This is a genomic window from Acinetobacter sp. TY2, from assembly GCF_046269225.1.
Taxonomy (GTDB): domain Bacteria; phylum Pseudomonadota; class Gammaproteobacteria; order Pseudomonadales; family Moraxellaceae; genus Acinetobacter.
The window spans coordinates 57,672-115,342 of the sequence record NZ_JBJZOR010000006.1; the positions used below are offsets into that span (position 1 = coordinate 57,672).

55 protein-coding genes and 1 tRNA gene (2 of these 56 cut by a window edge) are annotated in these 57,671 nt (G+C 38.4%); 32 read left to right on the plus strand and 24 right to left on the minus strand.

Annotated features, from left to right (window positions below):
- Positions 1 to 495 carry the 3' portion of a 4'-phosphopantetheinyl transferase family protein gene (locus tag ACK1JC_RS05250; RefSeq protein ID WP_409510812.1) on the plus strand. Its footprint begins 162 nt before the window's first position, so the window shows 495 of its 657 coding nt (coding positions 163-657); its start codon lies beyond the left edge, outside the window; it ends in the stop codon at positions 493 to 495.
- Between the two features lie 68 nt (positions 496 to 563).
- On the opposite strand, the gene secF is transcribed toward ACK1JC_RS05250, so the two are convergent.
- From secF to queA, 9 genes are all read right to left on the minus strand, one after another.
- Positions 564 to 1,541: a protein translocase subunit SecF gene (secF, locus tag ACK1JC_RS05255; protein WP_409510928.1), complete on the minus strand. Its 978-nt coding sequence runs from the start codon at positions 1,539 to 1,541 to the stop codon at positions 564 to 566.
- Positions 1,542 to 1,549: 8 nt separating this feature from the next.
- On the minus strand, positions 1,550 to 3,451 hold the full coding sequence (gene secD, locus ACK1JC_RS05260; RefSeq protein ID WP_409510813.1) for a protein translocase subunit SecD: 1,902 nt from the start codon (positions 3,449 to 3,451) through the stop codon (positions 1,550 to 1,552).
- Between the two features lie 52 nt (positions 3,452 to 3,503).
- On the minus strand, positions 3,504 to 3,830 hold the full coding sequence (gene yajC, locus ACK1JC_RS05265; protein WP_409510814.1) for a preprotein translocase subunit YajC: 327 nt from the start codon (positions 3,828 to 3,830) through the stop codon (positions 3,504 to 3,506).
- Between the two features lie 178 nt (positions 3,831 to 4,008).
- Entirely contained in the window at positions 4,009 to 5,139 is a 1,131-nt protein-coding gene (gene tgt / locus ACK1JC_RS05270; protein ID WP_409510815.1) for a tRNA guanosine(34) transglycosylase Tgt, read from the minus strand.
- 322 nt (positions 5,140 to 5,461) lie between these two features.
- Positions 5,462 to 6,283 carry a DUF4303 domain-containing protein gene (locus ACK1JC_RS05275; protein WP_409510816.1) on the minus strand — a complete coding sequence of 274 codons (822 nt, stop codon included), beginning with the start codon at positions 6,281 to 6,283 and terminating at the stop codon, positions 5,462 to 5,464.
- 95 nt (positions 6,284 to 6,378) lie between these two features.
- Entirely contained in the window at positions 6,379 to 6,945 is a 567-nt protein-coding gene (locus ACK1JC_RS05280) for a LemA family protein (RefSeq protein ID WP_409510817.1), read from the minus strand.
- A gap of 56 nt (positions 6,946 to 7,001) precedes the next feature.
- Positions 7,002 to 8,027, minus strand: a complete 1,026-nt coding sequence (locus ACK1JC_RS05285) for a hypothetical protein (protein WP_409510818.1) — start codon at positions 8,025 to 8,027, stop codon at positions 7,002 to 7,004.
- A 190-nt stretch (positions 8,028 to 8,217) separates the two neighbouring features.
- Positions 8,218 to 9,276, minus strand: coding sequence for a hypothetical protein (locus ACK1JC_RS05290; protein ID WP_409510819.1), 1,059 nt, complete (start codon positions 9,274 to 9,276; stop codon positions 8,218 to 8,220).
- Positions 9,277 to 9,491: 215 nt separating this feature from the next.
- On the minus strand, positions 9,492 to 10,526 hold the full coding sequence (gene queA, locus ACK1JC_RS05295) for a tRNA preQ1(34) S-adenosylmethionine ribosyltransferase-isomerase QueA (RefSeq protein ID WP_409510820.1): 1,035 nt from the start codon (positions 10,524 to 10,526) through the stop codon (positions 9,492 to 9,494).
- Positions 10,527 to 10,697: 171 nt separating this feature from the next.
- Between queA and ACK1JC_RS05300 the strand changes: the two genes are divergently transcribed.
- From ACK1JC_RS05300 to ACK1JC_RS05315, 4 genes are all read left to right on the plus strand, one after another.
- Positions 10,698 to 10,784 (plus strand) — tRNA-Leu (locus tag ACK1JC_RS05300).
- A gap of 164 nt (positions 10,785 to 10,948) precedes the next feature.
- Positions 10,949 to 11,659, plus strand: coding sequence for a DUF2939 domain-containing protein (locus ACK1JC_RS05305; protein WP_409510821.1), 711 nt, complete (start codon positions 10,949 to 10,951; stop codon positions 11,657 to 11,659).
- A gap of 235 nt (positions 11,660 to 11,894) precedes the next feature.
- Positions 11,895 to 12,032, plus strand: coding sequence for a hypothetical protein (locus tag ACK1JC_RS05310; protein ID WP_409510822.1), 138 nt, complete (start codon positions 11,895 to 11,897; stop codon positions 12,030 to 12,032).
- A 139-nt stretch (positions 12,033 to 12,171) separates the two neighbouring features.
- Positions 12,172 to 12,816 (plus strand): hypothetical protein, encoded by a 645-nt coding sequence (locus tag ACK1JC_RS05315; protein WP_409510823.1) that lies wholly within the window; start codon positions 12,172 to 12,174, stop codon positions 12,814 to 12,816.
- 76 nt (positions 12,817 to 12,892) lie between these two features.
- On the opposite strand, the gene ACK1JC_RS05320 is transcribed toward ACK1JC_RS05315, so the two are convergent.
- Positions 12,893 to 14,086 carry an MFS transporter gene (locus ACK1JC_RS05320; protein ID WP_409510824.1) on the minus strand — a complete coding sequence of 398 codons (1,194 nt, stop codon included), beginning with the start codon at positions 14,084 to 14,086 and terminating at the stop codon, positions 12,893 to 12,895.
- A 20-nt stretch (positions 14,087 to 14,106) separates the two neighbouring features.
- Positions 14,107 to 14,544 carry a RidA family protein gene (locus tag ACK1JC_RS05325; RefSeq protein ID WP_409510825.1) on the minus strand — a complete coding sequence of 146 codons (438 nt, stop codon included), beginning with the start codon at positions 14,542 to 14,544 and terminating at the stop codon, positions 14,107 to 14,109.
- A gap of 71 nt (positions 14,545 to 14,615) precedes the next feature.
- On the opposite strand from ACK1JC_RS05325, the gene soxR reads away from it, so the two are divergent.
- Complete coding sequence (gene soxR / locus ACK1JC_RS05330) at positions 14,616 to 15,107, plus strand: redox-sensitive transcriptional activator SoxR (RefSeq protein ID WP_409510826.1); 492 nt, start codon at positions 14,616 to 14,618, stop codon at positions 15,105 to 15,107.
- A gap of 16 nt (positions 15,108 to 15,123) precedes the next feature.
- On the opposite strand, the gene ACK1JC_RS05335 is transcribed toward soxR, so the two are convergent.
- Entirely contained in the window at positions 15,124 to 16,050 is a 927-nt protein-coding gene (locus tag ACK1JC_RS05335) for a DMT family transporter (protein WP_409510827.1), read from the minus strand.
- A gap of 1,003 nt (positions 16,051 to 17,053) precedes the next feature.
- Here ACK1JC_RS05335 and ACK1JC_RS05340 point away from each other — a divergent pair.
- The 3 genes from ACK1JC_RS05340 to ACK1JC_RS05350 are packed head-to-tail and all read left to right on the plus strand — an operon-like array spanning position 17,054 to position 19,968.
- On the plus strand, positions 17,054 to 18,181 hold the full coding sequence (locus ACK1JC_RS05340) for a Re/Si-specific NAD(P)(+) transhydrogenase subunit alpha (protein ID WP_409510828.1): 1,128 nt from the start codon (positions 17,054 to 17,056) through the stop codon (positions 18,179 to 18,181).
- 11 nt (positions 18,182 to 18,192) lie between these two features.
- Positions 18,193 to 18,513, plus strand: coding sequence for a proton-translocating transhydrogenase family protein (locus ACK1JC_RS05345; RefSeq protein WP_409510829.1), 321 nt, complete (start codon positions 18,193 to 18,195; stop codon positions 18,511 to 18,513).
- Between the two features lie 3 nt (positions 18,514 to 18,516).
- Entirely contained in the window at positions 18,517 to 19,968 is a 1,452-nt protein-coding gene (locus ACK1JC_RS05350; RefSeq protein ID WP_409510830.1) for an NAD(P)(+) transhydrogenase (Re/Si-specific) subunit beta, read from the plus strand.
- 211 nt (positions 19,969 to 20,179) lie between these two features.
- Here ACK1JC_RS05350 and rsfS read toward each other — a convergent pair whose 3' ends face one another.
- From rsfS to ACK1JC_RS05375, 5 genes are all read right to left on the minus strand, one after another.
- Positions 20,180 to 20,581 (minus strand): ribosome silencing factor, encoded by a 402-nt coding sequence (rsfS, locus tag ACK1JC_RS05355; protein ID WP_409510831.1) that lies wholly within the window; start codon positions 20,579 to 20,581, stop codon positions 20,180 to 20,182.
- Between the two features lie 90 nt (positions 20,582 to 20,671).
- The gene (locus ACK1JC_RS05360) at positions 20,672 to 21,469 is read right to left on the minus strand and encodes a hydroxypyruvate isomerase family protein (protein WP_409510832.1); all 798 of its coding nucleotides are present in this window, start codon (positions 21,467 to 21,469) and stop codon (positions 20,672 to 20,674) included.
- A gap of 29 nt (positions 21,470 to 21,498) precedes the next feature.
- Positions 21,499 to 22,371 (minus strand): NAD(P)-dependent oxidoreductase, encoded by an 873-nt coding sequence (locus ACK1JC_RS05365; protein ID WP_409510833.1) that lies wholly within the window; start codon positions 22,369 to 22,371, stop codon positions 21,499 to 21,501.
- Positions 22,372 to 22,425: 54 nt separating this feature from the next.
- Positions 22,426 to 23,214, minus strand: a complete 789-nt coding sequence (locus tag ACK1JC_RS05370; protein WP_409510834.1) for a crotonase/enoyl-CoA hydratase family protein — start codon at positions 23,212 to 23,214, stop codon at positions 22,426 to 22,428.
- Positions 23,215 to 23,439: 225 nt separating this feature from the next.
- Positions 23,440 to 26,244: an ATP-binding protein gene (locus tag ACK1JC_RS05375; protein ID WP_409510835.1), complete on the minus strand. Its 2,805-nt coding sequence runs from the start codon at positions 26,242 to 26,244 to the stop codon at positions 23,440 to 23,442.
- Between the two features lie 151 nt (positions 26,245 to 26,395).
- Between ACK1JC_RS05375 and cysM the strand changes: the two genes are divergently transcribed.
- Genes cysM through ACK1JC_RS05395 form a run of 4 tightly spaced genes read left to right on the plus strand, consistent with a single transcriptional unit; the run spans position 26,396 to position 31,931 of the window.
- Positions 26,396 to 27,310 carry a cysteine synthase CysM gene (gene cysM / locus ACK1JC_RS05380; protein WP_409510836.1) on the plus strand — a complete coding sequence of 305 codons (915 nt, stop codon included), beginning with the start codon at positions 26,396 to 26,398 and terminating at the stop codon, positions 27,308 to 27,310.
- A gap of 53 nt (positions 27,311 to 27,363) precedes the next feature.
- Complete coding sequence (locus ACK1JC_RS05385; protein ID WP_409510837.1) at positions 27,364 to 28,194, plus strand: 3'-5' exonuclease; 831 nt, start codon at positions 27,364 to 27,366, stop codon at positions 28,192 to 28,194.
- 8 nt (positions 28,195 to 28,202) lie between these two features.
- On the plus strand, positions 28,203 to 29,594 hold the full coding sequence (rlmD, locus tag ACK1JC_RS05390; protein ID WP_409510838.1) for a 23S rRNA (uracil(1939)-C(5))-methyltransferase RlmD: 1,392 nt from the start codon (positions 28,203 to 28,205) through the stop codon (positions 29,592 to 29,594).
- Between the two features lie 30 nt (positions 29,595 to 29,624).
- The gene (locus tag ACK1JC_RS05395) at positions 29,625 to 31,931 is read left to right on the plus strand and encodes a RelA/SpoT family protein (protein ID WP_409510839.1); all 2,307 of its coding nucleotides are present in this window, start codon (positions 29,625 to 29,627) and stop codon (positions 31,929 to 31,931) included.
- 137 nt (positions 31,932 to 32,068) lie between these two features.
- On the opposite strand, the gene ACK1JC_RS05400 is transcribed toward ACK1JC_RS05395, so the two are convergent.
- A complete protein-coding gene (locus ACK1JC_RS05400) occupies positions 32,069 to 32,845 on the minus strand; it encodes an SDR family oxidoreductase (protein WP_409510840.1) in 777 nt (258 codons plus the stop codon).
- A 140-nt stretch (positions 32,846 to 32,985) separates the two neighbouring features.
- Between ACK1JC_RS05400 and mazG the strand changes: the two genes are divergently transcribed.
- The 11 genes from mazG (at position 32,986) to ACK1JC_RS05455 (ending at position 41,150) form a co-directional block, all read left to right on the plus strand.
- Positions 32,986 to 33,789 (plus strand): nucleoside triphosphate pyrophosphohydrolase, encoded by an 804-nt coding sequence (gene mazG / locus ACK1JC_RS05405; RefSeq protein ID WP_409510841.1) that lies wholly within the window; start codon positions 32,986 to 32,988, stop codon positions 33,787 to 33,789.
- Between the two features lie 13 nt (positions 33,790 to 33,802).
- On the plus strand, positions 33,803 to 34,225 hold the full coding sequence (locus tag ACK1JC_RS05410) for a ComEA family DNA-binding protein (RefSeq protein WP_409510842.1): 423 nt from the start codon (positions 33,803 to 33,805) through the stop codon (positions 34,223 to 34,225).
- 151 nt (positions 34,226 to 34,376) lie between these two features.
- Positions 34,377 to 35,888: a polynucleotide adenylyltransferase PcnB gene (gene pcnB / locus ACK1JC_RS05415; RefSeq protein ID WP_409510843.1), complete on the plus strand. Its 1,512-nt coding sequence runs from the start codon at positions 34,377 to 34,379 to the stop codon at positions 35,886 to 35,888.
- Positions 35,885 to 36,373 carry a 2-amino-4-hydroxy-6-hydroxymethyldihydropteridine diphosphokinase gene (folK, locus tag ACK1JC_RS05420; RefSeq protein WP_409510844.1) on the plus strand — a complete coding sequence of 163 codons (489 nt, stop codon included), beginning with the start codon at positions 35,885 to 35,887 and terminating at the stop codon, positions 36,371 to 36,373. Before pcnB ends, folK begins: the two co-directional genes overlap by 4 nt.
- Positions 36,374 to 36,421: 48 nt before the next feature.
- Positions 36,422 to 37,231, plus strand: coding sequence for a 3-methyl-2-oxobutanoate hydroxymethyltransferase (gene panB, locus ACK1JC_RS05425; RefSeq protein ID WP_409510845.1), 810 nt, complete (start codon positions 36,422 to 36,424; stop codon positions 37,229 to 37,231).
- A 2-nt stretch (positions 37,232 to 37,233) separates the two neighbouring features.
- Positions 37,234 to 38,082: a pantoate--beta-alanine ligase gene (panC, locus tag ACK1JC_RS05430; RefSeq protein WP_409510846.1), complete on the plus strand. Its 849-nt coding sequence runs from the start codon at positions 37,234 to 37,236 to the stop codon at positions 38,080 to 38,082.
- 50 nt (positions 38,083 to 38,132) lie between these two features.
- Positions 38,133 to 38,984, plus strand: a complete 852-nt coding sequence (rapZ, locus tag ACK1JC_RS05435) for an RNase adapter RapZ (protein WP_409510847.1) — start codon at positions 38,133 to 38,135, stop codon at positions 38,982 to 38,984.
- Complete coding sequence (locus ACK1JC_RS05440) at positions 38,981 to 39,250, plus strand: HPr family phosphocarrier protein (protein WP_409510848.1); 270 nt, start codon at positions 38,981 to 38,983, stop codon at positions 39,248 to 39,250. The genes rapZ and ACK1JC_RS05440 overlap by 4 nt, the downstream gene beginning before the upstream one ends.
- Positions 39,251 to 39,252: 2 nt before the next feature.
- Entirely contained in the window at positions 39,253 to 39,792 is a 540-nt protein-coding gene (gene yjgA / locus ACK1JC_RS05445; RefSeq protein WP_409510849.1) for a ribosome biogenesis factor YjgA, read from the plus strand.
- A 162-nt stretch (positions 39,793 to 39,954) separates the two neighbouring features.
- Complete coding sequence (locus tag ACK1JC_RS05450; RefSeq protein WP_409510850.1) at positions 39,955 to 40,425, plus strand: OmpA family protein; 471 nt, start codon at positions 39,955 to 39,957, stop codon at positions 40,423 to 40,425.
- Positions 40,426 to 40,649: 224 nt separating this feature from the next.
- Positions 40,650 to 41,150: a cysteine peptidase family C39 domain-containing protein gene (locus ACK1JC_RS05455; RefSeq protein WP_409510851.1), complete on the plus strand. Its 501-nt coding sequence runs from the start codon at positions 40,650 to 40,652 to the stop codon at positions 41,148 to 41,150.
- 96 nt (positions 41,151 to 41,246) lie between these two features.
- On the opposite strand, the gene ACK1JC_RS05460 is transcribed toward ACK1JC_RS05455, so the two are convergent.
- The 4 genes from ACK1JC_RS05460 to ACK1JC_RS05475 form a co-directional block, all read right to left on the minus strand.
- The gene (locus ACK1JC_RS05460) at positions 41,247 to 42,452 is read right to left on the minus strand and encodes an RtcB family protein (protein WP_409510852.1); all 1,206 of its coding nucleotides are present in this window, start codon (positions 42,450 to 42,452) and stop codon (positions 41,247 to 41,249) included.
- Between the two features lie 427 nt (positions 42,453 to 42,879).
- Positions 42,880 to 44,343, minus strand: coding sequence for an amino acid permease (locus ACK1JC_RS05465; RefSeq protein WP_409510853.1), 1,464 nt, complete (start codon positions 44,341 to 44,343; stop codon positions 42,880 to 42,882).
- A 2-nt stretch (positions 44,344 to 44,345) separates the two neighbouring features.
- Entirely contained in the window at positions 44,346 to 45,377 is a 1,032-nt protein-coding gene (locus tag ACK1JC_RS05470; protein WP_409510854.1) for a methyltransferase, read from the minus strand.
- Between the two features lie 72 nt (positions 45,378 to 45,449).
- Entirely contained in the window at positions 45,450 to 46,823 is a 1,374-nt protein-coding gene (locus ACK1JC_RS05475; protein WP_409510929.1) for a uracil-xanthine permease family protein, read from the minus strand.
- Between the two features lie 173 nt (positions 46,824 to 46,996).
- On the opposite strand from ACK1JC_RS05475, the gene typA reads away from it, so the two are divergent.
- From typA to ACK1JC_RS05495, 4 genes are all read left to right on the plus strand, one after another.
- Positions 46,997 to 48,835: a translational GTPase TypA gene (typA, locus tag ACK1JC_RS05480; RefSeq protein ID WP_409510855.1), complete on the plus strand. Its 1,839-nt coding sequence runs from the start codon at positions 46,997 to 46,999 to the stop codon at positions 48,833 to 48,835.
- A gap of 243 nt (positions 48,836 to 49,078) precedes the next feature.
- Entirely contained in the window at positions 49,079 to 49,504 is a 426-nt protein-coding gene (mscL, locus tag ACK1JC_RS05485; RefSeq protein WP_409510856.1) for a large conductance mechanosensitive channel protein MscL, read from the plus strand.
- 129 nt (positions 49,505 to 49,633) lie between these two features.
- Positions 49,634 to 50,215 (plus strand): hypothetical protein, encoded by a 582-nt coding sequence (locus tag ACK1JC_RS05490; protein WP_409510857.1) that lies wholly within the window; start codon positions 49,634 to 49,636, stop codon positions 50,213 to 50,215.
- Positions 50,216 to 50,225: 10 nt separating this feature from the next.
- Positions 50,226 to 51,146 (plus strand): hypothetical protein, encoded by a 921-nt coding sequence (locus ACK1JC_RS05495; RefSeq protein WP_409510858.1) that lies wholly within the window; start codon positions 50,226 to 50,228, stop codon positions 51,144 to 51,146.
- Here the strand turns inward: ACK1JC_RS05495 and ACK1JC_RS05500 are convergent.
- Positions 51,143 to 51,427 carry a peptidylprolyl isomerase gene (locus ACK1JC_RS05500; protein WP_409510859.1) on the minus strand — a complete coding sequence of 95 codons (285 nt, stop codon included), beginning with the start codon at positions 51,425 to 51,427 and terminating at the stop codon, positions 51,143 to 51,145. The genes ACK1JC_RS05495 and ACK1JC_RS05500 overlap by 4 nt on opposite strands.
- Positions 51,424 to 52,281 carry a bifunctional DNA-formamidopyrimidine glycosylase/DNA-(apurinic or apyrimidinic site) lyase gene (gene mutM, locus ACK1JC_RS05505; RefSeq protein WP_409510860.1) on the minus strand — a complete coding sequence of 286 codons (858 nt, stop codon included), beginning with the start codon at positions 52,279 to 52,281 and terminating at the stop codon, positions 51,424 to 51,426. Before mutM ends, ACK1JC_RS05500 begins: the two co-directional genes overlap by 4 nt.
- Positions 52,282 to 52,711: 430 nt before the next feature.
- Between mutM and ACK1JC_RS05510 the strand changes: the two genes are divergently transcribed.
- From ACK1JC_RS05510 to ACK1JC_RS05525, 4 genes are all read left to right on the plus strand, one after another.
- The gene (locus ACK1JC_RS05510; protein WP_409510861.1) at positions 52,712 to 54,007 is read left to right on the plus strand and encodes a carbohydrate porin; all 1,296 of its coding nucleotides are present in this window, start codon (positions 52,712 to 52,714) and stop codon (positions 54,005 to 54,007) included.
- Between the two features lie 35 nt (positions 54,008 to 54,042).
- Entirely contained in the window at positions 54,043 to 56,217 is a 2,175-nt protein-coding gene (locus ACK1JC_RS05515) for a TonB-dependent receptor domain-containing protein (protein ID WP_409510862.1), read from the plus strand.
- Between the two features lie 31 nt (positions 56,218 to 56,248).
- On the plus strand, positions 56,249 to 57,370 hold the full coding sequence (locus tag ACK1JC_RS05520) for an NADH:flavin oxidoreductase/NADH oxidase (protein WP_409510863.1): 1,122 nt from the start codon (positions 56,249 to 56,251) through the stop codon (positions 57,368 to 57,370).
- 91 nt (positions 57,371 to 57,461) lie between these two features.
- On the plus strand, positions 57,462 to 57,671 hold the start of the coding sequence (locus ACK1JC_RS05525) for an AEC family transporter (protein ID WP_409510864.1). 714 nt of this gene lie beyond the right edge of the window; only the first 210 of its 924 coding nucleotides appear in the window; its start codon is at positions 57,462 to 57,464; its stop codon lies off the right edge, out of view.

Consider the following 57,671-nt stretch of genomic DNA (forward strand, 5'->3'; position numbering starts at 1 on the left):
TCGGAGAGTGATATTGAGCGAACAGAATATGGTAAACCGTTTCTGAGTAAACAATCTCATTTATTTTTTAATCACTCGCATAGCCAAAAACATTATGTCTTAGCGACAACTTGCAGCGCCCGTGATATTGGTGTGGATATTGAAGATCTAGACCGTAAAGTCCGCTTTGAGGCTTTGGCTAAACATGCTTTTCATCTTGAAGAATATCGAACATGGGAAATGACCGGTTTTGATCCATTGTATTGGTTTAAAGTTTGGACAAGCAAAGAGGCGGTCTTGAAGGCATCAGGGCTGGGGATTCGCCTAAGTTTGAATGAGTTGAATACGCATGCTCATCCCGTGAATGATGGTGGGCGTTGTGAACATCCTTTAATTGGTGTCTTTGCTTATCAAAATTTTAATCTTGGACAGGCAATACTCACTGTTGCTTGGCGCTCGGAAGATTCTTGTAAGGGGTTTGCATTCCCGATTATTCAGATCAATCGGTTGGACTAGTCAGAATTATTGAACGTAATAAAAAACCATCCGAAGATGGTTTTTTATTTAAATTCTATTTGAATGTTTTAGTGTGGAATATGCTCTTCTTCTTCAAATTCAGGTTTAACCTGAACAATGAAATCATTACGATTCAGACCACGCCATAAAGAGAAGGCTGTACCAATATAGATTGAAGAATATGTACCGACAAATACACCGACAAACATCGCAACAGAGAACCATTTTAGGCCATCACCACCCAAAATCATCATAGAAAGAACTACGAGTAATAGGGTCATAGAGGTGTGAATAGTACGTTTTAATGTTTCGGTTAAAGCAATATTGACGATCTCAAGTGGTTCTGCCCCACGAATTTTACGGAAGTTTTCACGGATACGATCTGATACAACAATGTTATCGTTGAGTGAGAAACCGATCAGTGCAAGTACTGCCGCAAGTACCGTTAAGTCAAATGGCCATTGCATTAAAGCGAAAATACCCAATGTTACGATAACATCATGGAGTAATGACAAAACTGCACCAACAGCGAGCTTAAACTCGAAGCGGATAGTCACATAAACAAGCATAAGTAACATTGCAAGGGCAACAGCACCTGCTGAGCGCAAATACAGCTCGTTACCGACCTGACCACCGACAACATCGACTTTATTTACTTCAACCGTATTTCCAGGTAACTGTACAGCTTTAGCAATGGTGTTACTTAAGTCATCTACTTTGACATCATCTTGTGCTGGCATACGCACAATGAGATCACGGTTTGTACCCAAAGTTTGAACCACAGGATCTTTAAAACCTGCGCTAGAAAGTGCTTTACTGACGCTTTCAGGTTTTACAGGCTCACTATAATTCAATTCGGCAGATACACCACCAGTAAAGTCTAAACCTAAATTGAGACCTTTAGTTACAATAAAGAAAATACTCGCGATGGTGAGGATGATCGAGAAAATTGCAGCAGGCTTTGCAATTTTCATGAAATTAATTACATGTTCATCATCTGGACGGCTGTATTGTTTTTGATTTTGTTGAGTCACTTCAGTCATGATTGATCTCCTTAAATGCTCAACTTTTTCAAGTCACGTTTTTTGCCGTAGATCAATTGGACGATTGCACGAGTTACAGTAATAGCTGTAAACATTGAGCAAACGATACCAATCATGAGTGTTACAGCAAAGCCTTTGATCGGGCCTGTACCAATTGCAAACAGAATAAACGCAACCAAGAATGTGGTTAAGTTTGAGTCGAAAATGGTGTTATATGCACGATCATAACCCGCAACAATGGCTTGTTTGGGTGATGCACCCCAACGCATTTCTTCTCGTATTCGCTCACAGATTAGTACGTTGGCATCGACTGCCATACCAATTGTAATGACGATCCCTGCAATCCCTGGTAGGGTGAGTGATGCACCAAGCCAAGACATAACAGTAAGCAGCATCGCAAGGTTAATGACCAATGCAATATCGGCAATAAGACCAAATAAACGGAAGAAAACAATCATCCAAATAGCAACAAGGATGAAACCAACTTGAGTTGAAAGTACACCTTTGTCGATGTTTTCTTGACCAAGACTAGGACCAACCACACGTTCTTCAACGAAGTACATTGGTGCAGCGAGAGCACCAGCACGAAGCATAAGTGCAAGTTCAGCTGCTTCTTGTGGAGAATCTAGACCTGTGATACGGAATTGAGCACCGAGAACGGCTTGAATCGTTGCAGCATTGATGACAACAGACTCTGAGTAAGGTGTACGCACTTGGGTTTGTACGCCAGTCACAGGGTCGGTTACGGTAGTAATTTTCTGTTTATTTTCAATAAACAGTACCGCCATACGTTTGCCCACAGCATTGCGTGTCGCATCTGCCATGAGTTTACCGCCAGCATTGTCTAGCGTAATGTTAACTTCTGCGCCGCCAGAATCTTGGCTAAAACCACTTGATGCATTTTGAACGCGTTCACCCGTCAAAATACGGTTACGGTTCAAGAGCAACTCTCGACCACTATCCAAAGACTCATAAGCAAAAAGCTCAGTCCCAGGAGGCAAAGGCTGACCATTAGATTTACCTGTAGATCGGTCGATATATTGATCATTAAGATCAGAAACAAGACGGAACTCTAGATTCGCTGTACGACCCAAGACACGTTTTGCTTCCGCAGTATCTTGTACACCTGGTAATTCAACTACAATACGGTTGCTACCTTGGCTTTGAACCAATGCTTCAGCTACACCTAACTCATTAATACGGTTACGTAAAGTAGTTAAGTTTTGATCGAGCGCATAGGTTTGAATTTCTTGTTTTGCAGCAGCATTATACGTCAGTTTAAGTGTTGCACCTGATTCAGTTGCAAGTGCTTGCTGATCGTATTTATTTCCATTACGACGTAAGAAATCCATTGCAGCAGAACGATCATCGTTGTTTGCAAACTGGAGGGTAATAACATTATTGTTCAGTGACAGACTATTAAATTTAATTTTATTGTCACGGAAGTCACGACGTAAATCTGTTGCAGAAGTTTCCATGCGCTGTGAAATAGCTTTGTCCATATCTACTTCAAGTAGGAAGTGAACACCACCACGTAAGTCCAAACCGAGCTTCATTGGCTTAGCACCAATTTTTTGTAGCCATTCTGGAGTGGTTGGCGCAAGGTTTAATGCAACAGTATATTCATCGCCTAAACCTGTTGCCAATACAGACTTCGCTTTCAACTGAGCTTCAGATGAATCTAGACGCAATAGGGCAGCATTATTGGAAAAGGTATTGTCATGACTATTGATGCTTTCGCTTTTTAGTATTTGCTCTGCTTTTTGTATAATGGACTGATCAATGACGGTACCTGCCTTGGCACCAGAAATTTGAACAGCAGGTTCATCAGGATACAAACTTGGCAGTGCGTATAATGTACTGACCACTAAAACAATCAGGATCAGTATATATTTCCATGCAGGGTAACGCATTTGCTTTCTTCTTAAAATGAAAAAGTCGTGCTAGGGCACGACTGTTTTATGATTAAAGGTTATTTAAGGTGCCTTCAGGTAAAACTGAAATAACACTTGCACGTTGAATTTTTACTTCGTTGCCACGGTTTAGTTCAACCACTGCAAAATCACCTTCGATTTTAAGGACTTTACCCATTAAACCACCAGCAAAAACAACTTCACTGCCTACACCTAAACTTTCAATTAGGGTGCGGTGTTCTTTCGCACGTTTAGCTTGTGGACGCCAAATAAGGAAATAGAAGATTGCAACGAAAACAGCAATCATCAATAAGTTAGCTGTTAAGCCAGGGCCTTGAGCCGCTTCAGCAGCGTGAGCAGTGGAAATAAATAAACTCATTTCAGTTTCCTAAAAGTAAAAAAATCTGTGTCATACAAGGGGATTTTTTCATATTTGATTTAAAAATATGCATTTTCCCCTTAATGATATAAATTGACTTGTTCTGCAATTTACCTTGTCTTTGGATTCAGCGCAAATATTGATAAACGAATATTTACGTTGAATTTATATTGGGGTATTAATCTTCAGGACAAGGGGGAACATCGAGTCCACGACGTTGATAGAAATCTTTGACGTACTCATCAAAAGTTCCATTATCGAGTGCATCGCGAATGTCTTGGGTAAAACGTTGGTAATAACGTAAGTTATGAATCGTACCGAGCATTGAAGCAAGCATTTCGCCACATTTTTCAAGGTGAAATAAATATGCACGTGTAAAGTTTGTACAAGTATAACAATCACAGTGTGGATCAAGCGGACGTTGATCATGACGATATTGACTGTTACGAATACGTACCAAACCATCGGTGACAAAATAGTGACCATTACGTGCATTACGTGTTGGCATGACGCAGTCAAACATATCAACGCCACGACGAATCGCTTCAACGATGTCTTCAGGTTTACCCACGCCCATTAAGTAACGTGGCTTATCAGCAGGCATTTTAACCGGTAGATAATCTAAAACCTTGATCATTTCTTCTTTCGGCTCACCGACAGAAAGACCACCAATCGCAAAACCATCAAAATCAATTTCTTTTAAGCCTGCAAGTGATTCTTCACGGAGGTCTTCATACATACCGCCTTGAATAATACCAAATAGGGCATTTCTATTTTTTAAGATATCATGGTGTTGTGTTTTACAGCGCTTTGCCCAACGCAGTGACAGTTGTAAAGATTTTTGTGCTTCTTCATGTGTCGCAGGATAAGGTGTACATTCATCAAAAATCATGACGATGTCAGAATTCAATGTATGTTGAATATCCATTGAAATTTCAGGTGATAAGAAAACTTTAGAACCATCAATAGGCGAGCGGAATGTGACACCTTCTTCTTTGATTTTACGCATCGCACCAAGACTAAAGACTTGGAAGCCGCCTGAATCGGTCAAAATTGGTTTATTCCATTTCATGAAACCATGTAAACCGCCGTGTTCACGGATCACATCTAAACCAGGACGTAGGTAAAGGTGAAATGTATTGCCCAAAATAATTTGTGCTTTGATCTCTTCAAGATCACGAGGTAGCATGCCTTTAACCGTGCCATATGTACCCACAGGCATAAATACAGGGGTTTCAATCACACCATGTTCAAGCGTGAGGCGACCACGACGGGCGCGCCCCGACTGACCTAATTTTTCAAACTTCATAAATAATCCGGATCTAGCGAAAAAACAGTTCGCTGATTAAGCATTGCAAAAAGGGGGCTATTTTCTCTGATTCTAGCGTGAAAAGCCACTATTGCATGTATTTTCATCATAAATGAATTATATGAATCTGACATGAAGGTTGCGTATAAACGCTGTAAAATATGCTTAAATGATGATCTATATGTTTGAATTCATTTTGTAAAAACACAATAGATTGTTTAGTTGACAAAGTAGGTGATCTATAAAGCATATTTTGTTGCAAGTTGAGTTTTTCAGTGGGGTGAAAAACTCAACTTGGGAATGCTTTTAGTTGGTGTACTTTTTAAATATTATAGAACTGTTGGATGCGCGCTTGAATATCCCATTTTTGTAGAACCAACTCTCCGCTATCCATAGCAGCAATATCATTGATTAAATGTTGAATATAGGGACTAATTTCAAGGAAATAAGGTTCAAGAGACAGCATATAGGCATGTTGCGCAATTTCCATATCATCATAAGGTTCAATTTCAAGGACTTGTGCAAGATCAATGAGTAAGTCTTTTTCAATGGTTGTTAGCTTAAGTTTGGTTTTTGGTTTGACAATTTGCTGAGATTTGAGACTTGCAATGGCTTCGTATAATAGCGATGACGATGTATTTAATGCCTCAAGTGATTTAACTGAAAATTCTGGGCTCGTAGGTTTCCAAATAAAAAACAGTACTTGAGCAGATTGTTTTGGCGTGAGTTGAAATATTTCAGATCGTGCAGCACGCATCGCTTCCAAATAAAAAATCAACATATTTTCCTGATCACGCTCAACAGATGTTGTTTGGGTTAGACTTAAACGTGATTGTTGGAAAAAAGTCGCCATTTTATGGCTTAGATAATTGATTCCACCATCAATTTGATGACGATATTGCCATTTTTCTACTAACCATTTATCCCGCTCAGGTAAATATTGAAATTTATTTTCCTGTTCGGTTAGTAAACTTTTTTCAGTCGATACTGTTGTATATTGAGGGGTTAAAAACTCATCTAATACGAGGCTGAAAGCGTAGATATGATGTTCCCGATATTTTTTGTAAAAAGCATCATATTCAGCAATGAGTGCGGTTTTTAATTCGGATATATATTCAGTTTTGTTACTTTGTAAATCGAACATTTCAAATTTCTCAGCCTTATTTTTGTAATATTTAATTTTCGTTATGTATTTTGTGTTATTTGGCTGAGAATGTAAATTGATATACAAAAAATAGCTTAAAAGTTTGGGCGATAATCAAAGTTTTGCATAGCGACAGCATCTGAAAATGGACGGATTGGTTTTTTCGACAGCGTCAATGTATTCACCATATTATTTGGGAAAATTTCAATGGTGTTGTTAAATTCTTCTACATTGCGGTTAAAAATGGTAATTGCAGCACCAACATTTTCATTTTGTTCTTGAATGTCATCCATCATTTTTGCATACAGTGTGTCGGCTTTGAGTTCTGGATAGTTTTCAACGACAACATTTAAGCCTTTCATCATTTCTTGGCTAAGTTTTTCAATATGTTGCAATTGAGAAACATCAGTGTTGTTGATATTCAAATTCATGATCTGTCGACGTAATTCAGTTACTTTTTCTAAAGTCGATTTTTCAAATTGGGTATATTGCGATAAGGTTTGTTCGAGTGTTTCAAGCGTTTTTATTTTTTGGCGTTCAAAATTGGCAACCTCTGCCCAAGCACGTTTGGTTGCATTGAAATAACGTACAATATTATTGCGAATGGAAATGCCCCAAATCGCGAGAAGGACAAAAATACCAATAAAAATCAATAATCCCATTTTGTTATTCCTACAATGTTGTGGTAAATGTTGTTAGCTTTAGTGGAATAAAGCATTTATGAGATAAATTTTAGCATGCTCTGTTTAAATTTTTCATATTCAGGCATGGTTAAGGTGCGTAGATGCCCACGTAAAGTCGAAATATCACGAATTTCACGTTTTCGGTGTGAAACTCGAAGCAGATTTTGATCACCACAATAACAGAAAATATTTTCTTGAAAATGATAAATCAGATCACCGTTATAATCTTCAAAAAAATCACTCAGTTTTAAGGTCTGACTCGGGCTAATAGTTCGAGCGAGTTGATGCTGTTCATAACCGAAAATATTGATTTTTTGATTGACCAAAATATCGCTACTTTGCCATTTTTGATGGTATGGATAGACAAATTGATCGTGTTTATTACTTGCGGCAAAACCAAGTGGTGGCATTTGAAAAATAAACACGCCCCATTGATCTGTATGAATATCTTTGATTTTTTGTTTTTTTAAATCGACACCGTGAATGGAAAGTTCATCGACATAGTGATAGTGAAAGATTAAAACCTGATGTTCAGTACCATCATCATGCCAAGTCGTTGCTGCAAATTGTACTATTTCATTACTCGCATTGCCTTGCGAAAATAGTGGGAATGCTTGACGTAATTTACTCATCACCAAAATAGAATTGGATGTTGTCGTAATATGTCCTGGCATTTTGTTAAAATGTAGATCATAGCGTAACAACATGATGCGCTCTTCAAGAAAAGCAATCACTTCATTAATCGGTTCATCACTTTCATAAATAAGATAAGCCAAAAAACAACACAGTGCGCCTGTACTAAAACTTAAAATAAATGGAATATAGTGATGAATAACCCACCCGAATAAACAGGTCAAAACACCTGAAATAAACAGTAAGCGAGGTAGGTTATTATAAAAATACAGTTCTTTATTATCATTCCAAGGGTGTAAGGCATCTAAAATATCTTGATCTGATTTTGCTTGTTGCCCAATTGTCCAAAGTCGAGCGACATTGTGCATGACCTGTTTGTTTTTATGGGTGGTGACATGCATAAAATGTTGAACAGTATCAATGGGCATAAATTGAAATCGGCTAGAAAAGATCTGAAGTAAAATTGATTATGCGATAAAGCCGAAGAATAAAAAAGCGATTTTGATAGGGTGAGAATATAGGAACATTTTAACGGTAGAGTTGAAAATATAAATTTTTATGCCTCTTACTTAATTGTTCGATTGGTTGGTTTCAATGATAGGGAGTACTATATTTTAACTACGAGCTCAGCTCAGGAATCAACGTCTGCATAATGTGTGTCATTTTTTCAAATTCAGGCATCTTTAACTGTAAAAGGCTTTCCGCAAGTTCATGTACGTTACGAATACTTAAATCTTCGGATGAATGTTGTAGAATATTTTTTTTAAATAGCCAACACAGCATGCTTGTTTGAGGATGAACATAAAAATCGCCATGAAAGGATTGCATTGCAGTTTCAAGCGATAAAATATTTTGTGGTGAAAAGAATTTCGCTAAATGCATCTCATCAATACCACTGAGTTGATAGGCTTGGTCAAACTTGATATCCCCCGAAGTCCATTTGACACCTAAACGAGATTGACGTTTTTGCTGACTCGAAATACTCGTACCACGCCCAGGGAATCCCTCAACCATTACACCGTATAAGTCATGATGATCATATGAAATGGTTTCTTTACCGTCCTCGTCTTTGTCGACATTTTTATCGACATAATGGTAGTTGAATAACATGAATGGATAATCTTTTCCTTGAATGTGCCACTCTCCGTAAATACAGTGTTGAATGTCGTTGGCATGATTACCTAATTGGAAATAGGGGAAACTAAATGGATGGTCAAATTGAGCCCATTTTTGCTGTCTATTTTCATGAGCATTATTTGAGTGATTATCACTAAAGTCATCTATTTCACTATATCTACTTTGCCTAAAATAGATCTGATACTTTCGCTCAAGCCAATAATTTTGCATATGCTTAATTAAATCATCGCGCGCAGAAGTTGAGGTTCGTTTAACAAATGCATAAATGACCAATCCTATGGAGAGTAGGAGAAATCCATAATGCAAAATAAAAGTGAGAATCAGACAAACCACAGCCAAAGTGATCCATAACATAAAACTGTAATTATGGATTTCAAGATTATTATCACTTTCCCATTCATTAAGTAGGGTATATAAATGCTCAGATGGAGGGGGATTACGCATAATATCTTGCAAGCGTTGAATATTATGCAAGGCAATTTGGTTATTCTGATTTTGTCCTGAAAAGGCATTTTTAAATTGTGTGAAAAATGATGTCATTATTTTTTTACTGTGTATTTATACGGAAAATTTGAGATTAAATTATCATGACAGAATAAATTTTACAGGCAAATATTTGTTGGCTTTTATATATTTTTTTAGATGTAAGTTAATAAGCGGATCGTGTGGAGATATTTAAGAATATAGAGTGAATTCTGAAAAGATCAAGCATTGTATTTTTAATGCATGATCTTTTTTAAATACAAATATTACGCTTAATTTGCCTGATCAATCAGCATTGCATCGCCATAACTAAAGAAACGATATTGACTGTCTACAGCATGTTTGTAGGCATTTAAAATATTGTCACGGTTAGATAGTGCAGAAACGAGCATGAGTAAAGTCGATTCAGGCAAATGGAAATTGGTAATTAAACGATCTACCACACAGAACTTATAACCTGGATAGATAAAGATTTGTGTATCACCTGTCCATGCGCCAATTTGACCGCCGCATGCCTGTGCGGCACTTTCTGTTGCACGAGTCGCAGTTGTTCCTACAGCAATGACTTTATTGCCACGTGCTTTAGTTTCTTGAATCATTTTTGCAGCATTTTCTGAAACTTCACACCATTCACTGTGCATGATGTGATTTTCAATATCGAGCGTACGTACAGGTAAGAATGTACCTGCACCAACATGTAAAGTGACAAATGTTTTTTGTATGCCCTTATCAGCAAGTTTTTGCAGTAGCTTATCATCAAAATGTAGGCTTGCTGTAGGTGCTGCGACACTTGCTAGTTTGGTCGGATCATTGAAAACGGTTTGATAGCGTTCAGTATCAATTGCTTCCGCATCACGGTTGAAATAGGGTGGAATGGGTAAAGCACCGTATAGATCTAAAACTTTTAAAATAGGCTGTGAAAATTCAACAATAAATAAATTTTCATGACGACCTGTCACCGTGGCTTTAACCGAATCAGGACCAATAAATAGCTCCGCACCTGCTTTAGGTGCATTACTTGCTTTAATGTGGCAATGTGCAGTGGTCTGATCAAAAATACGTTCAACCAAAACTTCAACAGCACCGCCAGAAGCACGTTTACCTTTTAAGCGAGCTTTCATGACTTTGGTGTCATTGAGTACCAATAAATCACCTTCTTCAAATAAGTCTAAAATATCGGTGAAGTGGTGATCTTGATAACGACCATCTGCACTTAAGTGCAGAAGTCGAGAAGCACTACGTGTTTCAAGTGGGTAACGGGCAATCAATTCATCGGGAAGGTCAAAATTAAAATCGGACAGTTGCATAGGAGTGGCAGCAAAAACAATAAGAAATACTGCTTTTAGTATAGCGCTTTTTGAAATAAAACGCTGAATTTGGTGGTTTATAATTCAATCTAAAGTATTTTGCTTTAAAAATAAACAAACGTAATTTTAATACGTTGACATGCTTGAGAAAACCGCTATTATACCTCTCATCCCGAGGTGGTGAAATTGGTAGACGCGGTGGATTCAAAATCCACTATCAGAGATGATGTGTCGGTTCGAGTCCGACCCTCGGGACCAATTATTTAAAAAAGCCCTTAAGCATTATAAGACTTAAGGGCTTTTTTATTGCCTAAAAATAAAGATCAATCGATAATAGATAAAACACTTAAGACAATTAGAAATACACAATTTGCTAAACGAATGAATACTGAAGCCAGACTTTACATTCATTGGGGATTAAAATGAATAAGAAAATTATGGGTGTAATCATTGCACTTGTTGTTGTGATCGGTGGTTATTTCTATGCATCACCTTATCTTGTGTTGAATAATATCAAAAGTGCGGTCGAGGTCGGTGATAGCGAGAAGCTTTCGGCATATATTGACTATCCAAGCGTGCGTCAAGGTTTGAAAGATCAATTTAAAGCTAAAATACTGAATGATGTTGCAACAGATAAAACCAATGAATGGCAAGCGTTGGGCGCAAAGTTCGCAAGCACAATGATCGATAAAGTTGTAGATACCATGGTGACACCTAAAGGTGTGACACTACTGTTACAGGGGAAAATTTTTAAAGATGGCTTGATGAGTCCAATGAATGAAGATAGTCAGTCAAGCGAAAGATTAGGCAAGTCAGACAAGATGGAAACAAGCACTCGCTATCTTTCAATGAATGTTTTTGAAATATCTGTGAAGAAGCCTAATCAAGAGAAAATGCTTAAGGTGATCATGCATCGTGATGGTTTAAGTTGGAAAGTGAATAAATTGATTTTAGATTTACCTACAGAAAATTTAACACAAAAACAAAATTTTGCTGAGGCACAAAAGTCTGAATCATTACCAATCACTCAGACTTTTGTTATTGGACAACAGCCTGCACCATCCCTACAAGCAGCATTAGTGTTCAATTTCTCAAAAGTACAACGAGAAAAAAATCATAGAATCTTGTTATGAAAATCCATGTTCAATTGCAAAAATTACGGAGTTTCAGGCATTCAATACAGTGGAAAATGATGTTGAAGTTGAATTATCATTCATCGGAGGTACTAAAGATCGAAATAGTTCGCAGATTAATTGGTCGACAAAATCTGGTAAATTTCAAGTGAGGTGTTCAATTCAACAGCCAGCAGTGCGGTATAGAGATCAGGTTACAATTCTTCCAATCAATAGTAATATCAATGTTATACCTATGAGTATTATGGCGGTTGCTGATCTTTATATGAAAACATGCCATGGCGACTTCAATGGAACTTTGAGAGAGGCTTCTAAGAAGTACGGCTATAATGTACCTGATGATGTTTATGGTCGTTCAGTGGTACTTCGGTGATCACAGTAGAAGTCATTGATGTAAAAATTAAAACGAGAAAAATAAGTAAAATAAATATATTTGAGTTTAAAAATAAGTCGTAAATCTCTATGGAACTTCATTTAATATGCTAATTTATAAGAAAATATAAGGAAAAATTATGCAAGTATTAGAAGAGATTTTTAAAAGTAAAAAGCCTGATCATACAGATCAATTTAATTTACGTATTCATCGCGGATTGAGTTGGTTAAAAAAAGCCACAGATCTTGATGATGATCTTGATTTGAAATTTATGAGTTTGTGGGTTGCATTTAATGCCATCTATGCACAAGATTCAGGCTTTATTCAAGATAAGCAAACCTTTCGAGATTTTATGCATAAAGTTTGTCAGGCAGATTTTGAGCATAAAATTTACAATATTCTTTGGGATAAATTTAGTCAATCTATTCGTTTGTTTCTTGAAAATCCTTATGTGTTTCAGCCATTTTGGGATTATCAGAACCAAAAAATTACGCAAACTGCTTGGAAAAAAGACTTTGAAATTGAGCGGGAAAGAGTAAATTTTGCATTACAAGAATACGATACGATTCAAATTTTAATCATTTTGTTTAATCGTCTTTATACATTACGTAACCAAATCATGAATGGCGGTGCAACCTATAACAGCTCGGTAAATCGTAAACAGTTGAAAGATGCGTGTATTATTCTAATTGCACTGATTCCTGCCTTTATTCATATTTTACTCGAAAATTCACAACGTCTAGATTTAGGGCAACCTTTTTATCCTGTTGTTCAGGTGAGTTAATTTTACTGATTTTATAATTTGAATAAAAAAAGCCCAAGAGGGGTGTCTAGGGCTTTTTTTATTGAGCTAAAATGGTCTATTTAGCTATTTTTATGCGTTTTAAATGCAAGGTATCTAATAGTGAGAAAAATGCAGCGGCAAAAACCAATCCGATGCCAGCAATACACGTCATCATCCATCCACCATGTTGCCATGCGTAAACGCCCACTGCGGAACCACATGCACCACCAATAAAATAAGTTGTCATATAAATTGAGTTAATACGTGATTTGGCATCGGGACGTAAACGGAAAATAATATTTTGATTGCTACTGTGAACGGTTGCTAAGCCAAAATTGATAATGCCATAACCTAAGATGTAGCTTATTAATGACTGTCCACCATAGTATAAAAAGACCCAGCTTATTGCGAGAACGGCAATGCCAATCCATGTCAGTGGTAAGGTATAGCCACGGTCTGCAATTCGCCCAATTTTAGTGGTCGATAGTGCACCGAAAACACCAATCAACGTTGCAACACCGACCATAACGTCAGGCAGTTTAAATGGCTCCGATGTGAGTAGTACTGCAATGGTTGAAAATAAAATACTCATCGCAGCAAAAGCACAACCGCCAATAAGCGCACGATACATTAATCTTGGTTCTGCTTTGATGAGTGAACCCATTGATTTAAAAATAGCAAAGTAGCTCATTTTCATCAGTGGAACTTGAGGGAGTCGTGACTTCAACATAAATGCCAAAATAAGCATCATCACGGCGCTGACTAAATAAATGACATTCCATTGGAATAAGTCAGACAATAACCCTGCAAGACTTGTGGAAAGAAGTAACCCAACCAATAAGCCGCTCATCAGGAAACCAACAATTTCACCTGTTTTTTCAGGCTTAACAGCCATTGTGGCGAGTGGGATTAGAACTTGTGCTGCAACTGAGAATAATCCTGTAATGATGGTACCAATCCAAAGCATGGGTAAGTTGACTGCAAATGCGCATAGTAATAATCCGCCCGCAGCACCGAGCATAAGTAAGGGGATAAAACGGGTTTTATTGACAATATCGCCGACAGGGACAATAAATAATAAACCGAGTGCATAGGATACTTGTGCAAATGTGACTGTGAGTGCAACTTGAGATTCGGGAACTTGGTAATACTGTTGAATCGAGTGAATGAGTGGCTGACAATAATAATTCGCTCCAGCACATAAACCACAGGCGATGGCCATGAGCCACAATAAAGACCGATCTTTACTGATATCGATAGAAGATTGCATAAAATTCCTTGCGCAATACGTTATATAGAATAAGCGGTAGCCTCAATTTCAATGAGCATACCTGGTATGGCAAGACACGGAACAGGAATGAGCGTGCAAGCAGGAAAGTCTAATTCTCCCCAATGCTTTTGCATTTCCTGTATTAAAAACTGATGTTTTTCTGGGGTGTGATTCACAACCAAAATTCTTAAAACGGCAATATCAGAAAACTGAGCCTGAACCTGCATAAGTGCGATTTTAATATTGCAAAATGCCTGTTGAGTCTGAGTGGTAAAATTTTCTGATAAAAGTCCTTGTTGGTTTTCACCACCTTGTCCTGAAATGTGAAGTATGCGTGAAAAATTACGCACTTCAGCAATATGACTATACGCAAAAGGTTTCGGATTATAAAGTTTATTTGGGTTAATAAAATTGAGAGCGGTATTATTTTCAGCTGTTGACCTTAAAGTATTCTTCATAACAATTTTTCATGTGGATAGCATATCTCTGTTATTTTCAAAGCTAAAGTTAACTTGAGGTCAAGAGTTTTATGAGTCAAATAAGTCAGCATTGGATTAGTATTGGTGAATTGGCGGAACGTAGCGGGGTCACTGTGGCTACGTTACGTTTTTATGAAGAAAAAAAATTGATTTGGAGTGTGCGAACTCAAGGAAATCAGCGGCGCTATCAGAGAGCAATGTTAAGACGAGTAGCAATTATTAAAATTGCACAGCAAGTGGGTATTAGTCTGCAACAGGTCAAAGAAGCCTTTGTAGTCTTGCCGCGAAATAAAGCGGCCACTAAGGCAGACTGGCAAAACATGTCACAAAAGTGGCAAGCGCAATTAGATCAACACATTATGCAACTATTGCAGTTACGGCAACAGTTGGATCAATGCATTGGTTGTGGCTGTTTGTCATTAACACAATGTCCATTGCGTAATCCAGATGATCAGTTTGCTCAAAAATCTTCAGGCGCACATTTTCAAAAGATGCTTTTACAACTTGATCGGATTATTTCAGATCAAGCTGTTGGTGAGTAGGTGAATCTGTAGGTGGTCAGCCTGCCAATTTATTTTTCGACAGTGTAATCATCATCACACCAATAATATTGAGTAGGCAACCAAACCATTGAATTATATTCATGTGTTCACCCAGTAAAGAAACCGCCAATATAATGGTGAGAATTGGTCCGATTGAACCAATCATCGCAGATTGTGCGGCGCCTAAACGAGATATGCTTTGTGCAATTAAAATGGTTGGTAATACTGTGACGAGTAAGCCAAGTGCAATGCCATACCAAATGACCGTTGTTGGAAGTTGAGATAACAGCCCTATGGGATTGGGTGTTGCAATTATAAAGTGTGTTAATGTCCCAATACAGGCAATGCTTAGTGCAAGACCAGTATAATTCCACGAACCAAATTTTTGAATGAGGCGTGGAGTTAACAGGAGGTAAGATGCAAAACACACTGCACTGGCAAAAACCAAACTGACACCGATCCAAAAATTACCTTCATGTGCCACAGTACTTTGCTCTTGTAGCATCACAATAACTGTACCGCCATAACTGAGCGCAATGGCAAAGATACTTTTGAGACGTAATTTTTGTTTATAAATAAAACTTGAGGCAATAACCGTTAATGTTGGATAAAGAAATAAAATAATCCGTTCTAAAGATGCGCTGATATACATTAGTCCTGCAAAATCGAGCCAACTTGAAAAGTAATAACCAATCAGTCCTGCAACCATCAAGAGAAACCAGTCTTTTGCTTTGATATCTTGATTGTGATGTCTATTGAGCCAACAAATGAGTAGGAAAAATGGCAAAGCACTTGCCATACGCAGTGCCATAAGCACTGTTCCATCGACTAAGGGTGACAGTGCGTACGCTTGCTTAATAAAGATCGCTTTGGTGCTAAACAAAAAGGCTGCGCCTAAAGCGAAGATAGAGCCGAGTTGTATACTCGAAAAAGGATGTTTCATAAGACTCACGATGCAAATGGCAATGGTCTAGATTTGAAGCTAAGTATAAAGGTTCGAATGATTGAGGGAAAATGCAAAAAAAGAATCAGTTTAATCAAAATATGGAATATAAAATTAAACTTAAGGTGGTTTTAATGCGCAATGGATGTAAAAAAGAACTTGCTGTAGAGATTTTTTTCTGCGGTGTAATTCAAAAATGATACTTTATTTGTGCAAAAGATTAAAATTTTCATGTTTAAACCTTATTTTTACCCAATAAACGTTACAAAATGATGCGATTCTTCTTGTGTTTGAAATTGTGCAAAATATTGTATTGAAATTTTGCGCCATGTTGGTGCGTATACACACATGTGACGTCATTATTCAATTAACATCATCAATTGTCAAAATGGTCATTCAAAAAAATACAAAATTATTTTTTATTATTATTTCCTTGAATATGAGGAAAAACTGTCTTGTGATATAAGTACTTTTTTTTATTAATGAAAATATAAAATGGAATAATATAGAACCATCAATTCGTCTAAAGATACAACAATAAATTTAGTTTTTATGAGCCATTTTATTGATCTTTAAATGTCATTAATGCAAATAAAAGCTTTAGATTTACGATAAATTGACTGTTTTAATAGTAAATTTACTGATTATTTTTTATCTTTAAAATGGTGTTTTTTTGGCATAAAAGTCAAAACTAATCATCCGATGGTGTCTTATTTTTATGCTATAGGTGGGTTTGAATGTGGGATATCACGGTAAATTTCCTGTAAAAAACAATCGAAATGAAGAGCTCCCTATTTTTCATCATTGCTAAAATGAATACTAGGTATGTCGTAAAATTATATTTGTGAATCATGAGTTCAAAACATAGGTATTTATAAAATAAATATTGGGTGGTAATTTAAAAAAGTTCAATTAGAATCCAAAAATTGAACAAAAAACATATCCTGAGGAAAGCATCGTTTATCGATGTTGACTTGAAGAAAAATTAGCTTGAGGAATGCTCATGCAGATCGGAATCCCAACGGAAACTGTTGTCGGTGAAAGTCGTGTCGCTGCTACACCTGAAACAGTAAAGAAGTTGATTGGCGCTGGCCATACTGTAGTCATTGAACGTGGAGCAGGTAAAAGAGCCGCTTACATTGACAGTGCTTATGAACAGGTCGGAGCAAAAATCACGGAAGATGCCTATACAGGCAGTCAAATTATTTTGAAAGTTCGTTCTCCTCAGGGTGAAGAAATTCAAAAACTTACGCCGAATACAACAGTTGTGGCGATGTTTGACCCGTACCGTAATACTGAACTTGATCAGTTTGCGGCACAACAAGTCAATGCATTTGCGCTTGAGTTGTTACCTCGTACTTTATCTCGTGCGCAGAATATGGACGTGTTGTCTTCTCAGGCAAACTTGTCAGGTTACAAATCAGTTCTTTTAGCTGCAGCAGAATATCAACGTATGTTTCCAATGCTTATGACTGCAGCAGGTACTGTAAAACCTGCTCGTGTGGTGATCATGGGTGTGGGGGTTGCGGGCTTACAGGCAATTGCAACGGCAAAACGTCTAGGCGCTGTTGTTGAAGCAACAGATTTACGTCCAACAGCACGTGATCAGGTGGAATCACTTGGTGGTAAGTGGTTAGACGTTCCAATGTCGGATGAAGAAAAGCAAAAAGCTGCCGATGCTGCGAAGAATGGTTATGGTTGGATGCCGGGTGAAGAATATATCCGTGATCAAGCGATCATTGTTGATAAAGCTGTATCAAATGCTGACATCGTGATTACAACAGCTTTATTGCCGGGTCGTGATGCACCGCGTTTAATTAAAGCTGAAACCGTTGCCAAAATGAAACCGGGTTCTGTCATTTTAGATATGGCTGTAGAAACGGGTGGCAACGTAGAAGGTTCTAAGAACGGTGAAAATGTTGTCACTGACAACGGTGTCACGATTCTTGGTATTCCAAATATCCCTGCGACAGTGTCGACTGAAGCATCTGCATTGTATGCACGTAACGTGTTTAATTTCGTTGAAACTTTGTTTGATGCAGAGAAAAACTTTGTGTTGAATCAAGAAGACGAAATTCAAAAAGCACTTCTAGTAACTCATGGCGGTCAAGTACTGCTAAAGCGTGGTTAAGGAGAGTCATCATGGTTGAAACTATTACTATTTTCGTCTTAGCCATCTTTGTTGGTTACTACGTGGTTTGGGGTGTAACACCTGCATTGCATACGCCATTAATGGCAGTGACCAATGCATTGTCATCGATTATTGTTGTTGGTGCGATGATTCAAACGGTTGGTATTCCGGGTATTGTTGATGCAAGTGTGCAATTTCAATCAATCAATGTTGTTAGTGTGCTTGGCGCAATTGCAGTGTTCTTGGCAAGTATTAATATTTTTGGTGGTTTCGCAGTGACTGCGCGCATGCTTGAAATGTTTAAGCCAAAACAAAAAAAGAAAGAGGGCTAATCCATGGAATTCATTAAAGAATATGCAGATTGGTTCTACCTTGTTGGTGCTGTACTTTTTATTTTAACCTTACGTGGTTTGTCGGGTCCTAAAACAGCAATTCAAGGTAACCGTTACGGTATGATCGCAATGGCGATAGCTGTAATTACCACTTTCTTTGTTGCTGACCATCCTGTTGTGTGGATGATTGGTGGTGCAATGGTACTTGGTGCAGTTGTAGGTATTGCTCGTGCACGTACAGTTCCAATGACACAAATGCCTGAAACAGTTGCTTTGATGCACTCTTTAGTTGGTTTGGCTGCGGTATTGATTGCGATTGCTGCAATTTTGCATAACAACCAATTAACAGCTTTATTTGCTCAAAATGAATCAGTATTGACAGCTGCGGGCGTGCAACATGCACATATGAGCAGTGTTCATTTATTTGAACTGTTCGTCGGTTGTTTCGTTGGTGCAATTACATTTACAGCATCTGTTTTTGCTTACGGTAAATTGGCTGCGAAAAAATGGGCAAAAACCATTTCAGGTGCATGGGTTAAACCTGTACAAGCAATCATTTTCCTTGCAATGTTGGCATGCGGTATCTTGTTCTTTACCACAGGTAATATGCAAGCATTCTGGGCAATGACAGCACTTGCACTTGTCTTTGGTTGGGTGTGGATTGCACCAGTCGGTGGTGGTGATATGCCAGTAGTTGTATCGCTTCTAAACTCATTCTCGGGTTGGGCTGCCGCAGGTATTGGTTTTACACTTGAAAACAATATGTTGATCGTTGCTGGTTCGCTTGTTGGTTCATCGGGTGCAATTTTGTCTTACATCATGTGTAAAGCAATGAACCGTTCAATCATCAACGTATTGTTTGGTGGAACGATGGGTGCAGCAGCACCAGTTGCGGAAGCAGGCGATAAAGTACAGCGTAATCATCGTTCAGGCTCTTCTGATGATGCAGGCTTCTTGATGTCAAATGCAGACAGTGTTGTGATTGTACCAGGTTATGGTATGGCGCAAGGTCGTGCACAAAATGCAGTAAAAGAACTTGCCAACACTTTAAAAGAACAAGGTGTAACGGTTCGCTTTGCGATTCACCCTGTAGCAGGTCGTATGCCTGGTCACATGAACGTACTTTTAGCTGAAGCTGATGTGCCTTATGAAGATATTTTGGAAATGGATGAAATCAACTCTGATTTCCCTGCAACCGATGTTGTACTTGTAATTGGTGCAAACGATGTTGTAAACCCAGCGGCGAAAGATGATCCAACATCTCCAATCTACGGTATGCCAATTCTTGAAGCGCATAAAGCACGTACAATCATGGTGATTAAGCGTTCTATGGCAACAGGTTATGCGGGGCTAGACAATGACTTGTTCTATAACGACAAGACAATGATGGTCTTTGGTGATGCGAAGAAAGTTGTTGAAGATATGACAAAAGCCATCAATGGTACGGGTCACTAATTCATTTAGAATTAAATCTACCCAAACCCTCCTTATAAAAAGAGGAAATTAATGAACCACCTTCGGGTGGTTTTTTTGTGGTCTAATTTTGCAGAAGTCTATTATAAAATATTGAATTGAGTGAATCAGCATAAAAAAAGCGACCGAATGTGGTCGCTTTTGTTTGGATACTCAGCCGTGGTTTAGATCACGTACTAATTATGCCATAGGCTTATGCAACAGATTCTGGAGTTGCGCGCCAAAGGCTTTCCAAGTCATAGAATCTACGTGCTGTTGGCAACATAACATGCACAACAATTAAACCTAAGTCCACGAGGATCCATTCAGCATCACGTTCACCTTCAACACCAATCGGGCGGAAGCCAGCTTTACGAGCTTCTTCAGCGACATTGTCTGCAAGGGCTTTAATGTGACGAGTTGATGTACCACTTGCAATTACGATTGCATCAGATACATTGCTGACTGAACTCACATCCATAGCAAGGATATCTTTGGCTTTTACATCCAGCAGCGCTTCACGTACGACATTAAGACATGTCAATACATCTGGATTTTGAAAATTCATAGGGAGCTCTTTAGAATTAGAAGCGCTGGGCGATGGTTCAGAATTCATGTTAAGTCTATTTTCCTGACAATTACTCACTGTCTAATATACCCACTTTAAGGAAAAATTTCAAATCAAGTATGTGAGTAAAAATTACTCTTAGGTAGATTGATGATTCGGAAAATATTTTTCTTTCCAAGCAAAGGACTGATTTGAATGTGATTGTGGCTTATATTCTGCTGCAATATAACCGCTATAGTGACTTTGACTGAGCCATTTAAAAATATTAGGAAAATCAATTTGTGCGGTGTCAGGCTCATGTCGTCCTGGACAGTCAGCAAATTGAATATGTCCAATCACATCAATATTTTCTTGTAGTGCTGTTAGGACATCTTCACCCATCATTGCCATGTGGTAACAGTCATATTGCATTTTAAGCATAGGGTGTTGTACGACTTCAAGTATTTCTTGTGCTTGGGCAATATTTTGAATGAGGAAGCGAGGCATATCTGTGCCGTTAATCATTTCAAAAACAGGCTGAATCAACTGCTCTGTCAGCATACGACATGCCATTTTTAGATTAATTGCTAGGGTGTTTAAGCAAGGTAATAAGTCGGCATCATGCGGTTGTTTTCCTGCCAAAATATTGACGCGTGGAATATTTAGTGCAGATGCATATTCTATGGCTTTTTCAACAGCTTGATGAAACTCAATTTCACGTCCAGGGATACCTGCTAAACCATCACCACCTTGCATTAGATCGCCTGCAGGAACATTGATCAGGCAAATGTGAAGATCGTATATTTCCATCTGCATGCGAATTTCATCAATCGAAAGTTCATAAGGAAACTGAATTTCAATCGTGTGAAATCCATGTGCATGAGCCAATGCAAAGCGTTCAATCAATGGGACTTCGGTGAAAATCATCGATAAATTTACAGCCAATTGCGTTGTCATACGTGTGCTCCATGCAGATGAAAATAAATTTAACGTTTAGACTCAACCTGATAAATCACCGTTGCAAGATCAGCTTCAGCATAACCTTGTTGCTGATGACTTTTTAATTGTGATAATGCTTGTCGTGCAACAGGAATATCTAAATTAAATTTTTCAGCAAGTGTTAAAGCATTGTTGAGATCTTTGGAAAGCGTTTGAACTTTCCATTGTATAGGTTCAAAAGTATGCGTTGCCATGCGCGGTGTCAAGATCTGAAAAGGCTTAGAGTCTGCAAAACCACCTGCAAGTGCAGGGGCGAGAAGAGTAGTGTCTACGCCTGCTTGTGTTGCCAGCGCAACAGCCTCTGCAATGAGTGTACTATTTGCAGCGACAATCAGTTGATTGCAGATTTTAGTGGCTTGTCCTGTGCCTGTTCCACCCATACGTGTCACACGCTGCGAAAGTACATTATAAATTAGGCTTAAATCTTGGATGATATTCTCTTGTCCACCTGCAAAAATTACCAATGTGCCATTTTCAGCGCCTGCCGTTCCACCTGAAACAGGGGAGTCAATCCAATGACAGCGTTTGCTCTGTGCTTGATCTGCAAGTTGTGTAGTTTGATCAACAGATAGGCTTGAGAAGTCAACAATTACTTGATCGGTTTTTAAAAAAGGCTCGATTTGTGCATAAACAGATTTTACTGCTGAATCATCGGCTAAACAGGTCAAAATCACAGGATAGTCGGCAATATCGCTGAGTTCTAAAGGATATCCACCAATGTCAATAATCTGCTCACAAGCAGAAGGCGTACGGTTCCAGACTGCAACATGAAAACCCGCTTGAATTAGACGGGTTGCCATGCGACTCCCCATTAAACCCATGCCTAGAAATGCAATTTTTGTTTGAATATCAAAGTGCATAACTTTTCCTAAATATTAAATTATGATTCCAATTTAAATTAGCTAAATTAAAGTTTACTTATATTGACGTGGTAAAAACTGAACTTCGGGGTTCTTATCTTTTTTACGTGCAATTTGGCTATTTTTGCCAAGTAGTAATTTTAATTGCCAAATTTTTTCTAAACGTAAAGATTTGGTTGGTGCATGTTCCATGGCATCTAAAACACGTTTTGCTGCGGTTAAGGCATCAGGTGAGCGTTGTAACATTTCAGCCGCAATTTTTTGTGCTTGTTCGAGAGGCGATCTACTGAGATGTGTCACCAAGCCAATGTCTTTGGCATATTGACCATCAAAAATACGGGCAGTCAGTGTAAGTTCTTTCGCTAGATCTAAACCAATCACGCCTTTGAGTGAGCGTGTTAGACCCATGTCGGGAACTAAACCCCAGCGGCTTTCCATAATCGACATTTGTGTTTCAGGATGTGCAATACGAATGTCCGCAGCTAAAGCGAGTTGCATACCTGCACCAAAACAAAAACCTTCAAGTGCTGCAATTACAGGTACAGGGAGTTCTTGCCAAATTAAAAATGCTTTTTGGAACAGACTTTGACCTGGTTTAATCAATTCCCAAGCGGCAAATGCAGTATTTTTAGGGCTATTTAAATCTGCAAGGTCAATGCCTGCGCTAAATACATTGGCTTCACCAGTTAAAATGACGCAGCGAATAGAGCGATCTTTTTTAATTTTTTGTGCCGTAGAAACAAGTTCTTTGAGCAGTGCAAAGCTCATAGCATTGCGTTTTTCAGGACGGTTTAAATAGACAGTTGCAATACCATCTTTTTTTTCAATACGTAATAAAGCCATGCATTTTCACTCTTGTTTGTTTTTGCTGAATCAGAATTTTATGACTTGAGCATAGCATGCTGTTTCTGATGTTACATGACAGTACAGTCACGGAAATATGTAAGCAACACGATTCTTATTGAGCACTCAACTTTAAGCAGGCTATTTGAGTACAATGCCATATTTCCTTGCATTAAATTGCATGAAAGGAGTCGTGAGCGAGAATGCTTCTTTTTATACAAGATGTTAAAAATTCAAAACTTGTTTTGCTGCACTTTCAACTTCATGAATGACAAGTTGTAGTTCATCGAAGCATTGTTGGGTGTGATGAATGAATGCATCATCGGCTTTTTTACGTTCTTTACGTAAGGTCGACACAAACTGTTCAAATTCACCTGTGGTTTTTTGCAGTTTTGGTACCCCGACATAGCGTGTTGCTCCATAAAGGCGATGTAGCACATGCTCAAGTTGAGGGAAATCTTCAAGTTCAATGAGTTGTTCAATTTCAGTGAGTTCAGTTGGGAAGCTATCTACTAACATTTTGAGTAAATCTTGTGCTAAATCTTCTTTGTTCGCTGCCAACTGTAGGCTTTGTTTCCAATCTAAAATATTGTGATCTAATGCTTCAACGATAACGGTATTTTCTGTTACTTGAAGCGGTTTAATAAACTTATCTGCTGTCCAATGGGTCAAAATTTGAATAATTTGATCAATTTGAATCGGTTTAGTGACATAATCATCCATACCCACTTTGAGAAGTTTTTGTTTTTCATCAGCAAGGGCATGCGCTGTGAGAGCAATAATTGGCATGCGCATCCCATCAAGGGTGGATTCAAGCGAGCGAATGGCACGTGTGGTATCAATACCAGACATGACAGGCATTTGAATGTCCATAAAGACCAAGTCAAAAGGCTTTAAGCCTTGATCAATATTGAGTTGTAAGATATTTAAAGCTTCCTGACCACTTTGTGCTTTGGTGGTTTTGACATTCAATTCACCAAGCAATGCCTCAAGTACAATTAAGTTGGGTAAATGGTCATCTACTGCCAAAATGTGTAAATCTCGTCCTTTAAAATCTTTATGTTGTTCAGGCTCAAAAATAGGTTTGTTTTTCAGTAGTTGAATCAGTGCAGTACGACTGAGAGGTTGATACAGTGGTCGTGCATTAAATTTGGCAATCATGCTTGGGTCAAGCATCATTTGATAACCGTAGACTGCAATATGCCCTTGATAACGTCCACGAATTTCACGCAATAAGGCTTCGGTATCGCCACTATGGTCGACAATCAGCCATGTATCATCTGATTCTTTAGGTAAGTTATTTAAGCGACTGAATAAATCTAAAATAGACTGAGTTTCGGTATGTTGAACATCATAATTTTCAAGATAATGACGTAAAACATTCGCTGTTGCAGGATGAGCTAAATAGGACACCACTTGCATGTCTGTAAATTTTGGATGCTCAAAGATCGAATCTTCATCCGTTTTCAGTACGGCTGTAAACCAGAAAGTTGAACCTTTCTCAGTCGGTGCACGTTCTTGGTTATCTTCGAAACCAATTTGTCCTTGCATGAGATGTACAAGTTGTTTGGAAATTGCGAGCCCAAGTCCTGTACCGCCAAACTGACGAGTCACAGAAGCATCACCTTGAGAGAATGACTCAAACAGACGTTTACGGTCTGTACCACTTAAACCAATACCACTGTCTTGAACACTGAAATGCAATAAACATTGTCCAATGTCATCATCTTCTATACGTACCCGAACAATGATTTCACCATCAGGAGTAAATTTAATGGCATTGGAAATGAGATTGGTTAATATTTGTTTGACGCGTAAAACATCGCCAATCACATGCTTAGGCACGTTGTCAGCATAATAAAATGCCATATCAATGTGTTTTTGCGCTGCGAGTGGTGAAAGCATGTCCATCACATCAAACACTGCTTCTTCTAAGTCAAAAGGTGCAGTTTCAAGTTCGAGTTTTCCTGCATCAATTTTAGAAAAATCAAGGACATCATTGATTAATGCGAGTAAGTGAGCCGATGATTTACGAATAGTTTGCAAGTATAAACTTTGATCGTTGCTCAAGTTGTCTTGACGCAATAATAGATGTATAAATCCATCAATACTGTTCAGTGGTGTACGTAATTCATGGCTGATATTGGCTAAAAAAACTGATTTAGCTTGATTCGATGAAATTGCCTGATCACGCGCTTGTTTGTAGGTAATATTCTGTACTTCGAGCGTATCTAGTGTTCTTCGTAAGTCATCTTCAGTTTGTTCTGTGTGTTCTTTGAGTTCTAAGAAACTGAAATGTAGGCGTTTGACCACATTGGCAATGTCTCGTTGTAATAGACGCAGTTCACCTGTACTGTTAATCACCATGTGCTGATCAAGCGTGTCAGCATTTAGGCGTTGTAATTGCATGCGAATTTCGTACATCGGGGCAATCCAACGCCGTGAATAAAAATTCAAACACAATAGTAATAAAAGAAGTGTCAATAAGCCTGTGGTAATTACCGCAATCAGTACGCGATAGCGTGAAATTTCTAAAGGTTGATTGTCGAGTTCAACCATCAACCATAATTTAGGTTGATCAGCTTTAGTCGGAAGAAGTGCACCATAAACATGATTGTTTTTATAAGTGATGGGGCCAAAAAAAGTATTTTGTTTGCTTGGGATAACCCAATCGCGTTGACCTTGAAAGCCAATATTTAAAATTTGTTGATTTTTTTGATTGATAATACTTGCACCACGAACATACTGTTCATGAAATAAACTTTGTAAAATATGCTCGGCTTCATCTTTTTTTTGTGGATTTTTCGCCACCATATCAGCCAACTGCACAGCCGTATATTGATAGCGACTTAAAATTGCAATTGCACTTGAGCGTTGTTGGTTTTTCGCAGAATTTGATGTTTCCGATAAAACTAAAGCTGCACCAACACACGAAATGATCATGATGGGAACGAAAATGAGCGCAATCAGTTGACCGTAAGCATGATTGAGTTTTAAGCGTTTAAAGAGTTTCTTATTGAAATTCGACATCCATTGAACCACACGTTCCCCATGTCAGGCATATTAGCATGCTTTATAAAAAATGCTGATGCTTTAATCAGTCTGAATAAATTGCGCCAAAAAGTGTGCAGGCAGAAGTATTTTTTCATACAATAGGCGCACCTCGATATAGGTACACCTAATGACTGATACACAACCTAATTTTTTAGCGGATGAATTTTTACTTGACCATTATGTAGGGAAAACCCCTCTAGTCCGCTTGCAACGCTTGCCAAGTCATACGCAGGCAACAGTATTGGCAAAGCTAGAAGGCAATAATCCAGCAGGCTCGGTGAAAGACCGTCCAGCATATAACATGATTATGAAAGCTGAACAGCGTGGTCAAATAAAACCAGGTGATACTTTAATTGAGGCAACGAGTGGTAATACAGGCATTGCACTTGCAATGGTTGCAGCCATGCGTGGCTACAAAATGAAACTCATTATGCCCGCAGGTTCAAGCCAAGAACGTAAAGATGCCATGCGTGCATATGGCGCTGAATTGATTGAATCTGAAAATATGGAACAAGCACGAGACATGGCTTTGAAAATGCAAAGCGAAGGTCAAGGCTTGGTTCTCAATCAATTTGGTAATCCTGATAATGTTGAAGCACATTACTTGACGACAGGGCCTGAAATTTGGCAACAAACAGAAGGTAAAATTACTCATTTCGTCAGTTCTATGGGAACAACAGGGACGATTATGGGGATTTCTAAATATTTAAAAGAACAAAATCCTGAGATTCAAATTGTCGGTTTACAACCTTCAGAAGGTTCAAATATTGCAGGTATTCGCCGTTGGCCACAAGAATATTTGCCGACGATTTTTGAACCAAAACGTGTAGATCGGATTATGGATATTCCGCAAATTGAAGCGGAAAAAACAGCACGTCGCTTGGCACGAGAAGAAGGGATTAGTGCGGGTGTTTCATCGGGCGGTGCTGTTTGGGCATCGGTGAAAATCGCAGAAGAAAATCCTGATGCAGTCATCGTGTGTATTGTTTGTGATCGTGGAGATCGTTATTTATCTACAGGTTTATTTTCAGTTCAAGACTAATGGTTTTTAGTTCAGGACTGATTCATTTTAATTTTGAAAGTTGAGCAATCATCATGCGCCTACCTGTTTTAGTATTTGATATTGAAACGTTAACTGATTTGAAATCGGGGGCGCATTTGTATGGCTTAGATTTGCCTGAGCAAGATTTAGAAAGTGCATTGACGAAACTGCGTCGTCAAGAATCAGGCAGTGAGTTTCAACGTCTGCCTTTACATGAAATTGTGTGTATTTCTGGTTTATGGATTGATGAAAAAGGCACAATGAAATTGTTTTCGTTTAGTCGAGAACAGTGGTCTGAAGCAGAAATTTTAACAAAATTTTTATCAATATTTGATAAACGTCATCCGACTTTGGTCAGTTGGAATGGCTCACAGTTTGATTTACCTGTGATTTTATTCCGTGCGATGTATCATGGTTTATCAGCAGCGGCCTTGTTCGATCAGGGTGAGATTGATACGCAAAAGCGCTATAATAACTATCAAAATCGCTATCATCATCGTCATGTAGACTTGATGGACGTGATGGCAATGTTCAATGGTCGTAACTTTCAAAAGCTCGATGATATTGCGCATTTGTTCGGTTATCCGGGCAAGCGTGGCATTGTGGGTTATCACATTCCAACCTATGTTAAAAATGAGCAATGGCTTGATTTAACAAGTTATTGTGAAGGTGATGTACTCAATACATGGTTGATTTTCTTACGTTGGGCATTACTGAAAGGTCAATTGTCACAGCATGATCATCAATTGTGGATTCAAGCCACGATTCATTATTTACAGGGTCTGCCTCAGCAGGCTGAATTTTTACAGGTATGGCGTGAAACTTCACAATACAGTGAGTTTACCGCACAAGATTTTACATCTGTCATTCCTCCATTAGATTAGGTATTTCTTTGAAACACAACGCTCGAACTCGTCCTGCTCAACTTCCACAATATACGTTTAAAGTTGAGAAACTTTCACATGAAGGTCGAGGAATAGCGCATTACTGTGCGGAGCAAGACCATCCAAAAGAAAAACAAGGTAAAAAAGTCTTTATTCGTTATGCCTTACCAGGTGAAACGGTCAAAGTACAAATTACACGCCAAGTTTCTAAGCTTGAAGAAGCCGATAAAATCAAGCTCATTAGTGAGCCATCTCAAGATCGTATTGAGCCGATTTGCCCACACTTTACTCAGTGTGGTGGTTGTAATATGCAACACATTCATGAAGATATGCAGATCCGTTTAAAACAGGATGTGCTCAAATCACATTTTAGTCATTTTGCTGGTTTAGAGCCGCAAGAATGGTTAGCACCAATTCGTTCATTGCGTACAGATTACCGCCATAAAGCTCGTATAGGCGTGCGTTATTTACTAAAAAATAATAAGTTATCGATGGGATTTCGTGCAGCCAATAGTAATCAGTTGATTGATATTTATACCTGTAAAATTTTAGATCAGCAGTTAGATGAGGCATTACCCGAAATTCGGGTATTACTCGAAAGTCTAACAGGCAAAGCGACAATTGGTCATATAGAATTGGCAAAAGGTGATGATGAAATTTCCTTATTGATTCGTCATACTGAAAAATTAAAAGAGCATGATGTCAACCTATTGCGACAATATGCGTTACAGAAGAAGTGGCAGTTATATTTGCAACCTGCAGGTGTTGATAGTGTTCATCGTGTTGATGATGCAGAAGCTCCAAAGCAATTACATTATAAACTGAATGAATTTGATATTGAGTTTGCCTTTCATCCGACAGATTTTACGCAAGTCAATCCAACGGTCAATGTGCAAATGATGAAAATGGCATGTGAATTGCTTGATTTAAAACAAGGTGAAAGTGTTCTTGATTTGTTTTGCGGATTAGGAAATTTTTCGTTACCACTAGCTCGTACCGTTGGTGTACAAGGTCATGTTGTTGCTGTAGAAGGCAGTACTGAAATGGTTAAACGGGGTACAGAAAATGCACTGAATAATGGGATTGCCAATGTTAAATTCTATTCACAAGATTTAACGCAGGATTTTTCACAACATTCTTGGGCAAAGCAGGGTTTTGATGCATTATTGATTGATCCACCACGTTCAGGTGCAGAAGAAGTCATGCAATATATTCCTAAATTTGGTGCAAAAAGAATCGTTTATGTGTCATGTAATCCAGCTACTTTAGCTCGGGATGCGGGAATTTTGACCCAATACGGTTATCAGTTAAAAAAAGCAGGTGTGATGGATATGTTTACCCACACAGGGCATGTCGAATCCATTGCTTTATTTGAAAAGAAACAAGAGATAAACGATTAAAAATGAGTAGTACAGTCAGAGGAGAGTGGTATGGTCACAGTGCGTGAACAGTTACCTGGAAGACTCACCGAGTTATCTGAGGAAACGACTGTAGAACATGCCGAGGAAGCGCAACAAGGGTTAAATGCTTGGTTAGCGCGGGTGAGCGGTATACTTGATGGTGCCAAGCTTAATCAACTGTCAGAAGTTGCAACGCTGGTTTTACAACGTGAGCTTAATATTGCATCGGGGCATAAAAGTAATTCTTTTTCGACAGGCTTGGGAATGGCAGACATTCTTGCGCATTTACATGTCGATGAAGATACTTTATCCGCAGCGTTGCTTTATCGTAGTGTTCGTGAAGACATTATTACACTCGATGAGATTCGTCAAAAATTTGGTGAGAGCGTTTATAGCCTCGTCAAAGGTACTTTGGCGATGGGTAAACTGTCTGAACTAATTGAGAAAAATAAGCGCCTCGAAGATCATTTTAATAACAATCAACGAGAGCATTTGTCTGGCATTTATAAAATGCTGATTTCGGTGACGGAAGATGTCCGCGTTGTTCTCATTAAGTTGGCAGAACGAACATTTGCACTGCGTGAATTGACGACATCAACTAAAGAACGTCAAGAACGTGTTGCACGAGAAATTCTCACGATTTATTCGCCATTGGCACATCGTTTAGGCATTGCACAGTTAAAATGGGAGCTCGAAGATTTAGCTTTCCGTTATTTGGCACCTGAGCGTTATAAAGAGATTGCATCTCTACTTAATGAAAAGCGTTTAGAGCGTGAGCAATATATTCAGTTTGTCGTTGAAAAACTTAGAAATGAACTTGCAGAACATGATATTCATGCTGAAATTTCAGGTCGGGTAAAACATATTTACTCAATTTATCGAAAGATGAAGAGTAAAAATCTGAGTTTTGATCAGTTATATGATATTCGTGCAGTACGTGTATTGGTCAATGATGTTTCTGAGTGTTATCACGCTTTAGGTCTTGTTCATCAAATTTGGCGACACATTCCACATCAGTTTGATGATTACATTACCAATCCGAAAGCTAACGGTTATCGCTCACTGCATACAGCGGTGATTGCTGAAAACAAATCGCTTGAAATTCAGATTCGTACTGTAGAAATGCATGAAGAAGCGGAGTTGGGTGTATGTTCACACTTTAACTATAAAGAAGGGTCTAAAAATACCGATTATTCATTTAACCATCGTTTGCATTCTTTGCGTGCGGTACTTGAGCATTATCAAGAGCGCACTGAAACGAGTGCACATCCGAATGAAGATGAAACTGAGGATTTTGAACAAATTCAAGATTTTGAAGGTTTTGAAAAAATCTATGTGTTCAGTCGTGATGGCGATATTCGAGAGCTACCGCGAGGTTCAACGGTACTAGATTTTGCTTATCATGTACATACTGAAGTCGGTAATAAATGCTACGCGGCACGTGTCAATCAGCGTTATGTGCCATTAACCTACACCTTAAAAACAGGTGAACAGGTTGAAATTTTAACTAAAAAAGATCGCGAACCAAATCGTGATTGGTTGGTAAATTCGCTCGGTTATATTAAGACTTCACGTGCACGAGATAAGTTACGTCATTGGTTTAGGCAGCAGGATCGTAGTAAAAATCTTGAGGTTGGGCGTGAAATTCTGAATAAAGAATTATCTCGTTTAGCGATTCACCCGAAAAGTATTGATTTAAGTGATTATACCAATTATTTCAATGTGAAATCGGGTGAGGATATTTTGGTTGCTTTGGTTAATGGAGATATCGGTCTTCATTCATTGATCAATCAAGTCAATCGACATATGCACCTCGATCAGGATGAACCTGAACTTGTATTGAAGCCAACATTAAATCCACGTGCAAGCCATACATTGTCTGCGCATGGCATTCTTATTGATGGTCTTGATAATGTGGAATTACATGTTGCACAGTGTTGTCAGCCTGTACATGGTGAATCGATTGCAGGATATATCACACTCAATCGTGGTGTGAGTATTCATAAAGTCGAATGTTCTGATTATTTGCGTATGATCAAGAATGAACCTGAGCGTGCTGTAGAAGCTGATTGGGAAATGCAACCGACACGAGGTCAAAGTGTACAAATTGTGGTGGATGCATATGATCGCCGTGGTTTGCTTAAAGATTTGACTCAGGTGATTTTCTCCGACCAAATCAATATTCGTCAAGTTAATACTATTTCAGAATCGGATGGTATTGCCAATATGAAACTCTTGATTGAAGTCAAAGGTTTAGCACAACTTTCCCGTTTACTTGCTCGACTTGAGCAACAACCAGGAATTATTAGTGCAAGACGTTTGGTACAAGGAAACTAAAGCATTTTCATTCGATAGTGATAAAAAAACCTGCTTTATGCAGGTTTTTTTAGGAAAAATTAAAATTTGAACTGCTTATAGTGTTGGTAAATACCGCTGTTTTCGATAATTGATGTGTATAAGTGGTTTGAAAATATTTATGATTTACGACTAATAAAAATGTTACTCAGTCGGTTGATAAATTGGGGGCTTTTATTTGAAAGTTGATACATAATTTTAGTTTTTAAGCCAATAGGGGTATGTGTTGGGGTGAAAATGGAATCTTTAGTTTTAACTAAAGTAAGGATTTCATCGGCAACATTTTGAGGTGTTAAGCTTACGCCAATATTTTGAATACTTGCAGCATCCATATCTTTGATCATTGCAGTTTGGACAAACAATGGCATCACATCAAGCACACGAATACCATATTGCTCCCATTCAACATCTAAACCTTCGGTAATGCCTCGTACGGCAAATTTGCTTGCAGAATAAGATACTAAGTCAGCTTGCCCATAAATTGCAGACGCAGAGGAAAGGTTAATTACACGTGCAAACCGTGCTTTACGAAGGAGTGGTAAGGCTGCGTGACAACCATTCAGAACACCTTTCACATTAATATCAATGGTGCGGTGGTGTGCTGAAATGTCGGTTTTTACGAAATCACCTGAATATAAAATTCCAGCATTATTGACTAAAATATTGAGCTCCCCAGCCCATTCACTAAACTCTTGTAGCGCAGTTTGCCATTGATCATATTGGCAGACATCGAGCTTTCCTGCCTTGGCATTAATTCCTAACTGTGTTGCAAGTTCTTGTGCTAAAGCTTCATTTAGATCATAAATTCCGACTTTATAGCCTTGTTGATAAAACAAGCGTGCGATGGCTGCACCAATGCCTTGAGCAGCACCACTAATAAAAATACTTTGATGCATTGAAATTCCTTTTAGTTTTGTAAAATGAGAAGATTTTATTTTCTTTAGTTGTACATAAAATGCCTGTTGATAACAAGGATCTTCAGTCACTCTTATGATCTGCTATGCTGACGAGCAAACTTTGGTTGTGGGAGAATGATGTGGAACAGTTACTAGCGATTATGGAAAAACTACGTGCAGAATGCCCTTGGGATCGAGAACAAACGCCAGAGTCATTAACTCAATATGCTATTGAAGAAGCCTATGAGGTTGAAGAGGCGGTGCGTTCAGGTCATACAGATGATGTACGTGATGAGCTTGGTGATTTACTTTTACAAGTGGTTTTTCAATCGCAAATGTATAATGAGCAAGGTGCTTTTGATTTTAATGATGTTGTGAATGCTGTTTGTCAGAAACTCATTCGTAGACATCCACATGTATTTCAAAAAGAAAAATTTGAAAATTTAGATGCAGATCAAGTGTCTGTATTGTGGAAAGAAATCAAACAACAAGAAAAACAAGGTAAAGTGCAGAGTCGTTTGGATCAAGTCAAACATGGTTCAGCCATCATACAAGCGGAGAGTATTCAGAAAAATGTGGCTGAAATTGGATTTGATTTTGCAACAGTTCAAGATGCCTTTGACAAAGTTGAAGAAGAAATTGCAGAATTTAAAGAAGCTATGAGCGATCAAAATTCCGATGAAATGCTAGCAGAATTTGGTGATTGTTTATTTTCATTTATTAATGTTGGTCGTAAACTTGGGCTATCGAGTGAGATGGCATTATTAAGCACCAATTATAAATTTAAAACACGTTTTGCTTATATTGAGCAACAAGTGAAAAAACAGCAGAGAACATTGACTGAGCTAAATCTTCAGGAAATGGATGCGCTGTGGGATGAAGCAAAACAACATTTACAAAACAATCAAAATAATATTGAGGCAGGTGTAAAACCTGCAATTTAGCAGGAAAATCGGTATGAAATTAGACTTTTTTATTCGTTCTTTTGGTTGGCTTATGTTGTGTATGATTAGTTTTACCCATGCACAACAATATGATCATAACTATTTGAAATGGAAAGAAACTCAACAAGCACAAGATGAAAAACTAAAACTACAAGGAAAAGTACCTACCTCACCGAATCACTATTTATCACGTCCTATTGTTCAGCCTGTAGCGGTGGTAAAACAGGGTGCAACGATCAGTCAGGGAAAAATTAATTTAAATACTGCAACGGTAGATGAATTGCAGCAGTTAAATGGTATTGGTTTAAAAAAAGCACAAGCCATTATTGATTATCGAGTAAAACAAGGAAAGTTTAAAAATATTGAGGAGTTGAATAATGTGAAAGGTATTGGCCCTAAATTATTTGAAAAAAATAAGAATCTCATTCGAGTTTAGAAATAAATCGTTTATTTACCTTTTATCTTGATGTGAAATAATCATCAACTTAACGCATCGAATGGGGGATAATAAATTGCCCTTTGGTTGTGTAAGCGATATGATTGGCATAATGATTATATTTACGTCCTGACCTGGGAGACAGCGTCTTTTGCAAACTTTGCATGCGTCCAAGTGTGGATTATCCACCGCTCAATTACCTTCTTCAATTTTAGATGTTATTGACTCCTTAACCAAAGCCGGCTATGAAGCATATATTGTCGGCGGTGGTGTGCGTGACTTAATGCTCGGTTTAAATCCTAAGGATTTCGATGCCGTTACCAATGCAACGCCGAATCAGGTCAAAGAAGTATTTGGTCGCCGTTGTCGAATTATCGGTCGTCGTTTTGAATTGGCTCATGTATATTCGGGTCGAGAACTGATTGAAGTTGCAACCTTCCGAGCACCACCGAAAAAAGCGGTGACCTCTGCTGCGGGTATGATTTTACGCGATAATAATTGGGGTACAATTGAAGAGGATTTCGTACGCCGAGATTTTTCAATCAATGCGATGTACTACCAACCACGTAAAGGTGAAGTGCTAGATTTTTGTAACGCGATTACAGATATAAAAGAAAAAACTTTACGCCTTCTTGGTGATCCTGCTCTGCGTTTTGAAGAAGATCCAGTTCGTATGCTACGAACTTTGCGTTTTTCAGCTAAGCTCAATTTCAGTATTGATCCTGCCATTCTTAAAGTGTTTACTCCACAAATGACGGAACTACTGCGTGATGTATCACCGCACCGTTTATATGATGAGTCACAAAAATTATTCACCATGGGACATTTACATCGTGTGATGCCTATGTTGATTGAATTTGGCATTTGGCAACAATTGTTTGCTGAAATTCCACCTGTCATTACCACATTTATGGAACGCGCGGCTAAAAATACAGATCAACGTATTCAGATGGGTAAAACCATCAACCCAGCATTTTTCTATGCGGTGTTGTTGTGGAAACCATTTTTAGAGCGTTGTGAAGCACATCTTGCTAAAGGTATGGTTCCTGCTGAAGCGCGTGCGCAAGCTGGCTTAGATGTTCTTAAACGTCAAGCAACACGTACGATTATTCCACGGTTTGCTGAAACGTTTATTCGTGAAGTTTGGGAAATGCAAACACGTTTGTTGAATCCTAAACCACAGCAAATTGCGGCATTATCGAATCATGCACGTTTCCGTGCAGGTTTTGACTTCCTATTGTTGCGTGAAAAGTCAGGCGATGAAACGGCTCAAGGCATGGGTACTTGGTGGGATGCTTACCAAAATATGTCTGCCGATGAAAAAGAACGTGCGATTAGTCAATACAATCGTCAACGTGCTAAGAGTCGTCGTAAAGCAACAACAGAAGCTGTGGTTGAAGAACCAAAGCAAGTGTCTGCTGAAATTGAACCTTTAGTAAAAGAAAGTGAAGCTCGTACTCGTCGCTCACGTAAAACCTCTTCAGAGCGTGATGGTCGAGATCAGCGGGGTACATATGATTCACGTAGCCGTAATGATGCGCGTGGTGGCAGTAATGCACGTGTCCAAAGTAATCCGAATGAAATCAATGCAGATCATCCGATTATGAAACGTAGACGGGTACAGCGTGATTTAACACAGGTGGTCTTTGGACCGACTCAATGAGCATAGTCACTTATATTGGTATGGGTAGTAATCTTGGTGATTCTGCTCAAATTCTCAAAGAGGCTGTTGCGCAGTTAGCGACGCTCGGTACAGTTAGTGTCTCAAGGTTATATCAAAGTCCCCCAATGGGACCACAAGATCAACCGAATTATCATAATGCAGTTGCTCGTTTAGTGACTGATCTTGAGCCATTGTTATTACTTGATGAATTACAACGCTTTGAACTTGAATCTGGGCGTGTACGTTTACGTCATTGGGGAGAGCGTACACTCGATTTAGATATTTTGCTTTATGGCGAAAAAAATATTATAAATGATCGGCTCACGGTACCGCATGTTGGTATTCTTGAGCGTGATTTTGTGGTGATTCCTTTATTGGATTTAGATGCCGAACTTCAAATAAATGGTATCGCACTGCATAGTCTAGATCTAGTACAGCAGTCAACCCTGACTGTACTCGAAGGTTCGTCTTGGGCACAACATTAATCAAATGTTGTATAACCGAGCAGCACGCATTGATAGAGGATGATTGTCATGATTAGTCTAAGTGATTTAAGACAATTTAAGCAGCAAGGGCGTAAGTTTTCATGTCTGACTTGTTATGATGCAAGTATGGCAAAAGCAATGGAACTTGCTGAAATTGACAGTATTTTAATTGGTGACTCGTTGGGTATGGTCGTGCAAGGGCATGATTCAACCTTACCTGTCACTGTAGCCGATATGGCATATCACACTGCGGCTGTACGTCGTGGCAATCAACATTCATTTATTATGTGTGATTTGCCTTTTATGAGCTATGCGACTCTGAATGATGCATTAGTGAACTCTCGTACTGTTATGCAGGCGGGTGCACAAATGATTAAAATTGAGGGTGGTGCATGGCTGTCTGAAACAGTACAAGTTTTGACCCGTAATGGTGTGCCAGTTTGTGTGCATTTAGGCTTAACACCGCAGTCTGTACATGTATTTGGTGGTTATAAGTTACAAGCAAAAACACGTGAAGCGGCTGATCAATTAATTGCAGATTGTAAAGCTGTGGTAGATGCAGGTGCAGCAATTTTATTGCTTGAATGTGTGCCTTCACAACTAGGTTCAGAAATTGCTGCTTTATTTCCAAATGTTCCTGTGATTGGTATTGGTGCAGGCGTTGAAACAGACGGTCAGGTGCTTGTCGTTCAAGATATGCTTGGATTGACCTTTGGTCGTGTGGCACGTTTTGTGCGTAATTTTATGAAAGAGCAGTCTGGTGAAATGGCAATTATGGATGCATTTAAGGCATACCACGTTGCAGTACAAGATAAAACTTTCCCTGCAAAAGAACATATATTTCAGGTTGAGCTGTAAACATGAAAACTGAAACAACAATTCAAGGTTTATCTGCATCATTAAATCCTGCACGTTCAGCACGAAAAACGATTGGTTTTGTGCCAACAATGGGGAATTTACATCAAGGTCATTTAAATCTTGTACGTGAAGCACGCAAGCTGTGTGATGTGGTTGTCGTCAGTATTTTTGTCAATCCAATCCAGTTTGGACCAAATGAAGATTTTGATAACTATCCACGTACTTTAGAACATGACAGTCATCTACTTGCAGAAGTGGGTTGTGATATTGTTTTTGCACCAACAGTTGAGCAAATGTACGGTAAACAGCCTCGTTTGACCAATATTAGCGTGGGCGAAATCACCAATGATTTGTGTGGTTTGCAACGCCCAGGTCATTTTGATGGCGTGGCTGTTGTGGTGACTAAGTTATTCAATATTGTGCAACCTAACTTTGCATTTTTTGGGCAAAAAGATTTTCAACAATTGGCTGTGATTAAACAGTTGGTTCGTGATTTGAATATGCCGTTAGAAGTCATTGGTGTGCCAATTGCACGTGCAGAAGATGGTTTAGCTTTAAGTTCTCGTAACGGTTATTTAACCGAACAAGAACGTCAAACTGCACCTGTGATTCATCAATCATTAAAAGTGGCTGAAAAAGCATTACAGGGTGGAACAGCACTTGATCTAAGCCTTGAGCAAATTCGTGCGGCATTGACTCAAGCAGGTCTTGTTGTCGACTACATTGAAGCACGTACGCCTATGTTACAAAAGGTGGCTCAGTTTGATCAGGATGTTATCTTGTTTGTTGCTGCAAAATTAGGTAAAACACGTTTAATTGATAATCTACAGGTTAAACACTCTGTAGGATAATAAATGCAGTTAATTTAACTGTTAAACCACTATTTTAGGATCGCTATGCCATGAAGCGTATACTTATCGTGACAGGACAATCAGGTTCAGGGAAATCATCTGCATTGCAGGTGTTAGAAGATCTTGGTTATTACTGTATTGATAATTTACCTTTGGCATTGCTACCTGAAATTGTGGAAAAACTCGATAAAGAAAATAATCTTGAGCAACTCGCACTTGGTGTAGATGTGCGCAGTACACGAGCAGATTTACAAGAATTTGACCATGTATTCCAAGTATTACAAAGACATGGCTCAGTCGATGTCATTTATTTGACCACACGAGATCAAGAGCTGATTGCACGATTTAGTGCATCTAGACGACCACATCCATTGTCTGTACGTTATCAAAGCTTAAACGAATGTATTCAAGAAGAAAAAACTTTACTCTTGCCTATTCAATTTCGAGCAACGGTACATATTGATACTACCGACAAAAGTGTACATGATTTAAAAGATACGCTGTTGTCGAAACTCGGACAGTCCGATAAACTGATCTTAATTTTACAATCATTTGGTTATAAACACGGCATTCCATTAGATGCTGATTTTGTCTTTGATGTTCGACATTTACCTAATCCACATTGGGATTTGGAGTTGCGAAAATTTTCGGGTTTAGATGAGCCAATTCAAAAATTTTTACAGTCGAGTGATCAAGCCAATGAGATGTATCAGGATATTTACTCTTTTTTAAATAAGTGGTTGCCTGCATTTGCAGAAGGGCATCGTCATTATATAACGGTGTCCATTGGATGTACGGGTGGACAGCATCGTTCTGTTTATATTGTCGATAGATTACAGAAGGCTTTACAAGCTGAATGGTCTGTTCAGGTCTTACACAGGGAAATGAAGCACTGGTCATGATTGATACAACAGTTGACGTAATTAATAAATTAGGGTTACATGCGCGTGCATCAGGAAAGCTGATTGAAGTCACGACCCAATTTCGTTCATCGATTCAAATTGGGAAGGATGATAAATTGGTCGATGCCAAGAATATTCTTTCTTTACTCATGCTTGGAGCAGGTAAGGGAACCACTTTGCGTTTAGTGATTGAAGGTCCAGATGAGGAAAAAGCACTCTCTGAAGTTCAGGCACTTTTCGCTGCAAAATTTTATGAGGCAGATTAATCGTGGCACGTCGTACGCAACGTTTTACTGAAGATGACTTTGAATCTTTAGAAGGGCGTGCAAGTAAAACTGAACAAAAGAAAGCTGTGCAACGCATGGCTGCTTTAGGTGAACAACTTGCAGAGCTATCTAAAAAACAAATTTTAGCCTTACCGGTTGAAGAACGTTTGATTGAAGCTTTGCTTGATGTTCAATTGATTAGCTCACATGAAGCACGTCGTCGCCAATTTTTACGTATTGGTAAATTATTACGCAATGAAAATGAGACGGTAATTTTATCTTATTTGACACCAAAACAGGGTGCAAAGAAGACGGCACAATTATTACGTTGGGTTGATCGTATTGTTGCTCAGGGTGATCCTGCAATTAAAGAGTTTATTAAGACTTATAATGCTGCAGAGCATCATGCGATTCGTCAGCATAGCTTGCGTATTATTCGTGATATTAAGCAAGAAAAATCTGCTGAAGTGATCGCTGAGTCAAAGTTGAATTTATTTAACTATGCGCAGCAAGTGGCTTTGATCTCTGAAAATAGTAAATAAATTTGATGTATTTAATTAAGCGACTTCGGTCGCTTTTTTAATGTCTGCTATTTCATCGGTCTGAGCATTAAATAGATTGCTATAATTAAAATATGTGACTAAAATCACATTATTATTTATAAATGAATAATTTTTACACATAATAATTTAGAGTAATTAGAAATGATAAAATTTATATTGCCTGTTTTAATAGGGGGAAGTGTTGGGTTGGTTGGATGTTCATCTACAAATTCAGTTTCAAAAGTTACTGTACCTGTAGTTGCAGACCAAAGTCAGCTTTTGGTGAATGAGCTTAAAAAAGGCTTATCTTTATATTTTGGAAATAATTCAGCAACAGTTGAAGATAAGTATGATATTTATCTTACAGCAGCCTCTCAATTTTTGAAAAAAGATATGGGGTATGTTTTAGTTTTACAAGGGTTTACGGATAGCAGTGGTGGAAGTGCAACGAATAAACGTATCTCCTTGGAGAGAGCAAATGCGGTACGTAATCAAATGATTCGAGAGTATGGAGCTAATCCATCACAGATTATTGCAAGTGGTTTAGGTTCTGCACAACCGATTGCGAGCAATGCAACATCTGAAGGTCGTGCTAAAAATAGACGTGTAACAGCAACATTGAGACTACGGTAAAGATTTATTTTTCAGCAGACTTTTAGTGTATGTAACGTCATTCAGACTCCAGACTGACTGGCGTTATTTTTTAGTAAATAAGTTATGAAATTTGAACTTTAGATTAGATTTATAAGTGATTAAGACTAGAAGCGATAAAGATTTTATCGCAAAGTACTTCAATGTTTTTATATTTAGATCGAATATACTGATAACTTCATTAAAATAGTATGTTGACTTGAATTATGGATATTCCAAAACAGTTGCAAGATTTACCTGCCAATGGTGGACTTTATGCGATTTGGATGTTGTTTCAACATTATGAGGTTGATCTTGAAATAACAGATCTTGTTCAATTGTGTCGCCATACTGAGGATGAGGGAACATCAACCATTAGTCTTGCTGTTGCATTAAAACAACTTGGTCTACAGGTTTCCTTTTATACAGAGCCTGATCCTGATTTACAGCCGACGGAACAATGGTTTTATGAAAAAGCTGCAGAGATGAGTATTCCTGTTCAAGCTGCAATTGAATATGCTCAAATCTTACAAGCAATTGAGCAAGGCAAATTTGTGATTGTGTATTACGATACTTTAGATGGTGTTGGCAATCATTCTCTTATTTATTCAGCAGACTCAGAAGAAGTCTGTTTCTTTGATAGTTTTGATGCGATGCCGATAGCAGTTTTTGAGCAACAACGCCAAGCTGAGGGTATTTGTCGTCAAGTGATTATTATTGGTGAATAAAAACTATTGCTAAATAAAAAATTAGTCCATCTCGAATTGACATCAAGATGGACTTGCTGAGGTTAGGTTTTAAAATTAAATTTTAAACTGAAGTACTTAACCTTTAATACAAAGAACTTGTTTTAAGGTATGTACAACTTCAATTAAATCACTTTGATTTGCCATAACTTGATGAATGTCCTTGTAAGCACTTGGAATTTCATCAACAACACCTTTGTCTTTGCGACATTCAATACCTTCGGTTTGAGCAATTAAATCTTGTTGATTAAACAGATTTTTTGCCTTAGTTCGACTCATTTTTCGTCCTGCACCATGAGAGCATGAGCAAAATGAATCAGGATTTCCTTTACCTTTAACAATAAAGGATTGAGCGCCCATTGAACCTGGAATAATGCCGTATTCATCGAGTCCTGCACGAATTGCACCTTTACGGGTAACAAAAACCTCTTCACCGAAATGAAGTTCTTTTTGCACATAATTATGGTGGCAATTTATCGCTTCCTTGGTCATTTGAAAACTTGGTAATAATGGACGAATGGCTTCTAAAATCAAACGCATCATTTCACGACGATTTTCATAAGCATATTCTTGTGCCCATTCGACAGCTTCAAAATAATCATCAAAACTAATGGAACCTTCGGCAAAATAGCTTAAGTCTTTATCAGGAGCATGCCCAAAACGACTTTGTGCTTCTTTCTTAGCACGTTCAATAAAATAAGTACCAATCACATTGCCAAGCCCTCTACTGCCTGAATGTAACATGACCCAAACATCGTTCTGTTCATCTAAGCAAAGTTCAATAAAGTGATTACCACCGCCTAAAGTACCAAGTTGTTTTTGCCATGTAGAATCAAAATTTCGCAACATGCGCTTTAAAGCAGGGTGCTTATCTGTAATCAATTTCAGTTTTTTATCGAGTGGTGAAAGTGTTGATGCTTTGGCTTTCACTTGTTTATGAAGTTCAAAACCGACGGGCACTTTACGCTCAATCGCATTACGCAATGTGCTTAAATTATCAGGCAGTTGCGATGCTTTTAGGCTCAAGCGTAGAGCATTCATACCACAACCAATATCGACACCAACTGCAGCAGGAATAATCGCATTTTTAGTAGGAATAACACTTCCTACTGTTGCACCTTTACCGACATGAACATCGGGCATGACCGCAATGTGTGAGTGAATAAACTGTAATTGCGACATTTTACCTAACTGGGTCAGGCTTTCTGCATCGACATCCTGAGTGAAAATTTTTACTGGAACGCCATATTCAGCTTTGGCGTTTAAAATCATTTGTATAGCCATGATGTGCTCATATCTTTTATTGTATTTTTTGTCCGAATTTAGGTGAATTGCTCAAGTCTATATTTGATGAGGCGTAAAAAAACCTAGCGAATGCTAGGTTTAAATTCTTTGCATTCGGACACTGTTGTTTAGTACAAGCAGTTGTCCGTGAGTTGACATCTGCCTGATTACGTTGTGATTTCCAATTTTGGCATGATGTACTCCTTCTAAAAGATTAACGATGACTGAGCTATTTTAGTCAGTGTTGCGTATTTTATGCGGAAATTTTAAACAGTCAAGTAGTCAGGTTAAAATAAATGGATAATTTTTAATGATGAAATTGATGACTTATAATTCAATTTTGATGTAAATCATTATTTAAAAAGTAATAATATAAAAATAGGTAGCTGATGAGCTACCTATTTAGAAATATATTTGAAGAGAAAAATTATTCTTTTTCTACTTCCATCGGTTGTACATCCATTTTGTCATAAGGAATCAGCTTAGTTTTATGTTTCCATTTATAACCGAGCCAAATCGCAAGGAATAACGGCAAGCTAATATAGGTTGAAATTACGGCCATCCAATCACCCGCAAGTACCGCTTGATAGTTCTGCCCCAAGACCACAATGGCGCACAGAATAAATGCAAACCAAGGTGCAAATGGGAAGAATTTGGCAGTATAAGCAAGATCTTCAAGTTTGTTGCCTTGAGCTAAGTAGCCTTTGCGGAAACGGTAGTGCGAAATTGCAATGCCTAACCAAACAATAAAACCACACATTCCCGACATGTTAAGCAACCATGTGAAAACTTGTTGCTCACCAATAAATGTCGTTAAGAAACATAGTGCTGCAATTGCTGTTGTCGCATACAAAGCATTCATTGGAACGCCACGTACATCAAGTTTAGCAAAAGTTTTAGGCGCACTACCGTTTTTCGCCATATTCCACAACATACGTGTAGATGAGTACATGCCAGAGTTACCTGCAGATAAAATCGCAGTTAAAATCACGGCATTCATTAGACCAGCTGCGAATGCAAGACCCGCTTTTTCATACAACAATGTAAATGGTGAGAGGGTGATGTTGCCATCGCCTTCAGCCGCCAATGCAAGGTTTGGATCAGTATAAGCGACCAGTGTGCCAATAATGAAAATACATAGAATATAGAATAAAAGGATTCGCCAAAAAATTTGCTTAATCGCAATTGGAATGGTTTTCTTCGGATCTTTAGATTCACCCGCAGCAACCCCAACCATTTCTGTGCCTTGGAAAGAGAATCCGGCAATCATGGCAACACCAATGAGCGCATTAAAACCACCAACAAATGGTGCTTCAGCAATCGTCCAGTTTTTAGTGATAGATTGCATTGGATCAAGCATGATTTTACCAATCATGTATAAGCCAATAATAATAAAGAAAATAATGGCAACAACTTTAACCAAAGAGAATAAAAATTCACTTTCACCAAAGCCTTTTACAGTGAGTGCATTAATAAAGAAAATAACTGCAAGGAACAGTGCACTCCACCAAAAACCAGGAACATCTGGAAACCAAAACTTCATGATGAACTGCACTGCAACTAGTTCAAAAGCGACCGTAATTGCCCAGTTATACCAATAGTTCCAACCGAGGGCAAAACCAAAGCCACCTTCGACATATTTTGTACCATAGGTAAAAAATGCACCTGAAGTAGGGTTGTGCGTTGCCAGTTCACCAAGGCTCGTCATGAGGAAATAAATCATGATACCAATAAGTGCATAAGCAAGTAATGCACCACCAGGTCCTGCAGTGGCAATGGTTTGACCTGATGCCAAAAATAATCCAGTGCCAATGGAACCGCCAATGGCGATCATGTTGAGATGTCTAGCGCCAAGCTTTCGCTTAAGCTGTTGATGATCTGTTTCGCTCATCTTCATTCCTTAATATTTTTTTGAGTGTTGGCGAACAGCACTTTAAAGCCTTGTTGATCTGCTTTGGTCGTACAATGTTTAAAACTTTGCTCGATCAGTAATGGGTAATTCAGGAAGCGGTTTGCCACAATCCAAAGTTCTCCTCCTGATTTTAAATGGCGTCGTGATGTTTTACATAAATTTTCACTGGCATTGTAATCAGTTTGAATTCCTTGGTGGAATGGAGGGTTACTGACGATCGCATGCAAAAACAATGGCGCATCTTCAATCCCTGTAACGGCTTTAACTTCGAGTTGTTCTAATGGTAAATTATTTTTTTCAAACGTCATTTGAGTTGATGCTAAAGCAAAAGCATCAACATCTAAAGCAAAAATACGATTCTTTGGATTTAATTTACTTAAATAAGCACTGATCACGCCTGCTCCACAACCGAAATCAGCAATTTTACCCGCAGTCACTTGCGATAAATAAGGTAAAAGTACCGCAGTGCCAATATCTAAGCGATTTTGGCTAAAAACACCAGGTAAAGAACAAATTGTCAAATCACCATTTGGTGTAGCTACCGTATATTGCTGTGCCCAATCTGCAAGTGGTTTGGCTTTCACTGTAGTTTCGAGGCTGACTTGCCACATTTGACAATGACGTGCGCTATCCAATTTTACTGCTTGACCATACGGTTGCAATTGTTTAGCAGCACGTTCAACGCCAGCTTTCTTTTCTCCAACAAGGAAAATAGATGCACCTTGTACTAAGCGGCTTGCGACATTATGTAAAATATAATTGAGCAATTCTTTTGATTTTGGAACAAAAATGACAGCCTGATCAAAATCTTGTTCAGGCAGCAGGGTGCCAAAATGGACAGTTGCTGAGCGTTGTTGGAAATACTGAAGATCGTTGTAATTCCACGTCCATACAGCAGGTTCGATGTCCTGTGCTAAGTTGCTCAGTAAATCATCTGTTGGTGCATTAATGAATAATACACGCCCGGAAAGATAGTCATGCTGACGAATGACGACTTCACTTTTTGGCTCCATATTTGGCATCCATGAGTAAAATTTAGGACAATAATGCCCAGACTAAGCTGGGCATTATAAAGAAAACTTGACTTATTTTTTAGTCGCAGGCAATACGATGTTGAGAATCAATGCAGTTAATCCACCTGTTGCAACACCTGAGCTGAAAATATTACGTGCAAGCTCTGGTAAGTGCTCCAAAATTTGAGGAACTTGTGCAACACCTAAGCCTAATGCCAATGAAATTGCAATGATCAATAGAGCGCGGCGATCTAATTGAACACCCGATAAAATATTGATCCCAGATGCAGCAACCGCACCAAACATCACCATGACAGCACCACCAAGGACGGCTTGAGGCACAGCTTGAATTACACCTGATACAGCAGGAAATAGTCCTAGAACCACCAACATGATGGCAATCCAAATACCCACATAACGGCTTGCAACACCTGTCAATTGAATTACACCATTATTTTGTGCAAATACTGAGCTTGGGAAAGTGTTGAAAATACCTGCGAGGAATGAGTTCGCACCATTCACCAACACACCACCTTTAATACGCTCCATCCAAACAGGACCATCTACAGGTTGATTGGAAATTTTAGAGGTTGCAGTGACATCACCAATCGCTTCCAAAGAAGTCACAAGGTAAATAAATGCCATTGGAATAAACAAACTCCAAGAGAAGCTAATACCAAAATGCATTGGAGTTGGAATTTGGATAAAAGGCGCGTCTTTTAAACCTGAAAAGTTTAAATAGCCCATATAGCCTGCCAATGCATAGCCAATGATTAATGCGATTAAGATTGCAGAACTTTTTACCCAAACAATTTTGACACGGTTGAGTAAAATAATAATGCCAAGTACAGTACATGACATGATTAGATTATCGGCACTTGCAAAAGTTTTATCTCCCATTGCCTGATAACCACCACCCATACTGATCAAACCTTCTTTAATCAGGGTCAAACCAATCAATAGTACAACAATACCTGTAACCAAAGGCGTAATGAGCTTTTTAACCCAAGGCAAAATGCGCGAAACGCCCATTTCAATAAATGAACCCGCAATGACTACACCAAAAATGGCAGACATCACCGCTTCTACAGGAGTGCCAGCGGCAACCATTGCAGAGCCAATTCCAATAATAGGACCAATAAAGTTGAAACTTGTGCCTTGGACAATGAGTAAGCCTGCGCCAAAAGGACCGACTTTTTTACATTGTAAATAAGTTGCGATACCTGAAATCACCAATGACATTGATAAAATCATGTTGGTATCTTGTGCTGAAACACCGAGTGCCAAACAAATTAAAAGTCCTGGTGTAACAATTGGGACAATAATTGCAAGCAAATGTTGCAGTGCTGCAAAAAAAGCAATGATTGGTTTTGGACGATCATTTAGAGCATAAACAAGATCAATAGACGCTTGTTCTTGCTCCGGAGAGTGGTTTAAATCAGACATGAGATAGGAAAGAATGCGGCAAGGTGGTGTCATTCTAATCTCTTTACACTCCTTTACAAAAGAAAAAGCGAACTGTTGGAGAAAAAACTTGTAACTGTCAATAAACTGTCACTACTAAAATCTATATTTTTTCTGTATAATTTGCCCTCAAACTTTAGGCGTATCGAATTTACATGTCAGATATTAAAACACTCCGTAACATTGCCATCATTGCGCACGTCGATCATGGTAAAACGACTCTTGTCGACAAACTTTTACAACAATCAGGTGCATTAGGTGATCGCGCGGGTGAAATCGAACGTGTGATGGATTCTGGTGCAATTGAAAGTGAACGTGGTATTACCATTCTTGCAAAAAACACTGCAATTAAATGGACTGATGCACGTACAAATACAGAATACCGCATTAACATCGTGGATACCCCAGGACATGCTGACTTCGGTGGTGAAGTTGAACGCGTAATGTCTATGGTTGACTGCGTACTTCTTCTTGTCGATTCTCAAGAAGGTCCAATGCCACAAACTCGTTTCGTAACGCAAAAAGCGTTCGCACGTGGTTTGAAACCAATCGTAATTATTAACAAAGTAGACAAGCCAAGCGCGCGTCCAGATTGGGTAATTGACCAAGTATTCGATTTGTTCGATAACTTAGGCGGTTCTGACGAACAGTTAGACTTCCCAGTTGTTTATGCTTCAGGTCTTCGTGGTGTTGCTGGTCCTTCTCCAGAAGAACTTGCTGAAGATATGACTCCATTGTTCCAAACAATTGTAGATATCGTTGAACCGCCAGCAGTTGATGTTGATGGTCCATTCCAAATGCAAATTTCTTCACTTGATTACAACAGCTTTGTTGGTGTAATTGGTGTTGGTCGTATTCAACGCGGTTCAGTGAAATTAAACACACCTGTAACTGTAATTGATAAAGAAGGTAAGACGCGTAACGGTCGTATCTTAAAAATCATGGGTTACCATGGTTTAGAACGTATTGATGTTGAATCTGCTCAAGCAGGTGATATCGTATGTATTACAGGTATTGATGAGCTTCATATTTCTGACACTATTTGTGATCCGAAAAATGTTGAAGCTTTGCCACCATTGTCTGTAGATGAACCTACAGTAACCATGACTTTCCAAGTAAACAACTCACCGTTTGCTGGTAAAGAAGGTAAATTCGTTACTTCACGTAACATCCGTGAGCGTCTAGATCGTGAATTGATTCACAACGTAGCATTACGTGTTGAAGATACTGACAGTCCTGACCGTTTTAAAGTATCGGGTCGTGGTGAACTTCACCTTTCAGTTCTTATTGAAAACATGCGTCGTGAAGGCTTCGAAATGGGCGTATCACGTCCACAAGTAATCTTGAAAGAAGTTGACGGCGAAAAGCAAGAACCATATGAAAACGTAACATTTGACGTTGAAGAACAGCACCAAGGTGCTGTAATGGAACAAATGGGTCATCGTAAAGGCGAAATGACCAATATGGAAGTTGACGGTAAAGGTCGTATCCGTATTGAAGCAACTGTTCCTTCACGTGGCTTAATCGGTTTCCGTTCTGAATTCTTGACCATGACTTCTGGTACAGGGATCATGACATCAAGCTTCTCGCATTACGGTCCAATGAAACAAGGTACTGTTGCGAAACGTCAAAACGGTGTGTTGATTTCTATGGTTCAAGGCGTGTGCTTGGGCTATGCATTGTTCACATTGCAAGACCGTGGTCGTCTATTCGCTAAACCTCAGTTAGAAGTTTACGAAGGTATGATCATTGGTATTAACTCTCGTTCAGACGACATGACAGTTAACCCAACTAAAGCGAAACAGTTAACAAACGTACGTGCATCTGGTACAGATGAAGCGTTAACGTTGACTCCAGCTGTTGAATACACACTTGAACAAGCACTTGAATTCATTGAAGATGACGAGTTAGTTGAAGTAACACCTAAGTCAATCCGTATTCGTAAACGTCATTTGACTGAAAACGAACGTAAACGTAACCGTTCAGGTAAATAATCTGAATTGTGAGTTGAAAAACCGCAATCCTGTTTAGGATTGCGGTTTTTTTATGTCTGCCAGTGAGATTGTTTGAATTTAATTTTATTGATGTATGTAAACTAAGCGATTTTTTTTGTAATATTTAAGAAAATAATCTTGGAAAATGAAAAAAACAAAGTAAATTAGACGGAATTGAATAAAAGTATTCTGTATACTTCATCACATAAAAAATTACGCAATAAAACAAGCGTGGAGCAAAATATGAGTATTATTTCTGAATTCAAAGAATTTGCTATAAAAGGCAATATGATGGACTTGGCGATTGGTGTCATCATTGGTGGTGCTTTCAACAAAATTATCGATTCATTGGTTAAAGACATTATCATGCCTTTAATTTCAGTGCTTACTGGTGGTGGAGTTGATTTTACACAAAAATTTGTTGTACTCGGCAATAATCCAGACAACCTAACTTCTTTAGATGCATTAACAAAAGCTGGTGTAAACGTTTTAACATACGGTAATTTTATTACGATTGTATTGAATTTCCTCATTTTAATGTGGGTCGTATTTATTCTTGTGAAAGTGATTAATCGTATCCGTAAACCAGAAGAAGCGGTAGATACAACGCCACCAGATATTGAATTGTTACGTGAAATTCGTGATGAGTTGAAAAATCGCCCACAATAATTTCTTGTAAGATTGATGTGAAATTGAAAACGCTACTATCAGGTAGCGTTTTTTATGTGTAGGATAAAAAACGATTTATTGGTCGGAAAGATTTCAATTATGGTGAAGCATTTTTTGATTATCACGTGCATGAGTTTACTCTTAGGTTGTACAGAATCAGGACAAAATACGCCTAAACCTGATGTTCAAGAAGAAAAAATAACGCCTATCTCTGCAAGTCAGCCATTAAGTTTTGCCGATATTCCAAATAAAGATACAATATATGAAACGATTGAAACCAATAGTATTGAAGAAAATGAGGCATTAATGGCTCATTTACAAACTGAATTGTTGAAAAATCAGTTTGATTTATTTGAAAAAGACAGCGGTACAAGTTGGTCTGAAAATGATTGTGATCAAAATAAAGTGATAAAAGTCAAAGGTGAGGGTATTCGTTCTTATCGTGGGGTGAGTCAGATCAAAGTCGGGGATGATAAAAAAACTCGACCTGACTTTACACTTTTGGTATTTAGCTTTGATACTGTAGAACTTGCACAGCAAAGTTTTGAAATACTTGATTCAGCAGTGGGATCAGGTCATGGTCTATGTAATGGCAAGACACCTGAACAATTGGTCTTAAATGGGCGAGAAATTTATTATTTTACGACTCGTGCAGAAATGTTTAGAGATTATATCAATAAGTATGCAGAGATCGTAAAAACGTATAGATAGAAAACATTGTATGAAAAATAAAATATTAAAAATTCAAAAGTGTTGTGCGATTTTATTATTGCCGATGTTGTTTAGTGCTTGCCATGCAAAAGTAGAAGTTGATGAACAGTTTGTAAATGAATTCAGCACAGAGATGCAACCTAAAATTAAGTCGATGTGTGAGCTGTTCGTTCAGAAAGCACAAGAAAATGGTTTGTATTTTACTCAAACAATGTTTGGTCAATTTAAATTTGTTGGTTTAAAAGATAAAAAATATCAAATATTAAAGTTTGAAAAACAAAGCTATGAGCCATTAAAACCTGCAAATGTAATTTTAGATATTTCAGGAGATTATATAAAAAATGAAGATGTAATACATCTAGAAAAATCTAAACAAGATAATGAATTTATTGCACAAGATTTAGTTTTAGTGCAAAAGCAGGCAGATCAGTACTTAGTGAATGACTTTGAAAGCGTGGCTCGACAAATCTCATGGAATAATCAATTTGGAAGTGAAGATGGTTTCTTAAAAAGAATAGATTGTACTGAGCAAAGTTATAAAGGATATAGTGGTGAAGAAGAGCAAGCACCATCTTTTCAAGACTTACCAAAACAGTTGAAAACTGTGGTATTAAATGTGCCTTTACATGCTCAGATACATGATGCACAAGATATAACACAAGACTTATTGGACAGTGATGACCCTGAAACACCGATTGAGCAAAGAATAGAAATCAACACATCTGATGCTCGTAAATTATTTAAGCATCAGCAAATTTGCATTATTCAAGGTCATGGAAAACTATGGTCTGGGATGATTGAAGAGCCTAGGCAACCGTTAAGTTCTGCAATTATTTTTGTGTATACTTCTGATCCAAGCGAAAAATTAGGTCCAGTTCGGAAAGGTGATATTATTTCAACCTCTGAAAAAGAATGCCAACAACAAAATTAAAAATCCATACGGAATTTAATTTCCAGTAAATGCCAACCAAATTGACTTTTGATTGGGCCATGTAGTTCGCGTTCAGCAAGGCTAAATACGGCTTTATCAATAGGTGTAACTAATTGTCCTTTTTTCACTTCACCAAGTTCGCCACCTTTTTTGGCAGAAGGACAGGTTGAATGTTGTTTGGCAATTTTAGTGAAATCAGCACCATCGAGAATTTTTTTCTTCAATTGAGATGCAAGTTCTTTATCTTTGACCAAAATATGGCGAACGATTGCGGTTTTCATTGGGCTTTACCTGATAGTTGTTGAGTTTTAGCCACAGTTTTTGGCTTCTTTAACGGTTGGCACGTAGGACAGAAGACGCTTGCACGCTGTCCAAGCTTAAGGTTTTCGAGCGTGGTTTCGCAGTTCACGCACATTTCCCCATTACGACCATAAGCAAGCAAGGTTTGTTGAAAATAGCCATTTTCTCCCATCGCATTGCTGTAGTCACGTAAGGTTGAACCACCCAAATCAATGGCTTGCTTCAAAATTCGTTTAATCTCAATAACAAGTTTTTCAATTTGAATTTTGCTTAAATCTTTCGCAGGTTGGGCAGGGTGAATGCCTAAATTAAATAAACTTTCAGTTGCGTAAATATTTCCGACACCAACCACTACATGATTGTCCATAATGGCAACTTTAATTGCAGTATTTTTAGTTTTTAACTTTGTCGCCAAATAATCTGCATCGAAGGTATCACTTAACGGTTCAGGACCGAGTGTATCGATGAGTTTGGTTTGAGAGTCATCATTAAGCCACAAGATGCAACCAAAACGACGTGGGTCGTGGTAACGTAATTCGATATCTTCAAACTGAATAATAAGATGATCATGTTTACGTCGTTCATCACTTGGTTGACAGAGGCGAAAACTGCCTGACATGCCCAAATGCCACAGCATGGTATCTTGTTCAAACTGTGCAAAAATATATTTTGAACGACGAGATAGACCAATGAGTTTTTGACCCTTAAGTTTGCTAATGTCGTTTGGAATAGCCCAACGCAGTCGAGCATTATGAACCTGTACATTCAGTACTTTTTGATCAAGTAGAGGTTCTAGGCTAACTTTAGTGGTTTCGACTTCGGGTAATTCGGGCATAGTGAACTCAGTATTTAGCACTGCAAAATCATGGATGTATCTATTGTATGCGTTCAATCAATTTCAATAAAGTATCTCTATGGTTGTATTGATAGATAACAGTGCGTGTTTGATGTTGTAAATTTTATGTGAATAATCAATATTTTTATGATAAATATTATTCTAAAAATATAGTGATTAATAAAATACTTTAGGTTATCAATGACTAAGTTATTGCATAAATAAAAGTTGAATGACTAATAAAAATAAGCAGATAGTGAAAATTTATAAATCGTGTAATTTTCTGATCAATATCATGTATAGCCATGGCAAATTGCCTCGCCCATACCACACTTAGATTCTTGAATTTCGATGTATTTATATTGATTAAGATATGGAATTGCTTGTATCTAATCTACAAAACGTCGTTTATCTTCTTTCGAGTTTTATAATGAATAAATTTATACTTTCTTTATTGGCTATATCGACAACAATGTTGATGACCTCATCTTATGCTGAACAAGCATTTGACCCCAATGCTACAAACATGACAGGGGATTGGAATGGTACACGCACAGAATTAGCGGACAAAGGTATTAAATTTGACGGGACGATTGCTGTTGATGGTTCGTACTTGGCAGATGGTGGTTTCGATGCTCATCAATCACCGACGTTTGGTACGCAGTTTGGGGTGGGTACAACATTGGATATGAATAAACTTGCGGGTTGGAATGGTGTTACTGTTCGAGCATTAGTAACTGCAAGGCAAGGGCAAAGTACGAGTATTGAAGGTATTCAAGATCCGAATGCACCACAATGGGCAAATTCACAAGCCAATTGGGGACGTGGTAACTCAGGCAGCCGTTTAAGTGAATTATATATTGATAAAAAATTTGATTCAGGTTGGGACGTACGTTTAGGTCGTATGGGCTTAGGAACTGAATTTAATACGATGGCATGTGATTTTCAGGGTAATGCATTTTGTGCTGCACAAATGGGGAAATGGCAAGGCAAGCTTTGGTATAACACACCTGTTTCACAATGGGGTGGACGTATAAAATATAATTTAACGCCTGAACTGTTCGCTCAAGTTGGTGTATTTGAATATAACCCTGAAAATGCTTTAGAGCGACATGGTTGGAACTTGGACACTGAAAATGCAGATGGTGTAAATGTTCTCAGTGAAGTCGTGTGGTCACCGAAAAAGGGCTTAAACAATCTACCAGGTAGTTATCGTTTGGGAACTTTGTACAATGCGGCTGATGATGCAAAAAATCAGTATAATGTGGCTTATTTAGCAAAATCGGTTGGTGAAGATCGTAGCTATGGCGGTTGGATCGCTTTTGAACAGCAATTGACTTCTACAGGTTCAGGACGTCAAGGTTTACATAGTTTTGGTAATTTTACTTTCCATGACCGTACTACGACTGCGGTATCAGACTCGCAACAATTGGGTCTAAAATATTATGGATTATTTGAAAGTCATCCAAATGATATTTTAGGTTTTGCGATCAATCGTGTGCATATTAATGATCGTTATCGTGACTATACTAATGTCAAGCATCAGCAAAACAATACAACATTACTGAATAAAGATGCGGAGTATAATCTTGAATTAAATTATTCATATTACCCTTCCAAATGGTTAATGTTGCGTCCTTTACTACAGTATGTGGTTTATCCAGGAGCAACTAATCAAGTGGATAATGCACTTGTGATTGGTTTGGGGAGTAAATTTATTTTTTAATTATATTTAAAAATAAGGCCTTGGGGGCAACAGGTATGCAGAGTATTTCGAATGTTCATTTTTTTAAACCCTCAGTACTCTGCATAGCAATTTTGCTTTGCCAACAAGGGTATGCACAAACAGAAGGGAGTGTATCTGTAACAGAGGTAGATCATTCGATTGAAAATAATAAAAATACGGAAAAGTTTGAAAAGTTACCGAACATAACCATTCAAGCTATTCGTTCAGATACTGCTTGGTTAGATACACCTGCTTCGGTATATCGAATAGAACAAAAGGATCATCAAAATAATTTAGGTGTGAATTTAACAGAAACACTGAGTGGTGTACCGGGTTTACAGTTAAATAACCGTGAAAATTATGCGCAAGATTTACAACTTTCTATGCGTGGTTTTGGCGCACGTTCAACGTTTGGTGTCCGTGGTGTCCGTTTATATGTCGATGGTATTCCTGCAACCATGCCTGATGGTCAGGGACAAACATCCAATATTGATTTAGTGAGTTTAGATCATATTGAAGTTTTGGGTGGCCCATTTTCAGCGTTATATGGGAATTCTTCGGGGGGGACGATCTTAACGACAACCAAAGAAGGACAAGGTAAAGATTCTGTTGAGGTGGGCTATGCGGGGGGAAGTCATAATAAAGGTCGTGCAGATATTATTTTGCAGGGTGGTGCAGATCATGCCAATGAGCCAAGCTATGTTGTTAGTTCATCATACTTTGATACCGATGGCTATCGTGATCATAGTGCAGCAAAAAAAGTATTGAGTAATGCCAAGTTGACTTGGAGTTTGGATGACGGTTCAAAAATCAATTGGTTATTGAATCATGTTGATATTAATGCCGATGATCCACAAGGTTTAAGCCGAGCACAGTGGAAAGCCGATCCTAAGCAGGTTAATGATGCTAAAAATCAATATGATGTACGCAAAGAGATTAATCAGACGCAAACTGGTTTAAATTGGCTTAAACCTTTGAACGATCGTCATGAAATTTATAGCATGATTTATGCAGGTCATCGTGAGGTCGTGCAGTATCAATCCATTCCAAAAGCAGTGCAGAATAATGCCCGTCATGCAGGTGGTGTTATTGATTTTGAACGTGATTTTTATGGTGTAGATTTGCGTTGGACTGGTAAAGATTTATTGCCGAATACTCGAGTGAGTGCAGGTCTTGCCTATGATGCGATGAATGAAGATCGTCAAGGCTATGAAAATTTCGATGCCAATCATAACTTTGGTGTAAAAGGAAATTTACGCCGTGATGAAAAAAATACATTGTGGAATTTAGATCCATATTTACAAGCATCTTGGAGTTTTTTACCAACATGGCGTATAGACACAGGCTTACGCTATAGCAATGTGCATTATGAGTCTGAAGATCATTACATTACGACAGGAAATGGTAATGATAGTGGTAAAACAGACTATAACAAGGTATTGCCTTCGGCTGCTTTGACTTGGGAAATGACACCGCAAGTGAGTAGCTATATCAGTTATTCCAAAGGGTTTGAAACACCAACATTCACTGAAATGGCATATCCAACTGTAGGAACATCGGGCATAAATTTTGCACTCAAACCATCAAGCAGTGATAACTATGAACTCGGCGTGAAATCACAAAATCGTTTAGGTAGCTTTACAGCGGCGATTTTCCAAAGCAACACAAATGATGACATTGTTTCGGCGGGTTCTGTTGATGGTCGAGCAACTTTCCAAAATGCAGATAAAACTTTACGTCAAGGCGTTGAGTTGTCATGGAATAAAAAACTTTGGCGTGAGCTAAGTACACAAGCAAGTTATAGTTATTTAGACGCAACTTTTGATGCTGATATTACAAATACAGATCCTGCAAAAATTGTACAACGTGGTAATGCAATTCCGGGTGTTGCGAAGAATCAAGCCTATCTGTCTTTAGGATGGCAACCAGAAACAGGTTTCAATGCAGGTGTTGATGTACGCTATATGGATAAAATCTATGTCGATGATTTAAATACGGATACTGCACCAAGTTATACGGTGACCAGTGCAAATATTGGATATATTTGGAAAAATAACGATTGGAAAATTCGTAGTTATGCCCGTGTCGATAATCTATTTGATGAAGACTACATTGGCTCAGTCATTGTAAATGATGGTAATGGACGCTTCTTTGAACCAGCGGATGGCATCAATTGGAGTGCAGGTTTGAGCATTACCAAGCAATTTTAAGACATACTTTAAAAATCAGGGCAGATCGTGAATGGTTAAACTCTTTGAGCCGATTAAATTTGGCACTTTGCAATTAGTTAATAAAATTGTGATTGCACCGATGTGTCAATACTCTGCGACAAATCAGGGTGAAATTACGTATTGGCACGAACAACAATGGGCAAATTATGCTTTGTCAGGCGCAGGCTTGTGCATTGTTGAAGCAACGGCAGTTCAGCCTGAGGGACGTATTAGTTTTGCTGATGTAGGTCTGTGGAATGATGCACAACGCGATCAGATGCAAGCTGTATTGCAAAAAGTAAAATCAATTTCACCTATGCCTTTTGCTGTACAACTTGCGCATGCAGGGCGAAAAGCATCTACAGATAAACCATGGTTGGGTCGGGGACAACTTCCGCCTGATCACGAGCATGGTTGGCAAACGGTTTCTGCAAGTAACATTGCATTTCAACCAAGTGATATTACGCCACATACTTTAAGTATTGCCGAGATTCAAACAGTGATTGCAGATTTTGCCAAAGCGGCAGTACGTGCAGTTGATGCAGGATTTGATCTAATTGAAATACATGCTGCACATGGGTATTTATTGCATCAGTTTATGTCACCTTTGTCTAATCTGCGTAACGATCAATATGGCGGTAGTCTTGAAAACAGAATGCGTTTAACACTCGAAGTTTTACAGGCAATTCATCAAGCTGTTCCTCAAGGTTATCCTGTTGGAGTTCGTATTTCAGCTACCGATTGGATGGATGCTGAAAGCGTAGGATCTGACAGTTGGGATCTTGTATCGAGCATTGAATTATCAAAATGTTTAGAACAAGGTGGGGCTGTGTATGTACATGTTTCCTCAGGTGGTTTGCATGTTAACCAACACATTCAAGTGGGAAAAAATTACCAAGTACCTTTTGCACATGCCATTAAACAACAGGTGAATATTCCTGTGATTGCGGTAGGAATGATTACAGAACCAGAGCAGGCTGAAGAGGTTTTGAAACAGGATAAAGCCGATGCGATTGGCTTGGCACGCGCGATGCTATACGACCCACGTTGGCCTTGGCATGCAGCAGCAACTTTAGGTGCAGAAATAGCAATTGCACCACAGTATTTACGTTGTCAACCTCATGGAGTAAAACAGTTATTCAATGCATTTTAAATGTGTAATTTTATTTTATTGTGAGATTTTTTAACCAAAGCATTCTAGAATGACAGCTTATTTCATAATTTAAATTCAGGATGTAAGAAAGATGATTTTTGCTGTGGTGATTCCTATATTTTTACTGCTCTTTTTAGGTTATCTCACTGTAAAAATGAATCTACTGAATAAAGTACAAATAGATTCAGTGGGTGCATTTGTCATTAAAGTCGCATTACCTGCATTATTGTTACATGCTTTAGCTTCAAAAGATTTAAAAGAGATTTGGTTACCTTCGTACATTCTCGTGTATGCAGGCATG

What these genes read in the sequence shown, in the direction of transcription:
- ACK1JC_RS05400 (WP_409510840.1), bottom strand. Translation starts at nt 32,845, where the DNA reads ATGCATCAAAGTATTTTTATTAGTGGTGCTGCTCAAGGCATTGGTGCA.
- ACK1JC_RS05440 (WP_409510848.1), top strand. Translation starts at nt 38,981, where the DNA reads ATGATTGATACAACAGTTGACGTAATTAATAAATTAGGGTTACATGCG.
- ACK1JC_RS05410 (WP_409510842.1), top strand. Translation starts at nt 33,803, where the DNA reads ATGAAATTAGACTTTTTTATTCGTTCTTTTGGTTGGCTTATGTTGTGT.
- ACK1JC_RS05340 (WP_409510828.1), top strand. Translation starts at nt 17,054, where the DNA reads ATGCAGATCGGAATCCCAACGGAAACTGTTGTCGGTGAAAGTCGTGTC.
- secD (WP_409510813.1), bottom strand. Translation starts at nt 3,451, where the DNA reads ATGCGTTACCCTGCATGGAAATATATACTGATCCTGATTGTTTTAGTG.
- ACK1JC_RS05500 (WP_409510859.1), bottom strand. Translation starts at nt 51,427, where the DNA reads ATGAAAACCGCAATCGTTCGCCATATTTTGGTCAAAGATAAAGAACTT.
- ACK1JC_RS05370 (WP_409510834.1), bottom strand. Translation starts at nt 23,214, where the DNA reads ATGGCTTTATTACGTATTGAAAAAAAAGATGGTATTGCAACTGTCTAT.
- folK (WP_409510844.1), top strand. Translation starts at nt 35,885, where the DNA reads ATGAGCATAGTCACTTATATTGGTATGGGTAGTAATCTTGGTGATTCT.
- yajC (WP_409510814.1), bottom strand. Translation starts at nt 3,830, where the DNA reads ATGAGTTTATTTATTTCCACTGCTCACGCTGCTGAAGCGGCTCAAGGC.
- ACK1JC_RS05385 (WP_409510837.1), top strand. Translation starts at nt 27,364, where the DNA reads ATGCGCCTACCTGTTTTAGTATTTGATATTGAAACGTTAACTGATTTG.
- ACK1JC_RS05375 (WP_409510835.1), bottom strand. Translation starts at nt 26,244, where the DNA reads ATGTCGAATTTCAATAAGAAACTCTTTAAACGCTTAAAACTCAATCAT.
- ACK1JC_RS05275 (WP_409510816.1), bottom strand. Translation starts at nt 6,283, where the DNA reads ATGTTCGATTTACAAAGTAACAAAACTGAATATATATCCGAATTAAAA.
- panB (WP_409510845.1), top strand. Translation starts at nt 36,422, where the DNA reads ATGATTAGTCTAAGTGATTTAAGACAATTTAAGCAGCAAGGGCGTAAG.
- soxR (WP_409510826.1), top strand. Translation starts at nt 14,616, where the DNA reads ATGAGTCAAATAAGTCAGCATTGGATTAGTATTGGTGAATTGGCGGAA.
- ACK1JC_RS05315 (WP_409510823.1), top strand. Translation starts at nt 12,172, where the DNA reads ATGCAAGTATTAGAAGAGATTTTTAAAAGTAAAAAGCCTGATCATACA.
- ACK1JC_RS05460 (WP_409510852.1), bottom strand. Translation starts at nt 42,452, where the DNA reads ATGGCTATACAAATGATTTTAAACGCCAAAGCTGAATATGGCGTTCCA.
- ACK1JC_RS05360 (WP_409510832.1), bottom strand. Translation starts at nt 21,469, where the DNA reads ATGACAACGCAATTGGCTGTAAATTTATCGATGATTTTCACCGAAGTC.
- ACK1JC_RS05520 (WP_409510863.1), top strand. Translation starts at nt 56,249, where the DNA reads ATGGTTAAACTCTTTGAGCCGATTAAATTTGGCACTTTGCAATTAGTT.
- panC (WP_409510846.1), top strand. Translation starts at nt 37,234, where the DNA reads ATGAAAACTGAAACAACAATTCAAGGTTTATCTGCATCATTAAATCCT.
- ACK1JC_RS05365 (WP_409510833.1), bottom strand. Translation starts at nt 22,371, where the DNA reads ATGCACTTTGATATTCAAACAAAAATTGCATTTCTAGGCATGGGTTTA.
- ACK1JC_RS05310 (WP_409510822.1), top strand. Translation starts at nt 11,895, where the DNA reads ATGAGTATTATGGCGGTTGCTGATCTTTATATGAAAACATGCCATGGC.
- ACK1JC_RS05320 (WP_409510824.1), bottom strand. Translation starts at nt 14,086, where the DNA reads ATGCAATCTTCTATCGATATCAGTAAAGATCGGTCTTTATTGTGGCTC.
- rapZ (WP_409510847.1), top strand. Translation starts at nt 38,133, where the DNA reads ATGAAGCGTATACTTATCGTGACAGGACAATCAGGTTCAGGGAAATCA.
- ACK1JC_RS05335 (WP_409510827.1), bottom strand. Translation starts at nt 16,050, where the DNA reads ATGAAACATCCTTTTTCGAGTATACAACTCGGCTCTATCTTCGCTTTA.
- mscL (WP_409510856.1), top strand. Translation starts at nt 49,079, where the DNA reads ATGAGTATTATTTCTGAATTCAAAGAATTTGCTATAAAAGGCAATATG.
- ACK1JC_RS05465 (WP_409510853.1), bottom strand. Translation starts at nt 44,343, where the DNA reads ATGAGCGAAACAGATCATCAACAGCTTAAGCGAAAGCTTGGCGCTAGA.
- ACK1JC_RS05510 (WP_409510861.1), top strand. Translation starts at nt 52,712, where the DNA reads ATGAATAAATTTATACTTTCTTTATTGGCTATATCGACAACAATGTTG.
- ACK1JC_RS05285 (WP_409510818.1), bottom strand. Translation starts at nt 8,027, where the DNA reads ATGCCCATTGATACTGTTCAACATTTTATGCATGTCACCACCCATAAA.
- ACK1JC_RS05345 (WP_409510829.1), top strand. Translation starts at nt 18,193, where the DNA reads ATGGTTGAAACTATTACTATTTTCGTCTTAGCCATCTTTGTTGGTTAC.
- ACK1JC_RS05350 (WP_409510830.1), top strand. Translation starts at nt 18,517, where the DNA reads ATGGAATTCATTAAAGAATATGCAGATTGGTTCTACCTTGTTGGTGCT.
- ACK1JC_RS05490 (WP_409510857.1), top strand. Translation starts at nt 49,634, where the DNA reads ATGAGTTTACTCTTAGGTTGTACAGAATCAGGACAAAATACGCCTAAA.
- ACK1JC_RS05470 (WP_409510854.1), bottom strand. Translation starts at nt 45,377, where the DNA reads ATGGAGCCAAAAAGTGAAGTCGTCATTCGTCAGCATGACTATCTTTCC.
- ACK1JC_RS05475 (WP_409510929.1), bottom strand. Translation starts at nt 46,823, where the DNA reads ATGTCTGATTTAAACCACTCTCCGGAGCAAGAACAAGCGTCTATTGAT.
- queA (WP_409510820.1), bottom strand. Translation starts at nt 10,526, where the DNA reads ATGCAACTGTCCGATTTTAATTTTGACCTTCCCGATGAATTGATTGCC.
- ACK1JC_RS05515 (WP_409510862.1), top strand. Translation starts at nt 54,043, where the DNA reads ATGCAGAGTATTTCGAATGTTCATTTTTTTAAACCCTCAGTACTCTGC.
- ACK1JC_RS05280 (WP_409510817.1), bottom strand. Translation starts at nt 6,945, where the DNA reads ATGGGATTATTGATTTTTATTGGTATTTTTGTCCTTCTCGCGATTTGG.
- ACK1JC_RS05325 (WP_409510825.1), bottom strand. Translation starts at nt 14,544, where the DNA reads ATGAAGAATACTTTAAGGTCAACAGCTGAAAATAATACCGCTCTCAAT.
- ACK1JC_RS05450 (WP_409510850.1), top strand. Translation starts at nt 39,955, where the DNA reads ATGATAAAATTTATATTGCCTGTTTTAATAGGGGGAAGTGTTGGGTTG.
- ACK1JC_RS05495 (WP_409510858.1), top strand. Translation starts at nt 50,226, where the DNA reads ATGAAAAATAAAATATTAAAAATTCAAAAGTGTTGTGCGATTTTATTA.
- ACK1JC_RS05395 (WP_409510839.1), top strand. Translation starts at nt 29,625, where the DNA reads ATGGTCACAGTGCGTGAACAGTTACCTGGAAGACTCACCGAGTTATCT.
- typA (WP_409510855.1), top strand. Translation starts at nt 46,997, where the DNA reads ATGTCAGATATTAAAACACTCCGTAACATTGCCATCATTGCGCACGTC.
- ACK1JC_RS05290 (WP_409510819.1), bottom strand. Translation starts at nt 9,276, where the DNA reads ATGACATCATTTTTCACACAATTTAAAAATGCCTTTTCAGGACAAAAT.
- rsfS (WP_409510831.1), bottom strand. Translation starts at nt 20,581, where the DNA reads ATGAATTCTGAACCATCGCCCAGCGCTTCTAATTCTAAAGAGCTCCCT.
- mutM (WP_409510860.1), bottom strand. Translation starts at nt 52,281, where the DNA reads ATGCCCGAATTACCCGAAGTCGAAACCACTAAAGTTAGCCTAGAACCT.
- cysM (WP_409510836.1), top strand. Translation starts at nt 26,396, where the DNA reads ATGACTGATACACAACCTAATTTTTTAGCGGATGAATTTTTACTTGAC.
- ACK1JC_RS05455 (WP_409510851.1), top strand. Translation starts at nt 40,650, where the DNA reads ATGGATATTCCAAAACAGTTGCAAGATTTACCTGCCAATGGTGGACTT.
- tgt (WP_409510815.1), bottom strand. Translation starts at nt 5,139, where the DNA reads ATGAAGTTTGAAAAATTAGGTCAGTCGGGGCGCGCCCGTCGTGGTCGC.
- ACK1JC_RS05305 (WP_409510821.1), top strand. Translation starts at nt 10,949, where the DNA reads ATGAATAAGAAAATTATGGGTGTAATCATTGCACTTGTTGTTGTGATC.